A 51,124-nucleotide genomic window follows, 5' to 3' on the forward strand; every position below is an offset into this window, starting at 1 on the left:
CATCAACGATGCGCAACTGGCACTGCTCCATCCGAACGAGCGGGCTCGACTGGAGGGCTTTCGCGCGGACTCGCGGCGGCTCGGGTTCTTCTTGGGGCGCTACGCAGCCAAACGCGCCCTCGGCGGGCTCGGCATCCAGGTACCGATGCACGCGGTCGAAATCGCGCCCGGCGTCTTCGAACATCCGGTGGTCAAGGGCGCGGGAGGGGATTCGCCCGTGGTCTCTCTCAGCCACGCGCGCTCGGTGGCGGCAGCGGTTGCGTGTGGGCCGGAGCACATCGTTGGCGTCGACGTCGAGCAGCTCTCTCCCGAACGGACGGACGTCTTCGAATCCGTGATGCCGCAGCGCGAGCTGGCCATGGTCCGTCATGCTCCCGGTGGCGGCGAGCTGGCGGCGAACGTCATCTGGGCCATGAAGGAAGCGCTCTCCAAGGCGTTGCGCTGCGGGCTCACCGCTCCGTTCGAGGTCCTGGAGGTCGACGCCTTCGAGGGGCATGTCGCGGGAGGCTACGGCTGCCTCTTCCGCAACTTCGCCCAGTATCGCGCCCGTGCCTGGGTGCTCGGCGGATACGTGCTCGCGGTGGTGTCGCCCAAGCACTCGCTGCTCCATGTCGCACCGGCGGACCTGGAGCGCATCCGCCAGGTGTTTGGTCGCGACGTGTCTCGAAGCTAGGCCACCAGCTCCGTCGCCGCGCCTGACATGCGCTGGCGCCGGCGCAGCTCCAGTGCTTCAAGCTCCAATTCGTGGGCGCCGCGGAGCCGCTGGCAGTCGCGCGGGCTGGCCTGACAGACGAAGGGCCGGAGGCAGCCATTTCCAGCCACCTCCGGCCCTGGATGCTTCAGTCCGTATCGCGGGTGCGGTCAGGCGCGCAGGGCGACCACGGTCACCCCGTCGCCGCCTTCGTGGCCTTCACCCGGCCGGTACATGCGGATGTACGGAGACGCGGCAAGGTAGTCACGGATGGCCTGCTTGAGCGCCCCCGTGCCATGGCCATGGATGACGAGCGCGGCGTCTTCTCCGCTGCGCATGCCGCGGTCCAGGAACGACTCCAGCTCCGCCAGCGCGTCGTCCGCGCGCATGCCGCGCACGTCGCAGCGGAAATGGGTGGCTTCCACCTCGGAGGGGGCCGCGGAGGCCGCGCGCTTGAGCGCCGCATCCTGCTTCTGCCGCTCCGGGAACTTCGCCTGCTGCGGCTTGCGCGTGCGCGCGCCCGACAGCTCCGTGATGGGCACGCGCATCTTCAGCGCGCCACCCGCGGACACCACCGCGTGGTTGTCCGCCAGCTCCAGGATTTCCACATCGCGGTTCAGTCCCGAGTGGTGCACCCAGGCGCCCACCTTCAGGTTGGCCGGGCCAGGTGCTTCCACCTGGAACAGCTCCGCCTTGGCGGCCTGGGCGCGCTTCAGCGCCTCGTCCGCGCGCTGCTGGAGTTGCTGCCGGGCCTCGGCGAGGGCTTTCTCGTTCTGCTCGGCTCGAAGCTTCGTCAGCAGCTTCTGAACTTCCGCCGCCGCGTGCTCGCTCGCCGCGTGTACGTCGTCGTTGAACTGCATCATCCGGGCGCGACGCTCGCGCTCGAAGGACTGCTTCTGCTTCTCCAGGTCGGCCCGGAGCGCCTCGGCCTCCTGGGCCGCCACGCGAGCGCGTTCCAGCTCCTCGTAGAGCTTGCGCCGTTCCTCCTCGGCCGCCGCCAGCGCCTTGGTGAGCGGACCGCCGGCACTGACGGACAGCTCCCTTGCGCGCTCGCACACGTTCTGGGGCAGGCCCACGCGCGCCGCCATCTCGATGGCCGACGACTGGCCCGCGGCGCCAATCTGGAGCCGGTAGGTGGGGGCCATGCGTTTCGAGTCGAAGCCCACGCGCGCGTTGAGGAAGCGCGGGTCCATGTGCGCCAGCGCCTTCAGCTCTTCCAGGTGCGTGGTGACGAGCACCACCACGCCCTTGGACATCAGCTCCTCCAGCACGGCGATGGCGATGGCCGCGCCCTCGCGCGGGTCGGTGTCCGCGGCGATTTCGTCGATGAGGACCAGCGAGCCCTCGCCCACGGCGCCGATGATGTCTCGCAGCATCACCACGTGCGCGCTGAACGTGGACAGGCCCTGCTCAAGGTCCTGCGCGTCACCCACGGTGGAGTGGACGGAGCGGTACAGCGGCATCCGGGAGCCTTCGGCCACCGGAATCGGCAGGCCGGCGCGGAGCATCAGCGCGCAGAGGCCCACGCCCGTCAGCGTCACCGTCTTGCCGCCCGCGTTGGGGCCGGAGACGACCAGGGCCTTCGCATCGCCCGTGAGCGTCACGTCGTTGGCCACCACCTCGGCGCCCTTGAGCACCAGGCGCGGGTGGCGCAGTTCCCGTAGCTGCATGTCCGTGACGTTCTCGAAGGCCGGCATGCTGGCGCCCAGGTCCGCGGAGAGGATGGCCACGGATTCGGCCTCGTCCAGCTCCGCCACGGCGTCCAGGCCCTCCAGGATGCGCTCCGACTCCCGGCCGAGCTGGTCGCTCAGGGCCTGGAGCACCTTGCGCTCCTCCTCGGTCACCTCCGACTGGGCGATGGCGAGGTCGTTGCCCAGGCCCACCATGGCCTGGGGCTCCGTGAAGAGCGTCTGGCCCGTCTGGCTGGCGTTGTGGACGATGCCGTCCACTTCCGAGCGGTAGTTGGCCACCACCGGCACCACGTAACGCCCGTTGCGGATCGTGTAGTAGTTCTCCCGCAGCTTGGGGAGGAAGGTCTCATCGTGGAGCATCTCCTCGAGCCGCGACTTGATGCGGCGATGGAGCCCACGTGCGCGGTCCCGGGCTTCGCGCAGCTCCGGGCTGGCGCGGTCGGAGATCTCTCCGTCCGGTTCGAAACACTGGTCGATGCGGCGGGCCAGCGGCTCCAGCGAGGGCATCCGGCGGGCAATCTCCACCAGCCGGGGGACGCGGGCCCGGCGTTCGTCCAGTGCCTCGCGGGTGCGGACGAAGGCGAACAGGAGCTGCGCCGAGTCGATGAGTTGGCGGGGCTCCAGCATGCCGCCCTTGGCCGCATGGCCGATGGGCGTCCGCAGGTCCGTCACGCCACCCAAGGGGAGGGAGAACTGCTCCTGGGATAACGAGCGGGTCTCGGCGACGAGCGCGAGGGCCTCCGCCACGGCCTCGGGGGTGGCCAGGAACGGCCGGGCGAGCACCCGCTCCCTGCCGGGCTCCGTCCGGCAGCGTTGCGCCAACGCGCGGAGCACATCCGCGAAGCCCAGGTCTTCCAGCGTTCTTTGCGATATCTGCACGGTCATGGGTTTCATGCGCGGCCGTTCGGCCGTCAAGAGGATCTATTGAGGCGCCCGGGTCGGCTCTGCTATCAGCCGCACATGAGGTGGGTCATCCTGGTGGCTTTGCTGGCGGGCGCGACTGACGCAGCGGAGCCTTCTGCCCTGACTCCGGCCTCGTCACGGACGGTGGTTTCGCTCCCGGAGGCCCTGGCCCTGGAAGCGGATGGGAATGATGTGGGCGCCCTGGCCGCGCTGGAGGCCCTGGTCCGGGCTCAACCCGCGTGGGAGCTGCCCCGGTTGGAGATGGCCCGGCTGCTGCTGAAGACGGGAGGCGCGCTGGATCAGGCGGAGTCCCACCTGAGCGCCGCCCTCCAGCAGGCTCCCAATAATCCCCGCGCTTGGTACCTGCGGGGATTGCTGTGGGAGGAGCGGGATGACCGCCGGCAGGCCGTCCAGGCGTACGAGCAAGCCGTGCAACTGCGCGCCTCCTACGAGGAGGCCCGCTTCCGGCTCGGGACGCTCTGGCTGGACATGGGGGACCTGCTCAAGTCGGAGTTGCACCTGCGTTACCTGGCGCGGCTGAAGCCGGAGTGGGTGCAGGTGCGCCTCCAACTGGCGGAGGTGCTGGAGAAGCAGGAGCGCCTGCTGGACGCGGAGAAGGAGCTGCTGGCGGCGCGAGGCTTCCAGCCGGCCAGTCCGCTGGTCCTCCGGCGGCTCGCCGACTTCTACACGCGCACGGGGCGGCCCCAGCTCGCGGAGCGGGTCCGCGCGGCGCTGGAAGCCCCTCCGAAGCGGCGAATGCGTGACCTCAAACCATCACGTCGCTGACAGCGAGCGGTCATTTGGTACGCAGTTGCGATTGCACCATCGACGGTGGCGCATACACTGCGCGGGCTTTGAAGACCGCCAACCTCGCCATCGTCTTCACCGACATCAAGGGCTTCACCGAGCGGACCAGCCGGCAGACGCTGGAGGAGAACCAGCGCCTGCTCCAGGTCCACGAGGCCCTGCTGGCGCCGCTGTTCAAGGCGTTTGGCGGGCGCATCGTCAAGTCCATCGGTGACGCGTACCTCGTCACCTTCGAATCGCCCACCCAGGCGGTGCTTAGCGGCATCGCCATCCAGGATCGGCTGTGGCACCACAACCGGACGGTGGAGGTGTCGGAGCAGATTCACGTCCGCGTGGCCATCAACGTGGGCGAGGTGCGGCTGGACGGGAACGACATCTTCGGCGAGCCCGTCAACATCGCCGCCCGGGTGGAGGGCATCGCCGAGGCGGGCGAGGTGTACTTCACCGAGGCCGTCTACCTGGCGATGAACAAGGCCGAGGTGCCTTCCAAGGAAGTGGGCGCCTACGAGCTGAAGGGCATCCCGGGGAAGATTCGCGTCTTCCACGTGCCCCGGGCGCCGTACCGCGTGGAGGCTCCCGCGCCCAGCGCCATCGCCGAGACGCCGGGCTCCGAATCGATGCCGCCCTTCGGGAACCTGGCCCTGTCCCGCGTGTCGGAGGCTTCGTCACCGGGGGCGCAGGTGGACCTGTCCGTGCTGGGGCAGCGGGCCGCGGCGGGCGCCGCGGTCATCAGCCAACGCGCGGCCGCGGGTGCCACGGTGCTGGGCCAGCAGGCCGCGGAGCTCGGGCGGCAGGCGCGCACGGTGGGCGGTTCTCTCTTTTCGCGCGGCATGGCGACGCTTCCGCCGCAGGTCCAGAAGCACCGCGCGCTGGTGGGCGTGGGCGCGGCCGTCGTGCTCGCGGGCGTCGCGATGCTGGCGTTCAGTGGCGACGAGACGGTGCGCGCCATCAATGCGGTGGAGCGGGCGCCGGAGGAGGAGCGGACCGCGCTGGCCAAGGACGTCCGGACCCTCATCATGAAGGAGGAGGACTCCGGGCGGCGCAACTTCCTGCTGGGCCGTCTGACGGAAGCGACGGGCAAGCCCGATGACGCGCTGAAGGTCTACGCCACGGCCGTGAAGGCCGGCAGCCGCGCCGCGGAGGACCGCCTCATCGAGATGCTGTCGCATGCGCGATGCGACGTGCGCTCGGATGCCGCGTCCACGGTAGGCCGGCTCCAGTTGAAGCGGGCGGTGAGCGCGCTGGAGGACCTGAAGTCCGACGGCGGGCCCGATGACGGGGTGCGGACGGGCCTGTTCGGCATTTCCAAGTGCGACTCGAAGGTGGCCGCGGACAACGCGCTCAAGGGCTTCAAGGAGCGTTGATGTGCCGGCCCTCGGGGCTGGCTGAGGAAGGGAACGCCGTGACGAAGGTGAAGACGGGACTGGACGTGTGGGTGGAGCAGGGCTTCTCCGCGTTGAAGGGCAAGCGCGTGGGCGCCATCGTGAATCCCACCAGCGTGGATGCTCGCTTCCGCCACCTGGCGGACCTGCTGTCGGGCGCGGACGGCGTCACGCTGGCTGCGCTCTTCGGTCCGGAGCACGGCATCCGGGGTGAGGCGCAGTACATGGTCGCCGTGGACGAGGCGAAGGACCGCCGCACCGGCGTGCCGGTGTACAGCCTCTACGGCTCCACCTTCGAATCGCTGTCGCCCCGGCAGGAGTCACTCCAAGGGTTGGACGCGCTCGTCTTCGACATCCAGGACGTGGGCAGCCGCTACTACACCTACGTTTACACCATGGCGCTGGCCATGAAGGCCGCGGCGAAGGCCCGCGTGCCCTTCTACGTGCTGGACCGGCCGAACCCGCTCAATGGCGTGGCGATGGAAGGCAACCTGGTGGGGGAGGGCTTCCGCTCCTTCGTGGGCCTGTACGCGCTGCCCAACCGCCACGGCATGACGGCGGGGGAGCTGGCCCGCCTCTTCAACGTCCAGGAGGGCTTCGGCTGCGAGCTGACGGTGGTGCCGTGCGAAGGCTGGCGCCGCGGCCAGTTCTGGTCGGAGACGGGGCTGCCCTTCATCTCGCCGTCGCCCAACATGCCCACCGCCGACACCGCGCTGGTGTACCCGGGCATGTGTCTGGGCGAAGGCACCAACGTCTCAGAGGGCCGTGGCACCTGCCGCCCCTTCGAGCAGTTCGGGGCGCCGTGGGTGGACACGGACCAGTTGCTGGCGCGGCTGGCGAAGGAGGAGCTGCCCGGGGTCGCCTTCCGGGCCGTGGGCTTCACGCCGACGTTCGACAAGTACACGGGGCAGTCCTGCAACGGCGCCTTCATCCACGTGACGGACCGGGAGGCCTTCCAGCCCCTGCGCACCGGCGTCGCCATCTTCCAGGCGCTGCATGACATTGGCCCGGGCTCGTTCGATTGGCGCGCGGATGCCTACGAGTTCGTCGAGGACGTGCCGGCCTTCGACCTGCTCTGCGGGACGGACCAGGTGCGCCGAGGCATCGAGGCGGGGTGGCCGCTGGAGCGGTTGCTGGAGGGGTTCTCCGCTCAGACGGAAACGTTCGCACGTCACAGGACGTCCTACCTGCTATACGCTTGAGGCGTGATCGGCGTCTTCTCCGACAGTCATGGGGACCTCGAAGCCTTCGACGCGGCCTACGAGCTGCTGCGCTCCAAAGGGGCGCGGCGTTTTCTCTTCGCGGGCGCGCGCTACACGGACCTGGATGAATGGGTGCTGTGGCGGCGGCAGAAGAGCCGGGGCGGGCGTGAGTACTCGGACGCGGACTTCCTGGCGGACGTGACGAACTGGCTGGGCAGTCAGGACGCGCTGCCCCGCACGCCGTCGCGCGCGGAGGCCCCGGCGGACGTGGCGTCGGAGGACGACCGCCGGCTCGTCATGGAGCGCTTCATCCGCGTGCCCGAGCGCGAATCGCTCCAGTACAGAGACCCCTCCATCAACAACAAGGTCATGGACCTGATGGGGGACACGCTGTGCTGCGTGGTGCACGACAAGAACGATTTGACGCGGGATGACCTGCTCAACGCGCTGCTTTTCGTCCACGGCAAGGAGCCGGAGCCCAAGGTGGTGCAGATTGGCCCGCGCTACTTCCTGACGCCGGGGCGACTGGTGGGCGCCGCCGAGCAGACGTGCGCGCTCCTGGAGAAGGTGGACCGGAACCTGCGCTTCTCCGCGTTCCGTCTGGATGGGCACGCGATCGTGGAGCCCCAGGTCATCGTCCTGGAAAAGAAGTCCCCGAAGTTGTCCCTCAAGTGACGTGAGGCCCGCCGTGCAGGTCGCGCTCCTCGGAGGCTCGTTCAACCCGCCCCATGTGGGGCACCTCATGGCCGCCACGTACGTCCATGCCACCCAGGACGTGGACGAGGTGTGGCTGATGCCGTCCTGGCAGCACCCATTCGGCAAGCAGATGGAGCCCTTCGAGCATCGCGTCGCCATGTGCGATGCGCTGTGCGCGGAGACATCAGGCTGGCTGAAGACGAGCCGGATCGAGCAGGAGCCGGGGCTCTCCGGCCGCACGGTGGACACGCTGACCCTGCTGGTGGCGCGGCATCCGGACATCCGCTGGTCGATCATCATCGGCAGCGACATCCTGCGCGACCTTCCGCATTGGAAGGACTTCCACCGCATCGAGGAGCTGTCGCGGGTGATGGTGCTCAACCGCGCGGGGTACCCGGCGCCGAACACGTTGGGGCCGCCGCTGGCGGAGGTGTCGTCGACGCTGATTCGCGACCTGCTCGCGCGCGGCGAGGCTCCGTCGGACCTGGTGCCCGCGCGCGCCATTGCCTATGCGCGCGAGCACGGTCTCTATGGCCTGAAGCAGACGCCGTAGCGCCGCCGCCCCCCTCCGGGGGTTCTATTCCGTTGATACCTTGCGTAAAAACCAGGGCAGCTTGAAACTCGCGATGGCCGTTCTTTCCTGGAGAAACATCGCATGAATTCAAAGCTCGTGTTCGCTGCCGTGGCCCTGCTGTCGACGTCTGCCTTCGCCGAGGAGGATCTCAAGCCCGCGCAGGAGGAGGCGAAGGCGTCGTTCGAGGAGAAGATCTCCGAGGCTTTGGCCGCCGCGAACGAGAAGTGTGGCACCAAGCTCACCGTCAAGACCGACTTCCAGAACTTCAAGCCGGAGGCCTGGGCGAACTCGAGCTATGGCTCCTACTGTGAGGCGGCCATCAATGGGGTCACCAGCATGTGCGAGCGCCCGGCCTACAAGAAGGCGATTGCGAAGAAGGTGACCGGCGTGTCGTGCCTGTTCGGTGGCGTCAAGCCGCCTGAGAAGAAGGACGGCACCAACGACGCGACGCTGCGGAACCTCTCGCTCGACAAGGGCACGCTGACGTACCGCATGAGCGTGGACCACACGAACATCGAGGACAACACCAAGGCGACCCTCGAGAAGGCGCTGAACTGAGCATGGCGCGGGGGATGGCGATAATGCTCCTGCTGCTGTGGGCCCAGGGGGCCGTGGCGGCGGAGTCACTGGAGTCGTTGGCCCTCAAGGTCTATCGGGGCACCGACGGGCAGTCCATCGAGGTCGTGACGCTGGCTCCCCGGGAGGCGTCGGAGGTGGTGCTGCGGCTTCAGGGCACCGACTCCGAGCAGGATGGCCTCGCGGTGCGCGGCAAGGCCCGGGACACGGGGCGGGGTGTTGATTACGTCGTCCGTCATCGCGGCGCGGACTGGGTGCTGCTGTCCCAGCGCGCTGGTGATTACGAGGCCTTCGTTCCCGGGAAGCCATCCTTCCGCGTCAAGTTCAGCCAGGAGGCGACGGATAAGGCGTCTGCCTCCGAAGTGCTTTCCGCGCATCTGCTGCAACGGGAGTCCGGGCGGATCGCGGCCTTCGAGAAGAAGGCCTGGCCCCACCTGGAGAAGAAGTACACCGCGCGCGCCGCCGAGGCCATGGCGGCGCTGCGCAAGGCGTGTGGCACGTCACCGACCTTCACGTTCGACTGGAAGACCTTCGACGATGCGGTGATGGCGGAGCTGGACGTCTGGGCGGCGTGTGCGCCGCTCGCGACGCGGGCCCGGGCTCGCTGTGCCGCCTTGAAGGATGTCACGGTCCTCACCTGTCGCTTCGGGCCTGCGCTCGCGTTCGAGCGGGGGGCCGACGCGCTCATCTTCACCACCACTCGAGGGGGCGCGGCCGAGGGGCCCGCGTTCCTGAACGGGAGGCTCAAGTGATGCGTCGATTGCCCATGGTGCTGGCGTACCTCCTGGCGGCGCCGGTGCTGGCTCGCCCGGCCGCGACGCTCGAAGACCTCCGAGCGCTGGCCGTGCAGAAGTCCTGGGCGGAGCTGCTGGAGCGCGCGGAGGAGGTTCCTCCCGCCACGCGCTCCGACGCATGGCGCGCGCTCGTGACGGAAGCGGCGACGGCCGAAGTCGAATCGGCCGTGGCTTCGGACGACAAGGACCCGTTCGCCACCGCCCGGAAGGCGCGCGCGTTGGGGCAGCGGTATGCCTTACTCGCCAAGGCGCCCGGCTTCGCCTCGGCGCGCGATGCGCGAGGATTGAAGGACCTGGAGCGTTGCCTCGAGCTCGAGCGGAGTGGCTGCATCGACACGTACCGGGAGCTGACGGGTGACGCGAGCGCTGAGACGATGCTCCAGGCCGCGCGGCTCGTGAAGCGGGGCCACTTCGCCTACGTCGCGATGCCGCTCTTCGCCTCGGCGGTGCGAGGTGGGAAGGAGGCTGGCGCCTGCAAGGACGAGGCGCTCGCCGAGGCGGTGCTGGCCGCACTGGACCTGCCCGCGACGGATGCCCGCGCGGGTGATGCGAGGAAGGTGGCGTTCGAATGGTGCTGGTCGGCGCTCGGCGCGAAGCTCAAGCGCGCGACGGTGGGCGCCTCGTCCTACTTCCTGGCCAACACCTGTCAGCCCATGCGAGCGCGGAAGGCGCTGACGGAGTTGCAGGACGACCTCTGCAAGGACGAGGGGCTGTAAGCGACATGCGAGCGCTCAACCGAAGTTCGTGATTCGCGAGCAGGTTGAGGGGCAAGCCCGAGTCAGAGGCCGAAGCCGATGAGGTGCAGGTGGTCCAGGCCCTGCTCGAAGCGGTAGGCATATTGGTAGTAGAGGGACACCGGAACCGCCTGCCCGAAGGTGAGGTGCAGTGACGCCGAGGCCCCCACGGCCGCGTGGTTGGCGCGGTTGTCGGTGCGGGCCAGGGAGCCGAAGGCCTCGACGCCGACGTCGCGCACGAAGAGGGATGGGAAGAGCCACAGCGTGGAGGCCCATCCGTAGTCGATGGGGACCCGGTACTGGTACGTCGCGGAGCCGATGAGCGCGTCGCGCGCGCGAATCTCCAGGTCCTCGTAGCCGCGCAGGTACTCGCTGAAGGCGATGCCCGGCTGCAACTGGAGGGGCAGCGGGCCGGTCTGCTGGCTCTCGCGGTTGGTGTACCAGATTTGCCCCGCTCTCAGGCCGCCGACCTGGAGCAGCCCGGACGGCGCGCCGGGGAGGAAGCGCCCCACCGCGGTGAGGCGGAGGTTGTCGCGCCCCGTGAAGGGGAGGCCCCCCGTGAAGGCGTCGAGTCCCAGGCGCACATCGCCCATGGTGGAGTCCCGGAGGAATGCGCCGGGGTACACACCCGCAGCCGCCGTCATGCCCAGGCCGCGCTGGGTGCTGCCGTAGGACGTGGCGTCACCCGCGAAGTACGACATGGAGACCTCCGGGCCGACGATGCGCGTCACCATGCGCGGGAAGCGGTCCGTGGCGTCGTACTCGCGGCGCAGCGCCAGCACGCCGAAGGTCACCGGCGTCGTCCAGAACGAGCGCGAGGCGAAGGCCGTGGCCTGGAGATCCGTGCGCTGATTCTGGCGGATGTACGCGCCCGAAACCTGGATGTACCAGGGCGCGAGTTGTGCGTTGCCGTAGGCCAGCGAGAGGCTGGGGGCGTCTTCTCGCGTGTCGAAGGAGAGCAGCAGCGAGTACGCATGGAAGCCGAGCCGGTCCTGTCCCGCCAGGGCCAACCCGCCCATCGTGTATGTGTCATCCGTGTTGTCGGGGTCGGCTCCCGCGAGCAGGTAGGGCACGCGGAGCTCGGGGATGAAGAGGCGCTCCAGCGGCGAGTAGGGCTCGTCCGAGAGAATCTGGAGCTCCGTGCCCGGGTCAGGCGGGGCTTCGACAGGACCGTCGAGACCCGTGAGCGCCGTGGGCGCGTCTTCAGCCACAGGCGATGGGGACGGCGGTGCGGTGTCCTCGGCGGCAGGCTGCTCCGACTGAGGGGCAGGTGGCGGAGGTACAGCGCCCTCGGCGGTATGGGTGGGCGACTCCTCGGAGGGGGGCGCTCCGTGGTCCGGCGCGGCCCCTGGCGGAGGTGACGCCTCATCGCTGGCGGACGGCTGTCCGGATAGCGGGGCTCCATCGCCCGGCGCGGTCCCAGACGGTGAGGGCGGTTGCGCCGCATCGGGCTGGACCGGAGCGCCGGGCATGGGGAACGCGGCGAACTCGGACTCGGAAGGTGCGGCCGGGGGCGCCTGTTCCGACTCCGATGCCGGAGTCTCCGTGGGCACATCAGGGAGCCGGGGTGCTCCGGGTTCGGTCTCGAGAGACGGAGCTGAAGGGTGGGGTGCCTGCGCCAGCACTGCGTGCCCTGCCACCTCCACTTGCGCAGTGCCAGTGTCGGTCTCCACCGGCGCAATGGGCACCAGTGGGGCGCGGTCGATGGTGAAGTTCAGACCGTCCCGGTTGAGGAACACCACTTCCTCGGTTCCCACGGGATGAACGTCCATCACCAGGTGCGGCGCGTCCGTGATGCGAACCACTTCTCGCGTCGCGACCGTGAGGACGTGGGCCTGCAGTCGCCCCTCATGTTCCCGGAGGAACACGAGGCGTTCATCATCCAGCCACCTGGGCGAGTAGTTGAATCGGCCATCGCGCGTCAGCCACCGAAGGCGTCCATCCGCTTCCCGCAGGACCAGGTCCCAACCCGCGTCCCCTGAGAGTGGGAAGACGACCCGCTCGCCATCCGGTGCGACCGCGGGCGGCCCCACGGAGGTGCTGGCGCCGAAGTCCGTGAGGGCCTTCCGGGTGTCCGTCTCCAGATCCAGCCGCACCACGTTGGCCGAATCCCCATCGACGCGGACGTAGACGTAGGCCGTTCCATCCGGCGTGACGCTGCCGCCCATCCCCATCACGTCGTCCCAGAGCCGAACGACGTCACCCGTGCGCGCATCCACCTTCCACAGCTTCGCCGTGTAGCCCCCTTCCGTGTTCAGGTCGGCCATCACCAGGTACAGCCATGCGCCATCGCGGCTGAACGACATGCCGCTGACCAGCGTCGGGGAGCCCAGCACCCAGCGGCGCCCGGGCAGCAGCTCCACCAGCGGCCGTTCGAAGCGCACGCGGCCATCCGGCTCCAGCACCGTCAGCCGCGTGTAGCGCTCCCGGCCCACGCCCACCGTCGCGGTGACTCCACTGGTCGCGTGCGAGGCCAGCCGGGAGAAGTAGCCCGCGTCGGACACCCACGTTCGCTGTGCCGAGGGCCGCTCGCGCACCTGCAGGCTCTCCCGCAGAGACTGCGTGTACTCCGCGAACAGCGAGCCGATGTCCCGCCCGTACACGCGCTTGAAGCGCAGTGTCACCGCCAGCGGAGGCACGAAGGAGCCGCCCTGTTCATCCACCAGCTTCCACAGCTTCGCCTCCCCGTAGCGCTTCGCGAGGTACTCCACGAAGTGCATGCCGGTGATGTAGTTGCCGCCGAACGGGTCCAGCGCGCGCTGCTCGGGGGACAGGTAGCCGGGGTTCAGCCGTCCGCCTGTGGCCTGCACCACGGAGTCGTACCAGCCGCGCCAGATGGGGCTGTGGGGTCGTCCCGCGTCCTTTTCGAACTGCCCTTCGTAGTAGGTGGCCAGTCCCTCCAGGAACCACGACTCCGTATAGGAGTTGGGCTGGAACAGGCCCCCGGTGACGAGGTTGAGGAAACCCCAGACCCCGTCCGTCTGCTGGAGCTGCACGTAGTGGACGGCCTCGTGGCAAGCCACGTCGCCGACGTCCACCTCACCCAGGTTGAACAGGTGGAACAGCTCCAGCGTCAGGTGGGAAGGCATCACCATCTGCTGCGGCGTGCTGGCGTAGTCCGGGACCACGTAGGCGTTGTTGAAGTTGGAACTCGTCAGGTAGACGAGCACCCGGTCCCGCTTCTTCTTCCGCCACGTCTGCTCCTGGAGGCGGGCTACGCAGCCCTCCAGCCGCGACGCCATGCGCAGGGCCGCACCCCGGAGCTGGGCGGGGTAGTAGAGCTCCAGGGACTCCGTGGTGAGCTTGCGCATCTCGTCCCGAGCGAACGAGGCCTGGATGTTCTGGGGGAAACGGGGTGTGACGAAGGCACACCCGCCGTTTGTCAGCAGGAAACAGGTGGCGAGGACAGCCCAGCGAAGCCACCAGCGGGAAGCGGGCATGCGGGCCATCCTACAGGCCACAAATCGTAGCCACGACCGCGAATTTCACGGTAAGGGATGGCCCCGTCGCCTTCCTATTTCCGAGTCTGGATTCCGCCATGTCCGAACCCGCCACCCAGGCGCATCCCGTTCCGCAGCACGTTCACAATGCCCAGATGCAGGTCGCCGCTGCCCTGGAGCAGGCCACCGGCAAGCCGGTCGACCTGCTCCAGGCGTCCTGGATGGATATTGAACCCGCCATCGCGCAGCTGACGGGCGGCCAGTTCCAGGTGAACAAGCCGGAGCACCAGACCATCGCGCTGGGCCTGGCGGGGGCGTTCGCCCTGCGGCTCATCCAGGAGCACCAGGCCTTCTGGTTCCCCAACCGTGATTCGCCGGAGGGCGCCACGCTGGGCTTCCCGGAGGCCATCATCATGCTGTCGCCGTTCGGCGCGGTGATGGATTCGCTGGGGCAGGGCAAGCTGGCCCGCCTGGAAGACCTGGCCGCGGACATCCGCCGTTCGCTGGGACAGGCCCGCTTTGGCGGCAACCCGGCGCAGGCCCTGGGAGGCCAGGCGCCCAAGCTGACGCCGGTGGACTACCAGCGCCTCTTCGACCCCGGGTTCCTCCAGTTCGTCGTCCTGGACCCGAAGAAGGCCGCCACGGCCCTGGAGACGAAGCCGGACGGGCTCGCTCGGGACGTGCGCAACGCGCTGGGCCGGACCCAGCCGCCGCTGCCGCCCGAGGCGCGCCAGCAGTTCGAGGGGCAGATCGTGCAGTCCCTCCAGCGCCTGGACACCACCAAGTCGCTCATCGACCAGGCCGAGCGCGCGCCGCGTCTGGCGGAGTTGATGGCGCACCTGTTCGGCACCATCGGTGGGACGGGCTCGGCGCCCGAGGACTTCTGGCACGACCTGGTGCTGCCGCTGCTGTTCATCGGCACCCCGGCCAGCTTCCCGCCGCTGGACGAGGAGGAGCTGGAGATGTTCCGCCAGGGCGCGGACCCGCTGCCGCTCTTCGTGGACCTGGTGCCGCACGCGCACAAGGCCCCCGACGAGGGCCTGCTGGGCGCGTTCGAGATGAGTGACATCGGCTTGGTGCACCCGGGCTTCGGCCGGGTGGGCGCGCTTCGCCTCATCCGCATCAACGCCTCGCGCATCCAGCCGCTGCTGGAGCAGTTCGACCCCGCGAAGACGGCGGAGACGCTCCAGCGCTTCACGGAGTACGTGGCGAAGGCGGCCGGCAAGCCCGCCACCGAGTCGCCGCAGGGCAAGGAGATGCTGCAGGCCGCGCTGACGCTGCTCTCCGACCTGAAGCGCTCCGTGACGCAGGTTCAGGGCGGCGAGCTGTCCCTGCGCCGGCTCACCGAGGCCGAGGCCGCGTCCGAGCAGGCCCTGGCCGTGGTGCGCAAGGCCCTGCAGGGTTCCATCATTCTGACGGCTTGAGCAGCCGTTCCAGCGCGGCGCGCGACGTGGGCTCCAGCCGGTCTCCGGCCAGCCCCAGCGCGCGCCGCGACAGCAGTCGATAGAGGGGCGCGACGTCCGCGGGGAGCGCCTCCAGGTGCGCCGCCACCACGCCGGAGTCTCCGCGGACGATGGGCCCGGTGAGGCCCCCCGCGAGACCCCGGGTCTCCAATCCCCGCAGCGCCGAATGCATCAGCGGCAGCAGGGCCGCCAGTGCGTCCGTTGGCGGGATTCCCGCGGCGCCCAGGGCCGCCACCGCCGCATCCGCCAGCGACACCAGGCCTCCAGCGCTCAGCACCGCGCCCGCGTGGTAGGCCGCGCGGTGGGCTTCTGGCACCTCGATGACGCGGAGCCTCGCATCCGCCGCCATCTGCCGCAGCACCTCCCGCAGCGTGCGTGACGGGGTGCTCACCGCCACGGTGCTGCCCGCCAGCGAGTCATGGGGCGAGGAGACAGCGCAGAGCGGATGGAACGAGCCGCGACTCCGGCCCTTGGCCGTGCCCAGTGCATCGAGCGAGAGCGCGCCCGCCGTGTGCACCAGTGCGGCCGTGCGGGGGAGGGGGGTGGACAGCGCCTGTGCGACGGCGGGTACCGCCGCGTCCGGAACACACAGGAGGATGACGCGGGCACGCTTCAGGTCCGCGGGAGCGGCCGTCTTCAAGCCGAGCGCTTCCGCGCGCTCGCGGCCTTCATCCGTGCGGGAGTGGATGCGCACGGGCCAGCGCTTCGCCTGGAGCGCCAGCCCGAGGGCGCCACCCAGGCGGCCCATCCCGACAATTACGACGGGTGGGCGCCGTTTCGAAGGCCCTGCGCGGCGGCGGGAGCCGGGGCTCATCGCTCGCGCTGGAACTGGAGCTGTCCGGAGTTCACCGCGATGCGCACGCGGTCGCCCGTGACGAACTCACCCGACAGGATGCGCTCCGCGAGGGGGCCCTCCACCAGCCGCTGCACCATCTGCCGCATGGGGCGCGCGCCCAGTTGTGGGTCGAAGCCGCCGGACTTCAGCAGGTGGCCGACCACGTCGTCGCCCGCCACGTATTCGATGCCGCGCTCGGTGGTCAGGCGCTTGCTGCTCTCCTCCAGCAGCAGCGTCGCGATGCGTGCCACCTCCACCTCGGCCAGGGGGCGGAAGGGGAGCCGTTCGTCGATGCGGTTCCACAGTTCCGGCGGCAGCGCCTTGCGCGCCACCGAAGATGCCATGTCCATGGCGTCCCCGGGGCCCGCGGAATCCGCGCCGAAGCCCACCGGGCGGCCGGTGCGGGAGAAGGCCTCCGCGCCCAGGTTCGTCGTCATGACAATGACGGTGTTGGAGAAGTCGATGTGGCGCCCCTTGCCGTCCGTCAGGCGGCCTTCCTCCAGGACCTGGAGGAGGAGCATCTGCACCTCGCGGTGCGCCTTCTCGATTTCGTCCAGCACCACCACCGACGAGGGCCGGCGGCGCACGGGCTCCGTGAGCTGTCCGCCCTCACCGAAGCCCACGTAGCCGGCGGGCGAGCCGATGAGGCGCGAGACGCCGTGCTGCTCGGACATCTCGCTCATGTCCAGGCGCACCAGCGAGTCGCGGCTGCCGAACAGCACGTCCGCCAGCGCGCGGGCCATCTCCGTCTTGCCCACGCCCGTGGGGCCCAGGAAGAGGAAGCTGCCCATGGGGCGGCGCGACGCGAAGCCCGCGTAGTTGCGGCGGATGACCCGGGCGATGCGCGTGACTGCCTCCGAGTGCCCGATGACGCGCTCCGCCAGGTCCTGCTCCAGCCGGAGCAGACGCGACGAGTCGTTCATCAGCAGGCGCTCCTCGGGGACGCCCGCGAGCTTGGCCACCACGCGCGCCACGTCGGAGGGCTCCACCACGTCGCGGCCCTCGCGATGGCAGCGGCTGCCCGCCAGGTCCACCACGGAGATGGCCTTGTCCGGCATGAAGCGGTCCGTCACGTAGCGGCTGGCCAGGGACGTCGCGGCCTCCAGCGCTTCGGGCGTGTAGCGCAGCCCGTGGTGCTCCTCGTAGCGGCCGATGATGCCGCGGAGGATCTCCACCGTCTCCGGAACGGAGGGCTCGTTGACCACCACGGCGGTGAAGCGGCGCTCCAGGGCCGGGTCGGTGCTGATGAACTTGCGGTACTCGTCGTGCGTGGTGGCGCCAATGCAGGGGAACTCACCGCGCGCCATGGCCGTCTTCAGCTCGTTGGCCGCGTCCTGCGGACCGTCACCCGTGGAGCCCGCGCCCACCAGCGTGTGGATTTCGTCGATGAAGACCACCACGCGGCCCTCGGCGCGTCGGACCTCTTCCTTCAGCGCGTTGAGCTTCTCGGAGAACGAGCCGCGCAGCTGCGTGCCGGCCACCAGCGTGGCCATGTCCAGCTCCACCAGCACCTTCTCCGACAGCGACCCACGCAGCTCGAGCAGGCGCTGCGCCACGCCCTCCACCACCGCCGTCTTGCCCACGCCAGGCTCGCCCAGCAGGCAGGGGTTGTTGGTGCGCCGCTTGCCCAGGATGTCGATGACCTCCTCGACCTCGCGCGCGCGGCCCACCACCGGGTCCAGGCTGCCCTCGTGGGCGGCCTGGCTCAGGTTGCGGCCCAGCGAGGTGAGCAGGGGGTAGGCCTTGGCGTCGAGCACGGGCGACGCGGCGGCGGACTGCGCCGGCCGGCCCGCGGGTGCAGGGGCGGCCTTGGAGGTCGGGGCAGGGGACGGCGCGGCGCGTGCCACGGGCGCGGGCGGCGGCGCCTCCGGCTCCTCGTCCACGTCGATGAGGTCGCGTGGCGACAGCGCGGGCGTGCTGTAGCGCGGCGGCGGTGGCGGCGCGGTGAAGGGCGGGGGCGACGACGGCGGAGCGCCGGGCCGGGAGCGCGGCAGGCTCAGCGTGATGGCGGAGGCCGGAAGGGGAGACGGCGGCGCGCCCAGGGGGCGGCTCGCGGGCCGGGGGCCCAGGGTCTGTGACCGGCCCAGCTGGAGGCGGCGCGGCATGTGACCACTGGTGAAATAGGACATCGCCACGCGCATGAGGCCGCCCAGGTCCAGCCCGGCCTGCAGCAGCAGCTCCTGGGCCGCGCAGCGCACCCGGGCCACGGCGATGAGCAGGTGGAGGCAGTCCGCCTCCTGGGAGCCCACATTGGAGGCGATTTCCCGGGTCTTCTCGCGCAGCTCCCGGAGGAGGCTGTCCGGCTCCGCGGGAGCGGCCGTCAGCAGCTGGAGGATGGCGTCCTCGTCCACGCCTCGCTCCTTGAGCAGCAGCTGAGCACGGTTCTCCACCGTGAAGAGCGCCAGGAGCACGTGGGCGGAGGTGACCCTCTGCACCACGCTCTGTGCGATGTCATTCGCTTCGTGGAGGACCTGCGCGAGGTCCGTGCTATCGACCATTCGAACTCCGGCAAGCGACCAGGCGAGCGCAATACACCCTCTTGGGGCGTCCGGCAAAATTTCCGCTACAGGCCGCTACATGTGCCGTAAAGCCCTGGAGTAGAAAGCGTCCGCCAGCGGAATTTGGCTGGCTGCCTGCCTGTTCGGCGCCTTTCTTCGGCTGGCCAGGCAATTGCCTGAGGACGAGCGACGTACATCGCTCCGAGACCTCCACCACCATATGACTTCTCTTGCTCAACCGGCCCGCGTCTTCGTCGATCCCCTCGATGGGACCCGTGCTGCCGTCGAGGCGCGCCGCTGGGTGTGGCCTCTCCTCATCCTGGCCCTGTGCGTGTCCGCTTCCGGGACGCTCTTTTCCCTCCGTTGGGACGCCGCGCCTGACGTCATCCGCCAGCTCCAGGGTTCTGGTCAGCTGATGGGGCTGTCGGAGGCGGACCTCACGGACAAGATCCAAACGGAGTCGCGAAAGGCGCTGGTCGGTGGCATCGCCAAGGGCGTCATCCTGATGCCGCTGATGGCGCTGCTCCTGGCCTGCATCCTGTGGGTGGTCAGCTGGCTCTTCGACCGGCCCGCGTCCTTCGAGCAGTTGCTGTCCGCGGCCGTGCTGGCGCTGCTGCCCATCGCGCTCTACCACCTCATCCTGACCCTCTGCGTCGCGGCGCAGCACTCCATTACCATGGCGCGGGTGATGAACCTCGTACCGTCGAACCTGGGAGCCGTGTTGCAAGGCCTGAGTCCGAAGATGCAGCGCGTGGCGTCCACCGTGGACTTCTTCAACTTCTGGAGCACGGGCCTGCTGGGGCTGGGCTTCTCCGCCGCCACCGGGATGAGCCGTGGGCGCGCGTTGCTGCTGGCGGTGGCGCTGTACGCCATGTACGCGGGCATCTTCCTCATCGGCCTTCCCGCCCAGGCAGGTGCGCAATGAACGCCTTCGTGATCGCGGTCGCCCTGGCCGCCGCTCCCTCGGACTCCGGTACACCCATCACCCTGGACCAGGCCCGCGCGGAGGGCCGGCAGAACGTCGCGGCCATCCAGGCCATGCTGGACGTGGCCATCGCGGACGAGGACGTGAACCTGTCCCGCTCGGTGCTGCTGCCGCAGATCTCGCTCGATGCGTCGGCCGGTAAGATCTGGTTCGGCCGCAGGCAGGAGTTCACCACGGTTCCGGACCCGGCCAACCCGGGAGGCTTCATTCGCAACGCGGTGGAGACGCCCTCCACCAGCACCCAGAACTACGACCTGGGCTTGTCGCTCACGCAGATCATCTACGACCGCGCCCGCTGGAAGCAGCTGGAGCAGAGTGGCGTGGTGCGTGACGCGCAGAAGGGGCAGGCGCGGGAAGAGGCGGACACCTCCGAGCTGGAGGCCATCCGTCGCTTCTTCACGCTGTACCGCACCCAGGCCACGCTCCAGGTGCTGAAGGCCACCGTCGAGCGCAGCGAGCAGCAGGTGGAGCGAGCGCAGGCGCTCTTCCACGCGGGCCGCACGGGCAAGAACGAAGAGATCACCGCCACGGTGAACCTGGGGACCGACCGCATCAACTACACCGCGATGCTCGGGCAACTGGTCAACGACCAGTCCCAGCTCGCCGTGTGGCTGGCCCGGCCGGGCACCGAGGCGCTGACGGCCCAGGATCCGGGCGTGCTCACGACCGAGCCGCCGCCCGCGCCGTCGGTCAACGAGGCGCTCGCGTCGGCCCGTGCGTACCGGCCGCTGCTCAGGACGCTGGAGCTGCGCATCCGCGCCGCGGAGCTGAAGCAGTCCATTGCCCGCTCGGAGTACCTGCCGCGCCTGGTGGCCCAGGGCCTCTACAACCGCGGCGGTCCGGACGCCTCGCTGGTGTTCACCGAGCCGCGCCTGCAGAACCGCTTCACCGCGGCCGTCGGGTTGAGCTGGGACCTGTTCACCGGTCTGTCCACGGGGGCGAGCTCCCGTCGCGCCGAGGCGGACATCCGTAAGGCGCAGCTGACGCTGGAGCAGACGGCACGGGAAATCGAAGGCGAGGTTCGCGCCGCGCACCGCACGCTGGAGGCCCAGCTGGAGGCCGCTCGCCTGGCTGCGCAGAACGTCGAGGTCGCTGCCCAGGGCCTGGAGATGCAGGAGGCGCGTTTCCGCGCTGGCGCGGGCTCCACCCTGGAGGTCCGCGACGCGCAGCTGAGCCTGACGCGCGCTGAGCTCGCCTTGTTGGAAAACAGGATCGATGTCGAAATCGCCCGCTATTCATTGCAGCGGGCCATGGGCGCCCTGAGCCCGGGAGAGTCGAAATGAAGTGGTGGAAGGGTGCCATTGCTGGCGCGTTGTTCCTGGGTGCTGCGGCCATCACTGCGGGCGGGTTGAAGGACCGTCCTCCGCCGTCGCTCGAAGTCCAGTTGTCGAAGGCTCGCAAGGGCTCCATCACCCGCACCATCACCGGCGCGGGCAAGGTGCAGGCGGCCACGACGGTGAAGATTTCGTCCAGCCTCTCCGGTGACCTGGTGGAGCTGGCGGTGAAGGACGGCGAGGCGGTGACGAAGGGGCAGGTGCTGGGCCGCATTGATCCGCGCCTCTACCAGGCCGCGCACAAGCAGGCCCTGGCGTCGCTGAACGCCTCGCGCGCCGACGTGCAGGTGGCGGAGGTGGAGGTGGGCCGCGCGCAGTTGGAGCTTGCGCGCGTGGAGGACCTGGCGAAGAAGGGCCTTTCGTCCGCCGCCGAGGTGGACACGGCGCGGGCCACGAAGAACACGGCGGATGCGCGGCTGGCGTCCGCCAAGCAGATGCTGGCCCGCAACATGGCCATCGTGGACCAGGCGCAGACCGACCTCACGCGCACGACGCTGGTGTCGCCCATCGACGGCAACGTCATCGAGCTGTCGCGTGAAGTGGGTGAGCGTGTTCGTGGCTCGGACCTGTCCGAGGACGTGGTGATGACCATCGCCGCCCTTAGCGCCATGGAGGTGAAGTTCGAGGTGGGCGAGCACGAGGTGGTGCATCTCAAGCCGGGCCAGCCCGCGGAGATCACGCTCGACGCGCTGGAGGGCCAGACGTACTCGGGCTCCGTGGTGGAGATTGCCCAGAAGGCGCTCATCAAGAACGAGGGCACCGAGGCCGAGGTGACGAGCTTCCCCATCACCGTCGCGCTGGACACCCGTCCGCCCAACGTGCTGCCCGGCATGAGCTCCGAGGTGCGCATCTCCGCGGAGACGCACAATGACGTGGTGCTGGTGCCCATCCAGGCGGTGACGGTGCGTTCGGAGCGATCGCTGCCGGACTACAAGGCGCCCATCGAAGGGGGCGGGCTGACGGCGAAGCGGACGGAGTCGCTGGCCAAGGTCGTGTTCGTGGTGGACAGCAGCAACAAGGCGCAGGTGCGCCGCGTGCAGACGGGCATCGCCTCCGACACGGAGCTGGAGATCGTCTCCGGACTCAATGATGGCGACCGGGTGATTGAAGGTCCGTACCGGACGCTGTCGAAGGAGCTGAACGACGGCGACATCGTGCGTGAGCCGGAGCAGGGCGCGGGAATGAAGGGCGGTCGGAAGTCGTGAGTCAGGCCAGCGGCGCGGGACCGCTCATCCAGGTGGAGAACATCACCCGCGTCTTCCACGTGGGTGGAGAAGAGGTGCGCGCGCTGCGCGGCGTCTCCTTCGGCATCAACCGGGGCGAATGGGTGGCCATCATCGGCCAGTCCGGCTCTGGCAAGAGCACGATGATGAACGTGCTCGGCTGTCTGGATACGCCCAGCAGCGGCCGGTACATGCTGAACGGCAAGGACGTGTCGCGCATGAGCGACGACGAACTCGCCGTCATCCGCAACGTGGAGATTGGCTTCATCTTCCAGACCTTCCAACTGCTGCCCAAGGAGACGGCCCTGGCCAACGTGGAGCTGCCGCTGGTGTACCGCGGCGTCAGCGCGAAGGAGCGGCGCGCGCGGGCCACGGCGGCGCTGGAGAAGGTGCAGCTCGCTCACCGCATGCACCACCGGCCCAACGAGCTGTCCGGTGGACAGCGCCAGCGCGTGGCCATTGCCCGCGCGCTGGTGTCCGAGCCCTCCATGCTGCTGGCCGACGAGCCCACGGGCAACCTGGACTCGGCGACGGGTGAGGAGATCGTCCGCCTGTTCGAGCAGCTCCACAAGGGGGGCCACACGCTGGTGCTCGTCACGCACGAGCCCAAGTTGGCGGCGCGCTGCCCCCGGGCCATCCGCCTGAGCGACGGAGAGATTGTCGCGGACGGCGACGGCCGCACGGTGGCCATGGGGACGGCGTCGGACGTGCTGAACGCGGGGGGCACATGAGTCAGCGGTCCGCCTTCCGCGTGGATGTGCTGGAGGGCGCACGCATCGCGGTCTTCTCCCTGAAGGCCAACCGCCTGCGCACGGTGCTGACCACCCTGGGCATTGGCATTGGCGTGGCCACGCTGCTGGCCATCGTCGGCATCATCCAGGGGCTCAACACGTCCTTCCACAAGCAGTTGGCCACCTTCGGGGCGAACACGATGTACGTGTCCAAGTGGCCCTGGATGATCAAGGGCGACTGGTGGAAGTACCGCAACCGGAAGAACTTCACCCTGGAGCAGATGCACCGGCTGCGCACGCTGGCGCCCTTCGTGACGGCCATGTCCCCGGCGGTGTCTCGCCTGTCGGACGTGGCACATGGCGGCGAGCAGATGTCCACCGTGCGCATCCAGGGCGTGACGCACGAGTACCTCAACATCTCCGGCTACGAAATCACCGGCGGGCGCTTCCTCACCGAGGCGGACGACGCGACGACGCGGCCGGTGGCGGTGGTGGGCGCGGACGTGGTGGACGGTCTCTTCCCTGGCGTCAGTCCGGTGGGGCAGTCGATTCGCATCGACAACCGCACCTTCCAGGTGGTGGGCACGCTCAGCCGCAAGGGGAAGATGGTCGGGGAGAGCATGGACCTGATCGTCTTCATCCCCTTCAAGACGTTCTATTCGAGCTTCGGCAAGGGCCGCAGCTTCGAGATTGCCATGGCGGTGGAGGATGCCTCGCAGATGCGGTCCGCGGAGGACCAGCTCACCGGCATCATGCGGCGCGTGCGCTCCACGCCTCCGGGGGCGGAGGACGACTTCTCCATCAACCGGCCGGAGGCCATGGCGCAGACGTACGAGCAGCTCACGGGCGCGCTGTACGGCGTGGCCGTAGGCGTGGGGCTCATCACGCTGCTGGTGGGCGGTATCGGCATCATGAACATCATGCTGGTGTCGGTGCGCGAGCGGACGCGGGAGATTGGCGTGCGACGTGCGCTGGGCGCCCGGAAACGGACCATCGTCTTCCAGTTCCTGATGGAAGCCTCGAGCGTGTCCGCGGTGGGAGGCCTGCTGGGGACGACCGTGGGATTGGGCACGGCCAAGGTGGTGTCACTCATCACGCCGCTCGCGGCGGACGTGCAGCCGATGACCGTGGTGGCGGGGGTGGGCTTCGCCGCACTGGTGGGCCTGCTGTTCGGCATCTGGCCGGCGGCGCGCGCGGCGAACCTGGACCCCGTGGAAGCCCTTCGTTACGAGTAGCGCGATGCGAGCGTTCCTGGACAATTTGCGGTTGGCGTTGGGCACCTTCCTGGGCAACCCGCTGCGCTCGCTGTTGACGCTGCTGGGCATCGTCATTGGCGTGGCGACGGTCATCACCATGATGGGGCTCATCGAGGGTCTGCGGGTCAAGGTGAACAACGACCTGGGACGGATGGGGGCCCACACCTTCCAGGTGACGAAGTGGCCCGCGGGCGGCTTCGGGCGCATCAACTGGGCCAAGTTCGCCAAGCGCAAGGACTTCGAGATGCCCGACTCGCGGGCCATCGAGGAGTCCTGCCCGTCGGTGGGGACGGTGGTGCCCACCGACGACGAGGGTGGCCAGAAGCTGGCCACGGCGAGCTCGGAGACGCGGCCGTCGGTCCGCGTGTTCGGCACGCCCGCCAACTACCCGCTGGTGAGCGGGGTGTCGGTGCAGGCCGGGCGCTACTTCAACGAAGTGGAGGCGCTGGACGGCCGCTACGTGGCGCTGCTGGGGACGGACGTGTCGGACGCGCTGTTTCCGGGCATGAATCCGGTGGGCCACGAGGTGCGCATCAAGGGCCGGCCCTTCCGCGTCATCGGCCTGCTCCAGAAGCGGGGGAGCATGCTGGGCATGTTCAGCCTGGACAACCAGGTGATGATTCCGCTGAGCGTCTTCCACCAGCTCTACGGGAAGAAGCGCTCGCTGGACATCAGCGTGCAGGCGAAGTCCCCGGAGCTGTTCAGCAAGGCGCAGGACGAGGTGGCCTCGCTGATGCGCCGGCGCCGCGACGTTCCGGCGAACATGCCCAACGACTTCGAACTGCACACGAACGAGTCGGTGACGGCGTCGTTCAATCAGCTCTCCCAGGTCATCACCATCGCGGGCGTGGGCGTGTGCCTGCTGTCCCTGGTGGTGGGCGGCATCGGCATCCTCAACATCATGCTGGTGTCGGTGATGGAGCGGACGCGGGAGATTGGCGTGCGCAAGGCGCTGGGCGCGCGCAAGCGCCGCATCCTGGGACAGTTCGCGACGGAGGCGGTGCTGCTGTCGCTGATGGGCGGCGCCCTGGGCCTGGGCCTGGGCTTCGGGCTGGTGTTCCTGGGCAACTGGATGATGGGCTTTCCCATGCAGGTGCCCCCGTGGGCGGTGGGCCTGGCCCTGTTCATGAGCTGCGGCGTGGGGCTCCTGTTCGGCATCTACCCGGCGGCCCGCGCGGCGAAGTTGGATCCAGTGGAGGCCATGCGGGCGGACTGAGGGCGGTGGTTCCCGGTGACGGGCGCCACCCTTCGCGTTAAGCACAGCCCATGGCGCCTCGCATTGGAACGCTCTGGGACTCCGTCGGAAACACCCCGCTGCTGCGCATCGGCTCGCTGAGCCGGCAGACGGGGTGTGAAATCCTCGCGAAGGCCGAGTTCATGAACCCCGGCGGCAGCATCAAGGACCGCGCCGCGAAGGGGATGATTCAGCGCGCGGAGTCGCAGGGCCTGCTGAAGCCGGGCGGCGCCATCTTCGAGGGCACCGCGGGCAACACCGGCATCGGCCTGGGGCTCTTGGGCCGCGAGCGCGGGTACCGCGTGGTCGTCACCATGCCGGACAACCAGGCCCGCGAGAAGTACGAGCTGCTGGAGGCCATGGGCGTGGAGGTCCGAAAGGTCCCCGCGGTGCCCTTCGCCAATCCCAACCACTTCTTCCACCAGGCCCGCGTGCTGGCGGAAGTGCAGGGCGGCTTCTGGGCGAACCAGTTCGAGAACCCGGCCAACGGCGACTACCACTACGAGACGACGGGCCCCGAAATCTGGGAGCAGTGCGAGGGCCGCGTGGACGTGCTGGTGGCGTCCGTGGGCAGCGGCGGGACGATGGGCGGCGTCAGCCGTTACCTGAAGGAGAAGAACCCCTCCGTGCGCGTGGTGTTGGTGGATCCACCGGGCTCGGGCCTCTTCACCTACGTGCGCGAAGGGCGCATGGAAGGGCCCGGTTCTTCCATCACCGAGGGCATTGGCATCATGCGCCTCACGGAGAACTTCCGCCGGGCCCGCGTGGACGAGGCCATGCGCCTGGGGGACCAGGACATGGTGGAGATGCTCTACCACCTGGCGCGCGAGGACGCGCTGGTGGTGGGCACATCGGCGGCCCTCAACGTGCGCGCCGCGTGGGAGCTGGCGCGACGTCACCGGGGCGAGGGGCTGCGCATCGTCACCTTCCTGTGCGACCACGGCAGCCGCTACGCGTCGAAGGTGTTCAACCCGGAGTTCCTCGCGTCCAAGCAGTTGGAGGTCCGGCCGCTTCCAGTGGATTGACAGTGCGGGGGACTCGGGTGGTCGTGCTGCAATTCAACACCCTGGGACTGCAATGACTCTCCCTTGAGTCTGTGACGTCTGCTGTTACAGGGCGAGTCACGCTGTGGCGTGATTTGTCATTGCCACCAGCGGCGGCGCACACGCCGCGCTGGAAGGCGTTGAAAGGGGACTCTGGCCTGCGGGGTGCACAAGGCCGCGTTTGCAGTCTACCCGCGAGGAGTCCCCCATGAAGCAGTCCTCCAAGAAGTTTCCAGGCGTGTTGCGCGCCTGGTCTGGCGTCGTCGCCGCATCCCTGCTCGCAGGGTGTGGTGGCTCCGAATCCCTCCCATCGGAGGAGCCGACGTCCGCGGCGCAGGAGCAGGCCCAGACGGGCGTCGCGCCCATCCTCGATTCGATGGATGCCATCGCGCTCGACGGCGAGCTGACGTCGAAGACGCGCAGCCTCATCCGCGCGAAGCTCGCGCAGGGGCAGGTGCATCAGCAGGTTCCCGTGGTGTCGGACTCGGGGCAGGCGCTCGTGCTGAACGACCAGGGCCTCAATGGTGACGAGCAGGCCGGTGACGGCGTGTTCTCCGCCATTGGCGACGTGGACTTCGTCACCCACCGCGCCACGCAGGACCGCATTCGCGAGTTCCAGGCGCGCAATCCCCAGACGCCGCTGACGGTCGCGACCTTCGACAACCGCGTCCGCGTCTCCGAGCGCGCCCTCACGCCGCTGTCGCCCGACGTCTTCCGGCCGGGGGTCCCCATCCCCATCTTCCCCGCGGGTATCTCCCACGCGGTGAAGCCGGAGAACTCGCTCATCATCACCCACCCCAACGTGGTCAATGACCCGACGCGCACGTATGACCCGTGTACGAATGCCGGCAACCCGAATGGTGTGTGGACGTTCAACCACCTGATGCGGGAGATGGCGAGCTCGTACGTGTCGCCAGCAAACCTGACGGAGCACTGGCTGCGTCAGTGGACGGTGAACCAGAACATCAACGGCTGGACGGTGCCGGCGCGCCCGGCGATGACCGCGCGCATCCTCACGCCGTGGCCACGCTCGAGCGGCGCGCTGGAGCTGGCACGGTCGCCGTTCAAGCTGGTGGCCATCGTCAACCGCCTGGACCTGGGCGGCAGCGCGGGGCCGTCCGCCTACGCTTCTGGTAACGCGGGCGAGCTGCGCTTCGTCTTCGCCGCGGTGGAGCGTTCAAGCGGGGCCTGCGGCGTGCGGCCCTTCCTGGTCATCTTCGAGTACGGCGTCCCGCACGCAAGCTGTGACGCGGTCCGCACCTGGGCGCAGGGGTGGCTGAACCTGTCGGCGCCGTCCATGATTCTGGGCAGCTCGGCGTACAATGCGGCGCTAGCGAGCCTCACGCAGCAGGTGGTGGTGCGCAACGCCGCGCCCCGCAAGCCGAACGGCAGCGCCATCAACCAGATCCGCACCAACGAGGAGTGGCTGCGCTACCCGTGGGAGCTGCGTGAGTTTCACCTGATGGGCTCGGGTCCCTCGGTGAACCGCCTGCAGGGCCAGCCGACGGTGCTGACGCCGGGTGATTCGCACAACAACACGACGGTGCTGCGTGACTTCATCAACGCGAACACGCCCGCCATCCTGGCCAACAGCTACGCCGCGCCGCCGGTGTATCCCACGTCGAGCATGCCGTTCCTCGGCGCGTTCCCGTGGATTTCGTCGCCGACGGACTCGTACTGGCGTGCGTCGGGCATCTCCGTCAACGACGCCCGTCACGTCTTCTCGCGCAACACCTGCAACGGCTGCCACGGCCGTGAAACGCGCACCGAGTTCACGCACATCGACGAGTACGGCGCGCTTTCGCCGTTCCTCGCCACGGGCATGGCCAGTCCTTCCACGGCATTCTGGGTGCAGGACCCCGTCGTGACGTCGCTGAGCCGCCCGTTCTACGAAATCCAGATGCGCAACACGAACCTGGACAGCGTGGCGAACCAGGCCTGTCTGGCGCGCGCGTTCGACCGGCCTCTGCTCTCCGCGCACTAACGCGGGGACGCCCGACCGGGGCGCATCGAGTCAACGGTGCGCCCCAGGGAGGGGGCCGAGGCCGCTACATGAGCGGCGTTGGGAGGATGGACAGCGGCGGCGCGTCCAGGGGCGCGTCCTCGGGGCGGCGCGCGTAGGCGAGCATGCTGCCGCCGTCCTCCGACTCAGCGAAGAACTGCTCGATGGGGCCGAAGAGGAAGTCCAGCTCGTCGTCCGTGCACGTGGGCAGGTAGACGCGCAGCACGCGCGGGTCGTAGTAGCGGAACACCAGCGACTTGCCGTTGGCGTCCTTGACCTTGAGGAAGCGCCGCAGGTGCCGCCGCAGCGCGTCCGGGTGGGCCGGGCTCTGCACGAAGATGCCCCAGCTCTTGCCCCAGCCTGCGGCGAGCAGTTGCTCCGTGGCGGGCGCTCCGGGCCGCAGTTGCACCAGGTAGGGCGCCACCTCCACCAGCTCCGGCGGCAGCTTCCCCGCATAGAGGCTGCTCTGCGTCAGGCCGCAGGAGAGCACCAGCCGGTGGATGTTGGGGGCCCGCGCCCCGTCCAGGATGGCGTAGAGCGCCGAGGTGGGCGCTTCCTCCGTGGCCTGACGCACCCACTGCAGCAGGCCCGGAAGCTGGGGGACCGGTGTGCTCACGCCGCGGCCCGTTGCTTCTGCTTTTCACACTCCTCGCAGAACGGCACACCCGCCGCCGCGGCCTGGCGCAGGGCTTCGGCCTGCCGTGCCGGGTCGGGGAAGAGGGTGAAGACCTCCACGGGCGGGCGCGCCAGGGGGAGGACCTCGGGCTCGGGCCTGGGGGGCGGCAGGGCCGGTTCCGGCCACGCCCAGGCGGCGGCGCGGCGCTGCACGCGCAGGGCCACCAGCTCACGGCGCTCCAGCGCCTGCACCAGCCGGTCTCGCACGCGGGCGTCCTGCCGGGCGCGGTCCAGCGAGCTGGCGTTCCACGGAAGGATGCCGCCCAAGGCCTCGTACATCTCCAGCAGGGGCCTGCGGGCGGAGGTCAGCCAATGGTCGAGCTGCCAGGTGATGTGCTCGGCCGGAACGCACTCCCGCTCGTCGAGGGCCGTCACGGCTCGCATGACGAGCAGTTCGTATTCTTCGGCTCCAGAGCGGAGCCGCCAGGGGCCAGGGAAGCCGATTCCAGGGACGGACATGACGACCTTGTCGGGGCTTCAGGGAAGGGGCCGCGTCCAGGACGCGGAATGGACGCAGAGTGTATCCGGGGCTGGGTGAAGCTGCATCCCGGCCTGCACGAAATCTGCACGAACATTCCTTGGCAGCCGCACAAGGGGGCCATCACCGTTGCACGGGGGGCGCAGATCCTGCGCCCATGAACGCACCTCCTCCGCTGCCTCCCCGTCCGCCGCGAGCGCCCGAAGGCGCCCTTCGCCGGGCCTTGCGCTGGCTCGTGGCCCACCACGTCTTCGGCAGTCTGGTCATCGTCGTCTTCGCCACGGCCGTCATCGCCGGGCAGGTGGCGGACCGGACGGACTTCGCCAACTCGGAGCTGGCCGCCGGGGTGGAGGACCGCTGGGGCGCGCCCGTCACCCAACCCGCGCCATCCCTGCGCTACGTGCACAGCGGCACCATCTTCACCGAGCTGAAGCCGCTGCCCTTCGACCGCCAGCACGTCGAGGTGCAGGCGAAGATGAACTACCGCAAGCGCGGGCTGCGCTACTTCTCCGGCTTCGACTTCACCCTCAACGCCGACTACGCGGTGGTCAACCGCGAGAGCACCGACATCGACGTGGCGTTCATCTTCCCCATGGAGATGGACAAGTCGCAGGTGCTGCTGTCGGAGCTCCAGTTCCTGGTCGACGGCACGGAGTCCAGCCTGGACCTGGGCGAGTCCGGCAACCGGCTGGTGTGGACGGGCCGCATCGCCAAGGGCGCCACGTCCCGCTTCACCATCCGCTACCGCGCCCGGGGGCTGAACTCATTCGTGTACCGCCTGGATCCGGCGCTGCCCGCGCGGGACGTGCGCGTCCACGTCGCCGTCGAAGGAGGGGAGAACTACGACTACCCGTCGGGTGTGCTGGCCGCGTCGTCGGTGAACACCACGGCCGACGCGGTGACGCTGGATTGGGCCTTCCAGTCACTGGAGTCGGGAGTGAACCTGGGCGTCATCCTCCCGTCGGAGAAGACGTTCGACGCGCTGGTGGGCACGATGGCGACCCGGGCCTGGGTGCCCTTCCTGGGGCTGCTCGCACTGCTCGCGGCCCTGGGGTTGCGCCACCGCCGTTCGCTCGCGCTCCATGAGACGTACCTGCTGGCGTCCGTGTACGGCTTCTTCTTCGTGCTGCTGGCATACCTGGCGGCCTTCATGAACTTCTACGCCGCCTACGCCCTCTGCGCGGTGGGCCTGGGCGCGGCGGTGGTGGTGTACGTCCGCTGGCTCTTCCCGAAGGAGCGGACGTCCGTGCTGGCGGGCCTGTGGGGCGCCACGCTGGTGGTCCCCACCGGCGCCGTCATCCTCCAGGGCTACACCGGCCTCATCTACACGCTGGAGATCCTCGCCGCGCTGCTGGGGCTGATGGTGCTCTCCACCCGCGCTGGTGTGCGGGCCTTCCTCTCCGACTTGTCCCTGCCAGGTGAGCCTCCGCGCGCCGCCGTGGCTCCCGCTGCCTCCACCCCTGTCACCCCGGAAGCGAGCTGATTCCGCCATGTGGACCGTACCGCTCTTCGTTGGACTCCTGCTGACCACGGCCGATGGCTCGGCCGCCAAGACTCCCTCCGGCACCGCCACCGTGCCGCTTCAGGAGCTGATTCCCCTCTACGCGCAGCGCCAGGCGGCTCCCGCTGAAGCACCTCCGATGGAGGCCCTGGTGAAGAGCCAGCTCAAGGGGCGGCTCACGGCGGATGCCCTCTTCGTGGACGGGCACTTCGACGTGGAGGTGCTCGCGGACGGACGCTGGACGCAGGTGCGCCTGCTCCAACTGGACGCGGACACGTACCCGGCCACGTTGCCCTCGCTGGAGGAAGGGAGCGTGGGCGTCGTCGACGGGTACCTCTGCCTGCTCACGCGGAAGGCCGGGCGCTACGTCTTCGACGTGGGCGTCTCCATCCGCTCGCCCGGTGCGGGGCCGGAGCGCCGGGCCCAACTGCGCTTCGGGCCCCACGCGTCCCCGGTGCCGCTGGCGCTGGAGGCGGACACGTCCGTCTTCACACTCACCGAGCCGCTGGCTTCGATGGGAGGCGAGTCCCACGCCGTCTATCCCGTGCAAGGGATGCTGCGCGTCGGCTGGCGCGCGGCGGTGGCTCGGGTGGCTCAAAGCCAGAAGCAGCAGGTGCGCCCGCCGCTCGAGCCGCGCATCACCGAGGCCACCGCGTCCTGGGTGTCCACGCTGGAAGGCCGAGCCACGCTGCGCGTCAGCTACGCGCTGAGCCTGGACCGCGAGCAGCCGCTGGAGCTGGTGCTTCCGGAAGGACACCGGCTGGAGCGCGTCACCCTGAATGCCATTCCCGTCCCCGTGGAGTCGGAGAACGGCACCCTGGCGTTGAAGGCCGCTCCGGCGCGGCTGGGAGAGACGGGCGGGACGCTGGAGGTGGTGCTGTCGCGAGAGCTGGGCGTGTTCCACCTCTCCGGCCGGTTGAAGCTGGCGTTGCCGCGAGTCTCCTGGCCGGTGGCGGAGCTCCGCGCACGCGCGCACTTCCCCGCGGTGTTCAACTACCGGCGCGAGGGCGGCAGCCTGGAGCAGTACGAGTCGACGGAAGCAGTTGCCGCGGAGGCGTCGGGCCTGCCCGGAAAGGCGCTGCACTTCCGCCAGTTCCTGGTGGCCGCGTCCTCGCCCACGCTGGAGCTGGGCTACTCCGTGGACATCTCCGACAGCTACTTCCGTTGAAGCCGGGGCACGGGCGCCACCACCGCGAAGGTGGTGCCCGTGTCGGAAGGAAGCAGCTCCAACCTCGCGTGGAAGGCGCGCAGCATGGACTGGGCAATCGTCAGGCCCAGGCCCGTGCCGCCGCGCTCGCGGGCGGTGGTGAAGAAGGCGTCGAAGATGCGCGCACGGTTGGACTCGGAGATGCCCTTGCCGCGGTCCTTCACCACCACGCGCACCAGGTCCGCCTCCGGGGCCTGCTCCACCGACAGGTCCACGCGGACGGTGTCGCCACCGTGCTGGCGGGCATTGGTGACGAGCTGCCACAGCACGTCGTCGAGCACCTCTTGCGGGAGGCTCACCTTCAGGCCCGCGGGTGGGGCCGTCACATGGATGTCCGTGGCACCGTCCGCGCGGGCGCGGAGGGCGAGCCCCTCCAACAGCGGGCCCAGCTCCACCTGCGCGGGCGTGGCCGTCATGGAGTCCGCCCGGGCCAGCTCCAGCAGGCGCTGCACCAGTCGGGTGAGCCGGCGGGCATCCGAATCCACGTTGGCGAGGAACCGCGCGCGTTGCTCGGGGGACATCGCGTCGGCGCTGTCGCGCAGCAGCTCCACCGCGCCTTGGATGGAGGCCAGCGGCGTCTTGAACTCGTGCGACACGTTGGCCGCGAAGGAACGGATGTACTGGTTCCTGTCTCGCAACGCGGTGGCCATGCCGGCCAGGGACTCGGAGAGCTCGGCCAGCTCGGCCACCACGGGGCGCGCCATGGGCTCGAAGCCCGAAGGGTCGCTCATGGCGATGGCGCGCGTCTGCTTCACCAGCGCGCGCACCGGCCGGCCCACCAGCGCGGCGGCGGCCAGCGACATCAGCGCCACCGCGCCGAGCAACACGAAGCCGGTGGCCGTGAGGTTCCACCGGTCCGCGTATGTCGCCTTGGCGAAGGTCATGGGCGTGCGCGTCAGCACCACCGCGCCCCAGACGCGATCGCCTTCCAGCACGGGGAGCGCCACCGTGACGCGGATGCCGGTGTCGCGGCTGAGCGACGCCAGCGGGGTGTCCTCGGGGTCGGCGACGCGGCGGCGCAGCACGCTGACGGGCTCGCCGCGCAGGGCCCGCTGGACCTCGGTTCGGTCCGCCAGCGTGGTCCACAGCAGGGCGGGGCTGCTGCTGGCCACCACCACGCCCTCGGTGTCCACCACGCGGATGCCGGCCAGCGTCGCCGCACGCACCTGTTCGAGCAGCGGCGTCAGTTGCAGTCCCGCCGCGTGTGACAGCGGCTCCGCGGGAACGCGCGAAGGCCGAGGCGTGTCGCCCGGCGGAAGGGATGCATCCGAGGCCCTGAGCGACGGGAGGATGGGGCGCAGGCGCGTGTCGTCGGGAATGGGGAAGGGCCAGGGAGCGGTGCGCTCGCGGCCGTATGCGCCCTCTGGCACGGTGGCGCGCAGCCGCTCGCGGAAGACCTCCGCGACCACCGCGCCCTGGGCAATCAGCTCCGACTCCGTCTGGCGGATGAGCTGGTTGTCGTAGACGCGCACGAAGGCAAGCCCCGCCAGCGTGAGGGCGAACCCCGCGATGCCCACGGCGGCGAACACCAGCCACAAGCGCGGGCGCGCGCGGCGCTCAGGGGAGGGCGAGCCGATAGCCAAGGCCATGCACCGTCTCGATGACGTCTCCGCCCGCGCTCGCGAACTTCTGCCGGACCCGGCGCACGTGGCTGTCGATGGTCCGGTCGCTGACCACCACGTCGTCGTAGACGTGGTTCATCAGCTCATCCCGGGTGAAGACCTTGCCGGGGACTCGGAGCAGCGTGGCCAGCAGATGGAACTCTGTCACCGTGAGCACGACTTCCGTGTCCTGCCACCACGCGCGCCAGCGCTCCGCGTCCATGCGCAGCGGCCCTCGGGACTGCATCCGCGCCGCAGGCGCTTCGGCTTCCGGGGCCGGCGCGGGCCGTGCGCGCCGGAGCACCGCCTTCACGCGTGCCACGAGCTCGCGCGGGCTGAAGGGCTTGGTGAGGTAGTCGTCGCCGCCGAGCTCCAGGCCCAGGATGCGGTCGACCTCGTCATCCCGCGAGGAGAGGAAGACGATGGGCAGTTCGTGCTTGCGCCGGACCTCACGGCACACGGCGAGCCCGTCCAGCTCCGGCATCATGATGTCCAGGACGATGAGCGCTGGGAGGGCGCGGTCGACCTGCGTCAGGGCGGCGCGGCCATCGGCGGCCTCATCCACCCGGAAGCCTCCCTGCTCCAGCGCGAAGCGGACGATTTCCCTCAGGTGAGGATCATCGTCGACGACCAGGACTGTGGGACGTTCGGCCACGGCTGCTCGGGAGGGGAGGGTTGCGACGACTGCCGCACTCTACACCCGCCCGGGCCAGGGAGACGGCCGGGGCGCAACCCCGGCCGTGACTACGACTACCGGCGTGAGCGCCGGCGGGGCCGCGGAATCGCAACCGCCGCGGCGACTAGGAGAACCACTGGAATGAACACGAGCATCGTCTGCGCCGTCACCTTCGCCCCCATCAAGGAAGTGCCGCTACTATGGCGGGCCGGTCTGACGTTGCGCTCGCGGCAATCCTGAAAACAGGTTTTGACGGGACGGTGACAGCGCCCGGCGTCAGATCAGCTCGCGGGTGATGACCTCGGAGCGTTCCTGGTCGTTCCAGGTGACCTTCCGGGTCTCCCGGCCGTTGAAGTAGATGGCCTCCCGGTCGTTGATGAGCTTCCGGATGGTGATGCGGGCAACGGACTGCTGCTCGTCCACGCCGTGGGTCAGCTCGTATCGGGCGACGTCATGGGGGAGCTCGCCCAGTCGGAGGCGGACCTCGCCCAGCATGTCCACGTAGTCCGCCAGCGCCTGCATCTGCCCCAGCGCGCGCCGCATCACCGTGCCCGTGCGCTTGCTGAGCACCCGGTCCCAGAAGAGGTAGCCCGCGCCCAGCGTGGCCGTGCTGGTGAAGAACATGAGGAAGGTGAGCGCCGGATCCAGGTACCGGTTCTGGGTGAGGCCCTGGTGCTTCGAGGCTTCCACCAGGATGTCCTTCATGGCCTCCACGGCCGTGCGGTGGGCCAGTTGCGTCCACTCCCGCGCATCCCGCTCCGCGCCCAGCAGCAGCCAGCAGAGGCCCAGGTGCAGGGCGATGAACGACAGCCGCGCCTTGTCGCGCTCGGTGCCCATGGCTTCCGTGAAGCAGCTTCGCGCGGACTTCAGCTGCTCCAGCTGTTCGTCGCGGGTGGCCTGAGGGGCGCGCACGGCCTCCAGGTGGAGCCGCCCGGCCAGGAAGGGACCTTCCTGCAGCGGCCGGACGTCGCGACGCAACCCGCGAAGGAGGGTGAGCTGTGCTTCGTGAAGGCCGAGGAGCGTCTCCAGCAGCGTGACCGCGGCGGGAGCCTGAGACCTGCCGCCCGCGTGCGGTGGAATCGCCAGGACGAGATCATCCCACTTGGCCATGTGCGGACTCCGTGTGGCTGGGCGATGCAAGACGTGCGGCAAGCCCCCTCACGGATCAGTCTGCCACAACCTCCACGCCATCGAAGAATGTGGGCCGCAGTTCATGCGGGAGCGGCATTCTTCAATGCGACGGAGCGGCTGGCTTTCAAGCTCGGTAGAAAAAGCCAGTCACTCTCTCGAAATGGCGTGAGTCTGTTTTTACTCCCCCGTGCCGAGCACCGTGTGTGTGGCTCAGCCCTGGCCCGGTGGAGGCGCCATGTACATGCGGAAGCGCGTCACCGGCCGGTAGCCCATGCGGGTGTAGACGGGCTCGCCTGCGCTCGTGGCGTGGAGGACGGTGCGCTCGGTGCCCCAGTCCTGATGGGCCTTCGCCAGCGCATGTCGCATCACGGCCTCGGCGGCACCTTGCCGGCGGTGTTGGGGCTGGGTCGCCACCAGGGCGACGTAGGCGGCGGCATCCACGCGCAGCACCACCGTGCTGGCCGCGGCCTCTTCGTCGCGGCACGCCACGAAGCCCTGGCAGTCCGGGGTGTAGAGCGTGTCCTTGTCAAAGGCTTCACGGCCGAAGTGGCGGGGGACGTCGTAGACGTTGGCGTTGATGTCGGCCACGGCCTGCCGGCCCCAGGTATCCGTGACGGGACGCACGGTGAACGGAGGCCGTGAGTGAATGGAGGGCGTCAGCCGGTCCGCCACCATGCCGGTGACGTCCATCTCGGACTTGAGCCCGTACCAGGCGAGGATGGATGGCGCGTTGTCGCGCACGGATGGCGCCAGCCAGTCGTCGCAGACGACGAAGCTCCAGCCATGTTTGCCGGCGGAGAAGTAGCGCGCCGCCGAGGCCGCCGCGGCCGCCAGCGCTTGTTCCGTGTCGACGGGCGCGCGCAGGAAGGCGGAGTTCATCATCGACCAGGCGACGTGGCAGGCGGTGATGTAGACCTCGGGGCGCTCCACCACTTCACCCGACTTGCTGCCCAGGGCGAACAGCCTCCAGGCTCCACGGTACTGCGCGTTGGACTCGTCTATCTCGACGCGTGAGGGGGCGGGCATCGCGGCTCCTGGGGTGAGGGGAATCGGCGAGCATACCCGACCTCGGGAGCGTTCATCGCGCCACTGCCCGGCAGTCGTGGGTGGCGGTGGACGCGGGGCGCGTCTACGTTGAGCGGATGACGCATGCGGTTTCCGAGACATGGACACTGCCCTGGCGGGGCCTGGGGTTGAGCAGCAACCTGAGCGTGGCGGACGTGCCGCAGCCCTACCGCTTGCTGGACGAGTCACCGGGCCTCTTCGACTACGTGGAGTACAGCGCGCCGCTCTCCCTGGAAGAGTCGAAGGCGCACGCCTCGCTGTTCCCGGAGATGTGGCGCCGTCGCCAGGACGTCCCGGTGCTCTTCCATCCCGTCCACCTCAACCTCTGGGGGCCCGCGCTGGAGCCCGTCCAGGCCTTGAGGGATTTGGACGCCCACGCGCGCGCCGTGGAGAGCCCCTGGGTGGGCAACGACGTGGGCTGGTGGCACGTGGATGGGCAGCCCTTCCCGGGCTACCTCTACTTCACGCCGCCCTTCAACGAAGCGGGCCTGGAGGCGTGCGTGTCCCACGCGCTCCATGTCCAGCAACACCTGTCCGTGCCGCTCGCGCTAGAGAACCCCGCGGTGCTCGCGCGGCGAGGGCAGTGGCATGTGCTCGACTTCATGGCGAAGCTGCACGCGCGCACCGGGGCGCCGCTGCTGCTCGACCTGGGGCACCTGCTCAGCCATCAGCTCGCCGCTGGCCTGCCGCTGCAGACGGGGCTGGATGGCTTTCCGCTCGACCAGGTCATCGAACTGCACATCGCCGGAGGCGTGGTGACGCACCGGGGGCCGCGCAGCTTCTACGTGGATGACCACACGCAGCCGGTGCGCGAGGAGCTGTTCGACCTGCTGGCCTCGTTGATTCCGCGTTGCCCATCGCTGCGCGCCGTCACCTTCGAGGGGGATGGCCACCCGCCCGAGGTCGCCCGGATGTCCTTGCGCCGCCTGCGCCAGTTGGTGCCCGCGGGAGCGCGTCCGCCGCTGACGTGGCGCGTACCGGCGGCTGTCGCGGCCGTGCCTCCGCTCACGGAGGACAGCCAGCCCTGGGCCTTGTTCGACGCGGGGTACGCCGCCGCGCCCGCGGCCTCCGTGGAGGACGAAGCGGGCACGCTGGCGGACCAGGACTTCCGCTTGGCCGTGGTCGCGGAGGTCCTGGACCGCGATTGGCCGCTCACCCGGTTGCTGCTCGCGGGCACGCGGGAGGGCCTGGCGGCCTTCACCGGCTCGAAGGAGTACCGGAAGCTCTTCGACTCCGTGGCGCGGACGCCCGGTCAGTCCTTCGCGTCCTGGGCCATGCGCCGCCTGCGCGAGTCACCGGATGAGGGGGCGTCGGCGGCGCTGACGCTGGAGATGCTGCTGCCGTCGCTGTTCACGCGGCGAGTGCCCGCGCCCGCGCCGGGGCAGGTGGGGTTGATGGAGGACGTGCGGGTCGGGTCGCTTCCCGTGGACCTGTCCGAGCTGGTCCATTCCGCCCGAGCCGTGCGCCGGCACCTCACGGCCCGTGCGTGGGCATGTGGCACGTTGGAGCTGTCCGGCCTGGATTCGCTGAACCAGGTGGCGCGCCGGCCCGGCCCGGGGCCCTGGTCCTTCGTCGCTCGGCGCAGGGCGGGAGGACCGGAGGTGATGTCCGTGCCCCCGGCCTTGGGTGAATTCCTGGGAATGCTCGCTGTGCGGCCCATGGCCGAGGCGGAGGTGGCCCCTGGGCTGCTGGAGGCGGCGAGGGCGCGAGGGCTGATCCGCCAGGGATAGCGGGAAGAATTGTCCGGGATTGGACCGAACCCTTGCGCAGGTCGCCCTGGTAAGATACGTCGCGCCCACATGGCGTCCCCCCTCGTCGTCGGAATCGCGGGCGGCACCGCGTCCGGCAAGACCACCGTTGCCCGCAAGGTACGCGAGGCATTGGCCGATTGCCGCGTGGCCTTCATCGATCAGGATTCATACTACCGGGACTTGAAGGACCTTCCGCTGGCGGACAGGCGTGAGGTGAACTTCGACCACCCGGATGCCTTCGACAGGGAGCTGCTCGTTCAGCACCTGCAAGCGCTGAAGTCCGGGCAGCCCATCCAGAAGCCCGTCTACGACTTCGTCACTTCGTCGCGCACGCCGCAGACGAAGAAGGTGGACCCCGGCGACATCATCCTCATCGAGGGCATCCTGGTGCTCCACATGAAGGAGGTCCGGGATGAGATGGACGTGAAGATCTACGTCGACGCGGACGACGACCTTCGCATCCTCCGGCGCCTCACCCGCGACATCAAGGACCGCGGACGCGACTTCGACCACGTGGTGAGCCAGTACCTGCGCCACGTGCGGCCCATGCACATGGGCTTCGTGGAGCCGTCCAAGCACTTCGCGGACATCATCATCCCGCACGGCGGCAACAACGAGATTGCCATCGGCATGCTGGTGGGCGCGCTTCGCGGCAAGCTCTCTGGCGCCGTGAATCGGGACGACTAGTCAGCAGCGCCGCAGGAAGTCGCTCAGCGGGCCATGGAGCCGCTCCGCGTCCTGGAGCAGTGCCGCGTGGTCCCCGGGCCCCGGCAGCTCGAGGAAACGGGCGCTCACGCCCGCGGCGCTCAGCAGGTGGTAGGTGTCACGCACCCGGTTCACCGGGGCCATGGCATCCGACGTCCCCGTCACCAGGAGCACTCGCGCACGGATTCGCGAGAAGCCGTCCGACACGTCGCTGCCCGCGTACGCCGAGCACAGCGACGCCCAGGACACCGCGTCGAAGGCGTCCGCGAAGGCATCCGCTTCCGCCTCCAGCGCGGCGCGGGCCGCTTCGGGGGCCGGGTACGCGGAGGCCAGGAACTCACGCCCGCAGAGCAGCTTCAGGAAGTCCAGACGCAGCTTGCGCATCGTCTTTCGCGGCGGCGCGTCCAGCGCGTAGAGGCCGTCCCGGTAGTCCGGGTCCGCGCGCAGCACCTGCCAGGACAGGCCCAGCTTTTCGCGCACGCCTTCGGGCAGCGCGCGCGCCGCGCCGATGGCCACCACGCCCTCGGCCAGGTCGGGGAACAGTGACGCCACTCGCAGCGCCACATGGGCGCCCAGGCCCACGCCCACCAGCGCCCGCACGTGCGTCAGTCCCCGCGCGCGCAGCGTGGCCGACACGGCGCGCGCCATGTCCTGCACCGTGAGCGGCGGCAACTCGAGCCCCCAGCGTTCACCCGACGCGGGATTCACCGTCGCGGGCGACGTGCTGCCGAAAGGGCTGCCGAGCAACCCGGGAGAGAAGACGGGGGTGATGGCGGGGTCCAACGCGAGATTCGTCCCCACCAGGGCGCGTCCCCAGCCGGAGGGCTGGTATGCCGAGTCCTCCGGCGGGCCCAACGCGAGGTGCGAATGCGCGAGGTCGTGCAGCAACACCACCGCTTTGCCGTCTGATGGTTCTCCGTAGGCCGCCCACGCCACCTGGGGATTGCCCAGCAGCTCTCCTTCCTCCAAGGGAAGGGGCGTGGTGAACAGGTGGGTCCCGGTGGCCTGGATCACGTTGGGGATTTTTCATATCACTGCCGGGACAAAGGCACAGGAGACTGCCGCGTGAAGCGCTACTTCGGAGTCATCGTCATCGTCGCGGGTGTGCTGCTGGCCGCCGTCATGAGCTATCGCAGCGCGAGCGGTCGCGCGCTGGAGGCTCAGCGGGATGCGGATCAGCAACGGATTCACGCGGAGTACCTCGAACGCGTGGGCTGGATGCGCGCCAACCCGGACGAGGCCAGCTACCGTGATGAGTTGAAGCCCTTCTTCAAGAACTACTTCGAGCAGGTGGACGCGCATCTGGCGCGTTTCAAGGGGAACACGAAGTTCGACGACTACCTCCTGGAGCTGGAGAAGCGCGAGGAGAGTGGCGCGAAGGACGACCGCGCCAAGGACCGCAAGGCCTTCTACGAGTACACGCGCAAGACGTTCGACAGCCTGCGCGAGGGCCGTTACCGCCCGGTGTGGTCGGCCACGGACAAGGGCATGCGCCTGGACATCATCTCCTCCGACGTGGTGATGGTGCTGGGCAAGCCGCAGATCCGCCTGCAGTTGGCGGTGTGGGGCGCGCAGCGCGTGCTCAAGGATGACGGCAAGGTGCTGAAGATGATGACCAGCGCCACGTTCGACACGGTGTGGAAGCTCACGGACGCGAAGGGGAAGCTGCTGGGCGAGATGCGCGGCGCCGACCCGTCCATGAAGATTGACCACCCGGAGCGCTTCGTCCGCGCGTTCCCCCCGCAGATGGTGCTGGGCCATTACGACCTGGACCTGCTCCCGAACGAGGTGGCGAAGGTGGAGATGACCATCAACCTCTCCTCCAGCGCGGCGTCGGGCGGTACGGCGACGTCCACCTACGTGTGGAAGCTGGACGTGCCGTCGGAGTGGAAGCTCGGCGCTGGCGAGACCTGGGAGGGTGCCACCCAGGAAGAGCGGCCCGAGGAGGAGATCGACCCGTCGAAGGCCGCAGCGAACTAGGCCTTCGCGGGGGTTACTCCACCACCGTGAAGTGAGAGCCGAGCCGGTACGCGGACAGCGTGCCGGCGTCGTCCAGGAAGTAGAGGTTGAGGCGCACGTCGGCCTGGAGCGCGACGAGCCCCACGCCGGCCTGGACCTCCGCGAGCACCTGCCCGCCGCGGGGGTCCACGGCACGGACGCGCTCCCCCGGCACCAGCGTGATGTCGCGCGCGGTATGGGCGGGGAGCGCGTTGATGAGCGGCTCGCCCGCGGCGCCCACGCGCCAGTCCACCGTGCCGGATGCGGCCACCCGGGTGGCGGCGCCCGAGGCGCTCGTCACCACGACCGCGCGAGGGAGGGACGCCAACGCAAAGGGGCCAGGGCCCAGGTTGAGCGGGCGCTCCCAGAGGCGTCGGCCCTTCGTGTCCAGGCAGAGCAGGATGCCTTCGCGCTCGCGCTCTCCGGCGATGAACACCCGCGAGCCCACGGGCAACGGCGCGGACAGGTGGGACAGGTTCGGCTCATACGTCCACACGGATTCGCCGGTGTGCGCATCCGCGAGCAGCACGGCCCAGTGCGAGCCGCGGCCCAGCATGGCCAGGAAGCGCCGGCCCCAGGCCACCGGGGGCCCGTGGAACGGCATGGGCGCGCGCATGCGGTAGCGGACCTGTCCATCTTCCAGGTCGAGCCCATAGAGGTAGCCCGAGTCCGTGCCCACCAGCGCGCGGTGTCCCTGGGTGGCCAGCCAGCTGCGCTGGGTGCGCGGCGGCGCCAGGCGCCAGACCTCGCGGCCCGTGGCCTCCGCAAAGGCGACGACGGTGCGGTCCTCGGACAAGGTGAGCAGCAGGCCGTCCTTGCGCAGCAGCAGCGGGCCCAGCGGGATTCCGTCGTGGTCATGCAGCCAGCGCGCGCCACCGCCCCGGCCCGTGAAGCCGTAGACGCGCGCGATGTCCGCCGCCACCGCGTGGCCATCCGCCGACGCGGCCACGCCCAACGCCGCGGCGCGCTTCCACAGCAGTTCTCCGTCCTTGCGGGAGAATGCGGAGGCCAGGTGCGGCGCGCAGTACACCGGTCCGTGCCGGCCAAGCAGCAGCCGCGATTCCTCCGCGTCCGGCAGGCCGCGCTTCTCCCACAGCTTCGCGAAGCGCAGCCGGCGCAAGCGGCCGGGGACCTTCAACGGCCGTGACGTGCCCTGGCCCGTGGCGCGGGCCTTCTTCTCGCGGGCCGCGCCCTTGGCCTCGGGGGGCTGCACGGGGCCTCGCAGGTGCGAAAGGCCCTCGCGGCAGCGCTCCGCCAGCTCCATCCGGTACGGGTTGGCCACCAGCGCGTGGTCCGCTTCCGCGAAGGCCGCGGCCAGGGACTCGCCCAGGTGGAAGAGGGCGGCGGCGAGCACGGTGCCCGTGAGCGGGAAGGGCGCCCCGGTGCGTCCCGCCTTCGCCTGGCCCGACTTCAGGTCGACCAGGAGCGAAGGCTTCGCGCCCGCGGGGGCCAGTTCGAAGCGGCTTTCGCCCAGTTCCACCGCGCGCGCCAGGTCCACCGCTTGTCGCGACAGCTCCAGCGTCGTCAGGAACGGCGGGCCGGGGACGCGCCAGGCCTCGGGCTTGCCGGGCAGCGACAGCCAGACCTCGCCCGCTGCCAGCAGGGGCGCGAGCAGTCCGGCCGTCCCCCGCGCGGCGCCACGGCCCATGGGCGCCCCGGCGTTCCGGAGCTCGAAGCCGAAGCCCGGGATTTCCGTGGGCTCCACGCGCCGGGTGGCGGGCCGGGCCGGCGCCTCGTCAGGAGGACGGGCGGGCCGGTTCAGGCCCTTCAGCGGCTCCTTGAGGGCCTGCCCCACGGTGGTGGCGAGCGCCTTGGGCCCAGCCCGGGTGACGTCGGCGAGGAATCGCTCGCCGGCCTCGCGGACCGCCTCCACCAGTTCCTCCAGCTCCACCCGGACGGGCGGGCGCATCAGCCGGGCAGGGCGGGAGAGGTTGGCCACGAGCAGCTCCACCTCCGGCCCCATGCGGCGGAGCACCAGCTCCAGGTGGGCCTCGGGCAGGGAGACCTGGGCCAGTTTCTGACGTCCACCCGCGAGCGCCGCAACTGAGCGCACCAGGGAGGGGACGACTTCTGCTAGAGACTCCTCCACGGCCCCGGACAGAAGGTCCACCCCGTCCAATTCCAGTGCGATGGAATCGAGCGGGGAAGCCGCGGGTTCGCGTTTCCAGCGCTGTCCGATGCGTATGCGGGTCATCTTGCGTTCGTTGACAAGCCAGTTTAGCGATGGCTAGCATCCGCCGCCTATACGGACCTACATTTTTGTAACCGTTCGGAATTCCTGGGGAATACTCGATGACATTCTACGAGGCCGCGCTCCGCATCCTGGAGAGCGAAGGTCGTCCCCTCCACTTCCTTGAAATTACCGAGAAGTCCATCCAGCAGAGCCTGCTCTCCCACGTGGGCAAGACGCCTGAGGTGACGATGCTGTCGCGCCTCGCAGCCATGGCGCGCCGCACGCGGGATCGCAAGGTACTTGTGACGGCGAAGGATACCTTCGCGCTGGTTGACTGGTCGATTCCCGAGGACGTCGAGGCACTGGCTCAAACCGGCGTGGTGGAGCCGCATCCTGAAGAAGAACTGCCGCCGCTGCGTCCGCCGGAGCGTCACCCGGAGCCGCGCACGGACAACGTGCGGGTCGCGGGGCGTGGCAGCGACCGCAAGCGCCGCCGCGACGAGGACGAGGAGCGTGGCGGTCGCCGCAAGCGCTTCCCGCCGCTGCCCGAGGTGGTGTTCGAGATTCTCAGTGAGTCGGACATCGGGCTGCGCACCGAGCAGATCATCGAGCGCGCCCGGGTCAAGGAGCTGTGCGCCGAGGACACCACGGTGGAGGCGGTGCTCACCGCGCTGCTGGAGGACAACCAGCGTCGCATCGACGCGGGCCGCCGGCCGCAGTACGCCTTCAGCAAGGACTCTGGAGAGGTGTCGCTGGAGCGCGCTGGCGCCCCGAGCGAGGCCCCGCCGCTGGAGCTCCAGGCCGCGTTCGCGCAGGCGCTGGGCATCCCGCTGGAGGCCGGCCGTCCGGTGCTGGGCAAGCCGGCTGCCGCGGGCGAGGCCCCTGCGGATGCCGCGCTGGTGTCCACGCTGCGCGCCGCGCTCAAGGACGCGCGCCGCTCCGTGGCGCGTGGGCTGCGCAAGCGCCTGGGCGAGCTGGACGTCGGTACGTTCGAGAAGTCCGTCGTGAAGATGATGCACGGCCTGGGCTTCCGCGAGCTGAAGGTGGCCAAGCGGTCCAAGGAAGGGCCCTTGCTCACGGCTCGCAAGCGCGAGGGCAGCGTGGAGCTGCGCTACGCGGTGCGCATGCTGAAGGGCACCCCCGGCATCGACCGCAAGTCGGTGCAGGAGCTGCGGCGTGACCTGGGCCACTATTCGGCGCAGGTGGGCCTGTTGGTGAGCGCGGGTGACGTGCGCGGTGATGCGCGCACCGAGGCGCAGGCCAATGGTTCGCTGGTGATGCTCTGGTGCGGCGACGCGCTGGGCGAGAAGTTCCTGGAAGCGGAGACGGCCGTCTCCGTCACGCAGGTCGCGCTGTACGAGGTCGACGAGAAGTTCTTCGAGGCCGCGAAGCTGGATGCCGAGGAGGCCCAGAAGCGCCGCGAGGAGCGTCAGCGCGAGAAGCAGGCCCGGGAGGGCGAGGAGCCCACCGAGGCCGCGGCGCCGGCGGAGCGCGAGCGCCCGCGTGAGAAGCGCCGCCGTGAGCGTGAGTCGCGCGAGGCCCGCGAGGCTCGTGAAGCCGAGGCCACCGCGGGGGCTTCCACGGAGGAGGCTTCGGCTGCTCCCGCCGGGGATGCGCGTGAAGCCGCTCCGATTCCGGCCGCGCCGGTCCTGCAGGGCCGCGAGGACGATGAGGAGGGCGACGACGAGGACGGGGATGATGACGACCTCGAGGCCGCCAGCGCTTTCGTGGGTGGTGTGCGTCCCGATGGAACTCCCGCGGAGGCCGGTGCCGAAGGGGCACAGGGTGACCGCAAGCGCCGCCGCCGTCGTCGCCGGGGCCGTCGCGGCCGTGGCAGCCGCGCGGGTGAGGCCGGTGCCACCGGAGCTCCTGGTGAGGCGGGGGCTGCAGGAGAGGCCGCCGCCGCGGGTGAGGCGGGGACTGCAGGAGAGGCCGCCGCCGCGGGTGAGGCCGGCGCTTCGGTCGCGGGTGAGGCGGGCGCTTCCGTTGCTGGGGTTGTTGGTGTCGCCGCTGACGAGGCCGGAGCCTCGGCTGCGGGCACTGACGGAGAGGCGGCTGCCGGGGGCGTCGCTGGAGAGACGACTCCTGTCGATGCCGCCGGTGTGTCGGCTGCCGGATCCGGTGTGACGGGAGGCGAGTCTCCTGCTGCCAACGGTGCTGGCGAGGCACCTCCCGTCTCCGAGTCGGTCGATTCACGCGCTGACGGTGGCGAGGGCTCGGCTGCTGCCCCAGGTGCCGCATCGGGCGAAGCGATTGCCTCGGCGGGTGGCGTTGCCGGTTCCGAGGCAGCCTCCGGCGAAGCGGCATCCGCGTCCGTGGGCGTCGCCACGCAGGCAGATGTGCCCGGGACTGTTCCTTCCGAGGGAACGTCATCGGCTGCTCCGACTTCGGGGCAGACGCAGGCGGGCGTGCTGGACGGCTCGGCGGGCGAAGTGGCCTCTGGTGCCGCGACGACGACGTCTTCTGGCGTCGTGGAGGGCGCGCAGGCCAGCGAGCCTGCTTCCTCTCCCACCGACGGTGAGCCGTCCGCTGACTCGTCCGAGCCCCCCAAGGGGCCGTCCGGGGAGCGCGATAGCTGACGCAGCACTCCAGGAGGTGAGGGATTGGTCGGCGCCGTCGCTCTCCAGGTGTTACCCTGGGGAGCGATGAAGCCGGTCCTGTTGCTCGCCTCCTGCGTCGTCCTGCTGCTCGGTGCCTGCCGGTGGCAGTCGCCGCGCTACCCGGTGGCGCCGGTGGAACTCTCCGGAGCCACCCTGCGGGACAACGCCCTGCTGGGACTGGCTCCCGAGGGCGTGGCCACGCTCTTCACCGCCGCCCTGAAGGACTCCGGCCGTTTCGAGCAGAAAGGCGCGGAGGCGCCGCGTGAGGAGCGGCCCTGGCGCATGACGCTGGACGTGCCCTTCACCCGCGAAGTGCTGAAGGACGGTGACCCGCGCAGCTTCGCCGAAGTGGGCGCCAACCTGGTCCTGGAGCGCTTCGGTGGGAGTCTGCCTCAGCGCTACGAACTGGTCGGGCTCGGAGAGGCGCCCGTCGAGGAGGACTCGCCCGCGGGACGGCAGATGGCCATGCGCACGGCGCTGACCAACGTGCTGCGCCAGGTGACCGAGTCCGCCGTCATGCAGTTGACGGCGCTGGACCGCTCCGATGAAGCGCTGGTGCTGGACCTCAAGGCCACGGACTCGCGGGTGCGGGAGTTCAGCCTGCGCACGCTGGCGGAACGGCAGCACCCGGCGGCCGCGCCGCTGCTCATCGACCGGCTCAAGGAAGTGACCGACGCGGAGACGGTGCGCAGGACGATGGGCTCGCTCGTGGAAATGAAGGCGCGAGTCGCCGTGCCCGTGCTCATCGACCTGGCGCGTGGCCGTGACCTGGGCTTCGTGCAGGAGATTGTCTTCGCGGTGGGCGAAATCGGTGGCCCGGAGGCGGAGGCCTATCTCTACACGATGGCGCAGGGGCACGATGCGCCCGCCGTCCAGGCCGCCGCGCAGCAGGCGCTGGACACGCTCTACGCATCACGTAAGCACTCACCTGCGGAGGCGCGTGGCCCCGGCCGCGCGGACTGACATCGACATGAAGCGTTCATTCGGCATGGGCGGGGCCGCGGTGCTGGCGGCCCTGGTGCTGGGCACGGGCTGTTCCAAGAACGTCGACGCGGCGGCGGGGGCGAGCGCTGGCACCGATGACGTGTCCGCGTACTACCCGCTCGCGGTGGGCAACAGCTGGACCTACCGGATCAACGGTCGCGACGACAAACAAGTCACCGTGGAGATTCTCAAGGAAGAGGCCGGCGTCTTCCATGACAGCCAGGGCGGTCAGCTCTCGCTGGACGGCTACGGCTTGAGAGATCCCAAGCGCTACCTGCTGCGCGGCCCGGTGAGGACCGGGCACGCGTGGACGAACGTGGTGTCCGTGTCCTCCACGGAGCGCTACCGTATCGTCCAGGCGGGGGACTCCTGTGAGACGCCCGCGGGCACCTTCCCGAGCTGTGTCCAGGTGGAGGGCCGCAACCGGGTGGACGCCAAGGCCACGCTGGTGAACACGATGACGTTCGCGCCTGGCGTCGGCATGGTGCGCATCGAAATGGCCGTGGAGACCAACGGCCAGCTGATGCCGCAGACCTCCTTGGAGCTGACGGCCTGGCAGCTCCGGGACGGCGCGGCGCCGCCTTCGGGCTGATACGGTGGAGACTCTCCACGAGGTGCCGCTGTGGCCGCCAATGCGAACGAGCAGACCCAGGAAGAGCTCATCCTGAGCTTCCTGTCGGAAAGCGGGGGCGATTACACCTCCGGTGAGGCGCTCTCCAGCAAGCTGGGCCTGTCGCGCACGGCGGTGTGGAAGCACGTGGAGGCCCTGCGCGCGAAGGGGTACCGCATCGAGGCGGTGTCCGCGCGAGGCTATCGGCTGGTGGAGGTGCCGGACCGGCTCACCTCGCTCGAGGTGGGCCCGCTGCTGGACACCCACGACCTGGGCCGCACCATCCACCACCACGAATCGCTGCCTTCCACCAACGAGAAGGCCTTCCGCCTGGCCCAGGACGGCGCCAGGCACGGTGAGGTCGTGGTGGCCGAGCAGCAGACCGCGGGCAAGGGGCGCCGGGGCCGCACCTGGGTGTCCCCGCCGGGCCTCAATCTCTACTTCTCCGCCATCCTCCGTCCGGGCCTGCCGCCCCAGCGCGCGCCGGAGCTGACGTTGGTGGCGGCCGTGGCGCTGGCGGAGTCGCTGCGCGACGCGGGCGTGGAGGCCGCCATCAAGTGGCCCAACGACGTCCACATCGACGGCCTCAAGGTCGCGGGAATCCTCACCGAGCTGTCCGCCGAACCCGAGCGCGTGCACTTCGTCATCGTGGGCGTGGGGGTCAATCTCAACTCCCAGGCCGAACACTTCCCGGAGGAGCTGCGGGCCACCGCCACGTCGTTGTCCCTGGCCCTGGGGCAGCGGGTACACCGGGCTCGCTTCGCCGCGTCGCTCTGGACGCGGCTGGAGGAGTGGTTGGACCTCTACCTGGACACGGGCTTCGACGCGGTGCGTGCCCGCTGGAAGGCGCTGTCCTCCACGCTGGGGCAGGACGTGCTGGTGCGCACTGACCGGCAGGAGCTGCGGGGACGGGCCGAGGACATCGACCCATCCGGGGCGCTGCTGGTTCGGACGGCGGAGGGCTCGCTCGAACGCGTGTTGGCGGGCGACGTGGAGCAGCTGCGCCCACGGCGGTAGAGTGCGCGGTGTGATGCTCCTGGCCATCGACGTCGGCAACACCAACACCGTGCTCGGAGTGTTCGAGGGCCGGCGCCTGCTCGACCACTGGCGCGTGGAGACCAGCACGCGCCGCACCTCGGATGAGTACGGCATCCTGGTCCGGCAGCTCTTCACCCATCGCGGCATCGACCCGATGAAGGTGACAGCGGTCGTCGTCTCCAGCGTGGTGCCGCCGCTCCAGTCCAACCTGGAGAAGATGAGCGAGCGGTACTTCCGCGTCCGCCCCATGTTCATCGGGCCCGGCGTGAAGACGGGCATGCCCATCCTCTACGACAACCCCCGGGAGGTGGGCGCGGACCGCATCGTCAACGCGGTGTCCGCCTACGAGCGGCACCACGCCGGCGTGGTGGTCGTGGACTTCGGCACCGCGACGACGTTCGACGCGGTGTCGCCGAAGGGGGAGTACCTGGGGGGCTGCATCTGCCCCGGCATCAACATCTCCATGGAGGCGCTGTTCCAGAATGCCTCCAAGTTGCCGCGCGTGGAGTTCGCGCGGCCACCGCATGTCATCGGGCGCAACACCGTGCACTCCATGCAGGCCGGACTCGTCTACGGCTACGTGGGCATGGTGGACGGCATCTGCGCCCGCATGCAGGCCGAACTGGGCTTTCCGGTGAAGGTCGTCGCCACCGGGGGGCTCGCGTCGCTGGTGGCCAGCGAGTCCAAGGCCATCCACCAGGTGGATGAGTTCCTCACGCTCGAGGGCCTGCGCATCATTTACGGAAGGAATCACGCGTCATGACCACTGCCGCTCCCAACGCCGTCCCGGCGCCGCCGCCGGGCTGTCCCTTCGATGCGGAGTTCCTGCCGCCCAACCTGCGCAAGCACGTGGACCCCGCGGCGCCGGTGCCGCTGCGGATGATGGCGGCGAAGTCGCTCGTTCCGCTCAGCCCGTCCGACATGGTGGGCGCGCTCTACATGCTCACGTTCGACCCGGACGCGAACGTGCGCGAGACGGCCGCGAAGACGGCCACGGGGCTGCCGGACCGGATCCTGGGCTCCGCGCTGCGTGACGAAGAGGTGCAGCCGCCGGTGCTCGGCTACCTCCTGGGGCTCGTGAAGGGCAACGAGGCGTACGCGGAGATGCTGGTCCTCAACGCCAGCACGCCGGATGACGCGGTGGCGGACGTGGCGAAGGACTGCAGCCCGAAGCTGGCGGAGATCATCGGGCAGAACCAGCTCCGCCTGCTGCGCCACGAGGACATCCTCCGGAACCTCTGCGCCAACGCGAGCGCGCCGGTGTCGCTCATCGACAACGTCTGCGACTTCGCGGTGCGCAGCGGGCTGACACTGATGGACGTGCCGCAGATGAAGGCCGCGCGCGTGCGCGTCTTCGGCCCCGAGGCCGCGGAGGCGCCCCCGCCGCAGGGCCCCACCGCGGAGGAGGTGCTCCAGGAGTTCCAGGAGGCCGCGGACGAATCGGCCGCGCCCATGGAGGAGGGCAAGCGCCTGACGCTGGCCCAGCGGGTCATGCGCATGTCCATCGCGGAGAAGATCAAGCTGGCCACGCTGGGCAACAAGGAAGCCCGCACCGCGCTCATCCGCGAGACGAACAAGCTGGTGGCGGTGGCCGTCATCCGCAGCCCGCGCATCACCGACGGTGAGGTGCTTTCGTGCGCCGCCAACCGCGCGATGATGGATGACGTGCTGCGCGTCATCTACAACAACCGCGAGTGGACGAAGAACCACAAGGTGAAGATGGCGCTGGTGAAGAACCCCAAGGTTCCGCTCACCGTCACCATGAAGTTCCTCAACTCGTTCCGCGACGCCGAGCTGAAGGACCTCAGCCGCGACAAGAACGTGCCCGCGGCCGTGCAGGGCTTCGCGAAGAAGCTGCACGAGAAGAAGACGACCCCGAAGAAGCAGGGGTAGGGGCAGGCTGTGCCCCGGGCTCGGGAGGCCCGGGGAGCGCGGCCCGTGCGACTAGGCCGCGGCTTCGCTGGCGTCGTCCGCCACCGAGGACGCGGGCTCGTCCAGGAGCTGCTGCGCGATGACGAGCGCCTTCTTCGTCTTCTCGCGCAGCTTCTCCTCGTTCTTGATGCGCGCGTAGAGGCGCGTCACGCGCTCCTCGTTGCGGGCCGTGGCGGCCTCCAGCTCGGCGATGCGGCCGCGCAGTTCGTCGGCCTCCGCGCTGGCGCGGCTGCTCTGCTCGGACAGCTCTACCTGGGCCTGGCCCAGCTGGACGCGCAGGTCCTCGGCCTCATGCTGCGCGGCCTGGACCTCCGCCTCCAACTGCCCCGCGCGAGCGCGCAGATCCTCCAGCTCCGCGGCGTAGGCATGCGCCTGGGCCTGGTGCTGGTCCAGCTCCGTCTGCAGCGCGGTGAGCTGCGCGGACGCGCCCCGGGCCTCTTCCTTGGCGGCGGCCAGCTGCTGGTCCACGCGCTTGCGGTCCGTGGCGAGCGACTCCGCCCGGGCGGTCAGCGTCTTGAGCTGGGCGTCGCGCTGGGCGAGTTCGGACTCGGCGGTGCTGGCCTTCTGCTCCAGCTCCAGGCTCTGGTCCTTGAGCTCGATGATCTCCTGGTCCTTCTGATTCAGCTCCGTCTTGAGGCGGAGGATCTCCTTGTCCTTCTTGTTGGCCGCGTCGCGGAGGGCGAAGGTGTCCTTGTCGTTCTTCCCCGAGGACGCCCGGGCCGCCTCCAGCTCCGTGGCCTGGCTCTCCAGCTGCGCCTCCAGGTCACGCACGCGCTCCTCGGCGTGGGACGCCGCACCACGCGAGTCATCGAGCTCGGCCTGCAGTTCGGCCACCTTCGTGCGCAGGCTGCGCAGCTCCGCGGCGTCGGCCGCGGGCGCCACCGCGACGGGCGGCGGGGCAGGGC

General features: G+C 69.7%; 42 protein-coding genes and 1 pseudogene (1 of these 43 only partly in view). 29 read left to right on the plus strand and 14 right to left on the minus strand.

Annotation, left to right across the window (positions count from 1 at the left end; genetic code table 11):
* A protein-coding gene (locus FMP39_RS11930) for a 4'-phosphopantetheinyl transferase superfamily protein (protein ID WP_141590033.1) crosses the window boundary here: on the plus strand, nt 1-673 show its 3' portion. The gene continues 128 nt to the left of window position 1, outside the view; 673 of the gene's 801 nt are visible here — the last part of the coding sequence; the start codon falls outside the window, past its left edge; the stop codon is at nt 671-673.
* On the opposite strand, the gene FMP39_RS37405 is transcribed toward FMP39_RS11930, so the two are convergent.
* Nucleotides 670-822, minus strand: coding sequence for a hypothetical protein (locus FMP39_RS37405; protein WP_194858362.1), 153 nt, complete (start codon nt 820-822; stop codon nt 670-672). The genes FMP39_RS11930 and FMP39_RS37405 overlap by 4 nt on opposite strands.
* Before the next feature lie 39 nt (nt 823-861).
* Nucleotides 862-3,267: an endonuclease MutS2 gene (locus tag FMP39_RS11935; RefSeq protein WP_141590067.1), complete on the minus strand. Its 2,406-nt coding sequence runs from the start codon at nt 3,265-3,267 to the stop codon at nt 862-864.
* Nucleotides 3,268-3,342: 75 nt separating this feature from the next.
* Between FMP39_RS11935 and FMP39_RS11940 the strand changes: the two genes are divergently transcribed.
* From FMP39_RS11940 to FMP39_RS11975, 8 genes are all read left to right on the plus strand, one after another.
* The gene (locus tag FMP39_RS11940; RefSeq protein WP_141590034.1) at nt 3,343-4,071 is read left to right on the plus strand and encodes a tetratricopeptide repeat protein; all 729 of its coding nucleotides are present in this window, start codon (nt 3,343-3,345) and stop codon (nt 4,069-4,071) included.
* 68 nt (nt 4,072-4,139) lie between these two features.
* Nucleotides 4,140-5,456, plus strand: coding sequence for an adenylate/guanylate cyclase domain-containing protein (locus FMP39_RS11945; protein WP_228557912.1), 1,317 nt, complete (start codon nt 4,140-4,142; stop codon nt 5,454-5,456).
* The gene (locus FMP39_RS11950; protein ID WP_141590036.1) at nt 5,456-6,676 is read left to right on the plus strand and encodes an exo-beta-N-acetylmuramidase NamZ domain-containing protein; all 1,221 of its coding nucleotides are present in this window, start codon (nt 5,456-5,458) and stop codon (nt 6,674-6,676) included. Before FMP39_RS11945 ends, FMP39_RS11950 begins: the two co-directional genes overlap by 1 nt.
* Nucleotides 6,677-6,679: 3 nt before the next feature.
* Nucleotides 6,680-7,351: a hypothetical protein gene (locus FMP39_RS11955; RefSeq protein ID WP_141590037.1), complete on the plus strand. Its 672-nt coding sequence runs from the start codon at nt 6,680-6,682 to the stop codon at nt 7,349-7,351.
* Between the two features lies 1 nt (nt 7,352).
* The gene (nadD, locus tag FMP39_RS11960) at nt 7,353-7,925 is read left to right on the plus strand and encodes a nicotinate (nicotinamide) nucleotide adenylyltransferase (RefSeq protein ID WP_141590038.1); all 573 of its coding nucleotides are present in this window, start codon (nt 7,353-7,355) and stop codon (nt 7,923-7,925) included.
* A gap of 102 nt (nt 7,926-8,027) precedes the next feature.
* The gene (locus FMP39_RS11965; protein ID WP_141590039.1) at nt 8,028-8,504 is read left to right on the plus strand and encodes a hypothetical protein; all 477 of its coding nucleotides are present in this window, start codon (nt 8,028-8,030) and stop codon (nt 8,502-8,504) included.
* A gap of 14 nt (nt 8,505-8,518) precedes the next feature.
* The gene (locus tag FMP39_RS11970) at nt 8,519-9,274 is read left to right on the plus strand and encodes a hypothetical protein (RefSeq protein ID WP_228557913.1); all 756 of its coding nucleotides are present in this window, start codon (nt 8,519-8,521) and stop codon (nt 9,272-9,274) included.
* Nucleotides 9,274-10,032, plus strand: coding sequence for a hypothetical protein (locus FMP39_RS11975; RefSeq protein ID WP_228557914.1), 759 nt, complete (start codon nt 9,274-9,276; stop codon nt 10,030-10,032). Before FMP39_RS11970 ends, FMP39_RS11975 begins: the two co-directional genes overlap by 1 nt.
* Nucleotides 10,033-10,094: 62 nt before the next feature.
* On the opposite strand, the gene FMP39_RS11980 is transcribed toward FMP39_RS11975, so the two are convergent.
* Nucleotides 10,095-13,499, minus strand: coding sequence for a hypothetical protein (locus FMP39_RS11980; RefSeq protein WP_228557915.1), 3,405 nt, complete (start codon nt 13,497-13,499; stop codon nt 10,095-10,097).
* An 89-nt stretch (nt 13,500-13,588) separates the two neighbouring features.
* Between FMP39_RS11980 and FMP39_RS11985 the strand changes: the two genes are divergently transcribed.
* Nucleotides 13,589-14,914 carry a hypothetical protein gene (locus tag FMP39_RS11985; protein WP_141590041.1) on the plus strand — a complete coding sequence of 442 codons (1,326 nt, stop codon included), beginning with the start codon at nt 13,589-13,591 and terminating at the stop codon, nt 14,912-14,914.
* Here FMP39_RS11985 and FMP39_RS11990 read toward each other — a convergent pair.
* Both FMP39_RS11990 and FMP39_RS11995 read right to left on the minus strand, forming a co-directional pair.
* Nucleotides 14,898-15,767 (minus strand): Rossmann-like and DUF2520 domain-containing protein, encoded by an 870-nt coding sequence (locus FMP39_RS11990; RefSeq protein ID WP_141590042.1) that lies wholly within the window; start codon nt 15,765-15,767, stop codon nt 14,898-14,900. The two genes, FMP39_RS11985 and FMP39_RS11990, sit on opposite strands and share 17 nt — an antisense overlap.
* Nucleotides 15,764-18,286: an AAA family ATPase gene (locus FMP39_RS11995; protein ID WP_141590043.1), complete on the minus strand. Its 2,523-nt coding sequence runs from the start codon at nt 18,284-18,286 to the stop codon at nt 15,764-15,766. Before FMP39_RS11995 ends, FMP39_RS11990 begins: the two co-directional genes overlap by 4 nt.
* Nucleotides 18,287-18,506: 220 nt before the next feature.
* Here FMP39_RS11995 and FMP39_RS12000 point away from each other — a divergent pair, with 220 nt between their 5' ends.
* The 8 genes from FMP39_RS12000 to FMP39_RS12035 all read left to right on the plus strand — a co-directional run bounded on the left by FMP39_RS12000 (nt 18,507) and on the right by FMP39_RS12035 (nt 28,076).
* A complete protein-coding gene (locus tag FMP39_RS12000) occupies nt 18,507-19,211 on the plus strand; it encodes a YIP1 family protein (protein WP_194858363.1) in 705 nt (234 codons plus the stop codon).
* Nucleotides 19,208-20,554, plus strand: coding sequence for a TolC family protein (locus FMP39_RS12005; RefSeq protein ID WP_141590045.1), 1,347 nt, complete (start codon nt 19,208-19,210; stop codon nt 20,552-20,554). The genes FMP39_RS12000 and FMP39_RS12005 overlap by 4 nt, the downstream gene beginning before the upstream one ends.
* A complete protein-coding gene (locus tag FMP39_RS12010) occupies nt 20,551-21,810 on the plus strand; it encodes an efflux RND transporter periplasmic adaptor subunit (protein ID WP_141590046.1) in 1,260 nt (419 codons plus the stop codon). Before FMP39_RS12005 ends, FMP39_RS12010 begins: the two co-directional genes overlap by 4 nt.
* Entirely contained in the window at nt 21,807-22,559 is a 753-nt protein-coding gene (locus tag FMP39_RS12015; protein WP_141590047.1) for an ABC transporter ATP-binding protein, read from the plus strand. The genes FMP39_RS12010 and FMP39_RS12015 overlap by 4 nt, the downstream gene beginning before the upstream one ends.
* Nucleotides 22,556-23,794, plus strand: a complete 1,239-nt coding sequence (locus tag FMP39_RS12020) for an ABC transporter permease (RefSeq protein ID WP_090490608.1) — start codon at nt 22,556-22,558, stop codon at nt 23,792-23,794. Before FMP39_RS12015 ends, FMP39_RS12020 begins: the two co-directional genes overlap by 4 nt.
* 4 nt (nt 23,795-23,798) lie before the next feature.
* Nucleotides 23,799-25,031, plus strand: a complete 1,233-nt coding sequence (locus tag FMP39_RS12025; RefSeq protein ID WP_011554175.1) for an ABC transporter permease — start codon at nt 23,799-23,801, stop codon at nt 25,029-25,031.
* A gap of 50 nt (nt 25,032-25,081) precedes the next feature.
* Nucleotides 25,082-26,074 (plus strand): cysteine synthase A, encoded by a 993-nt coding sequence (locus FMP39_RS12030; protein ID WP_141590048.1) that lies wholly within the window; start codon nt 25,082-25,084, stop codon nt 26,072-26,074.
* Between the two features lie 226 nt (nt 26,075-26,300).
* Nucleotides 26,301-28,076: a choice-of-anchor X domain-containing protein gene (locus FMP39_RS12035; protein WP_228557916.1), complete on the plus strand. Its 1,776-nt coding sequence runs from the start codon at nt 26,301-26,303 to the stop codon at nt 28,074-28,076.
* Between the two features lie 64 nt (nt 28,077-28,140).
* On the opposite strand, the gene FMP39_RS12040 is transcribed toward FMP39_RS12035, so the two are convergent.
* Nucleotides 28,141-28,710, minus strand: coding sequence for a DUF4123 domain-containing protein (locus FMP39_RS12040; RefSeq protein ID WP_141590050.1), 570 nt, complete (start codon nt 28,708-28,710; stop codon nt 28,141-28,143).
* Complete coding sequence (locus tag FMP39_RS12045) at nt 28,707-29,228, minus strand: hypothetical protein (protein WP_141590051.1); 522 nt, start codon at nt 29,226-29,228, stop codon at nt 28,707-28,709. The genes FMP39_RS12040 and FMP39_RS12045 overlap by 4 nt, the downstream gene beginning before the upstream one ends.
* 176 nt (nt 29,229-29,404) lie before the next feature.
* Between FMP39_RS12045 and FMP39_RS12050 the strand changes: the two genes are divergently transcribed.
* On the plus strand, nt 29,405-30,730 hold the full coding sequence (locus tag FMP39_RS12050) for a hypothetical protein (protein ID WP_090490603.1): 1,326 nt from the start codon (nt 29,405-29,407) through the stop codon (nt 30,728-30,730).
* A gap of 7 nt (nt 30,731-30,737) precedes the next feature.
* Nucleotides 30,738-31,916: a hypothetical protein gene (locus tag FMP39_RS12055; RefSeq protein ID WP_141590052.1), complete on the plus strand. Its 1,179-nt coding sequence runs from the start codon at nt 30,738-30,740 to the stop codon at nt 31,914-31,916.
* On the opposite strand, the gene FMP39_RS12060 is transcribed toward FMP39_RS12055, so the two are convergent.
* From FMP39_RS12060 to FMP39_RS12075, 4 genes are all read right to left on the minus strand, one after another.
* Entirely contained in the window at nt 31,904-33,544 is a 1,641-nt protein-coding gene (locus tag FMP39_RS12060; RefSeq protein ID WP_141590053.1) for a HAMP domain-containing sensor histidine kinase, read from the minus strand. The two genes, FMP39_RS12055 and FMP39_RS12060, sit on opposite strands and share 13 nt — an antisense overlap.
* The gene (locus FMP39_RS12065; RefSeq protein ID WP_141590054.1) at nt 33,513-34,211 is read right to left on the minus strand and encodes a response regulator transcription factor; all 699 of its coding nucleotides are present in this window, start codon (nt 34,209-34,211) and stop codon (nt 33,513-33,515) included. The genes FMP39_RS12060 and FMP39_RS12065 overlap by 32 nt, the downstream gene beginning before the upstream one ends.
* A gap of 297 nt (nt 34,212-34,508) precedes the next feature.
* Nucleotides 34,509-35,342: a hypothetical protein gene (locus FMP39_RS12070; protein ID WP_228557917.1), complete on the minus strand. Its 834-nt coding sequence runs from the start codon at nt 35,340-35,342 to the stop codon at nt 34,509-34,511.
* A 231-nt stretch (nt 35,343-35,573) separates the two neighbouring features.
* Nucleotides 35,574-36,389, minus strand: a complete 816-nt coding sequence (locus FMP39_RS12075; protein WP_141590056.1) for a GNAT family N-acetyltransferase — start codon at nt 36,387-36,389, stop codon at nt 35,574-35,576.
* A 116-nt stretch (nt 36,390-36,505) separates the two neighbouring features.
* Between FMP39_RS12075 and FMP39_RS12080 the strand changes: the two genes are divergently transcribed.
* A complete protein-coding gene (locus tag FMP39_RS12080; RefSeq protein WP_228557918.1) occupies nt 36,506-38,158 on the plus strand; it encodes a DUF692 family multinuclear iron-containing protein in 1,653 nt (550 codons plus the stop codon).
* A 69-nt stretch (nt 38,159-38,227) separates the two neighbouring features.
* Nucleotides 38,228-38,866 carry a uridine kinase gene (gene udk, locus FMP39_RS12085; RefSeq protein WP_141590058.1) on the plus strand — a complete coding sequence of 213 codons (639 nt, stop codon included), beginning with the start codon at nt 38,228-38,230 and terminating at the stop codon, nt 38,864-38,866.
* Here the strand turns inward: udk and FMP39_RS12090 are convergent, their stop codons facing one another.
* Complete coding sequence (locus tag FMP39_RS12090; protein ID WP_141590059.1) at nt 38,867-39,898, minus strand: alpha/beta fold hydrolase; 1,032 nt, start codon at nt 39,896-39,898, stop codon at nt 38,867-38,869.
* Between the two features lie 51 nt (nt 39,899-39,949).
* Between FMP39_RS12090 and FMP39_RS12095 the strand changes: the two genes are divergently transcribed.
* Nucleotides 39,950-40,864 (plus strand): hypothetical protein, encoded by a 915-nt coding sequence (locus FMP39_RS12095; RefSeq protein ID WP_194858364.1) that lies wholly within the window; start codon nt 39,950-39,952, stop codon nt 40,862-40,864.
* A 13-nt stretch (nt 40,865-40,877) separates the two neighbouring features.
* Here the strand turns inward: FMP39_RS12095 and FMP39_RS12100 are convergent, their stop codons facing one another.
* Nucleotides 40,878-43,076 (minus strand): PQQ-binding-like beta-propeller repeat protein, encoded by a 2,199-nt coding sequence (locus FMP39_RS12100; protein ID WP_194858365.1) that lies wholly within the window; start codon nt 43,074-43,076, stop codon nt 40,878-40,880.
* A 98-nt stretch (nt 43,077-43,174) separates the two neighbouring features.
* On the opposite strand from FMP39_RS12100, the gene FMP39_RS12105 reads away from it, so the two are divergent.
* The 6 genes from FMP39_RS12105 (at nt 43,175) to FMP39_RS12130 (ending at nt 50,180) form a co-directional block, all read left to right on the plus strand.
* The gene (locus FMP39_RS12105; protein WP_141590061.1) at nt 43,175-45,634 is read left to right on the plus strand and encodes an HTH domain-containing protein; all 2,460 of its coding nucleotides are present in this window, start codon (nt 43,175-43,177) and stop codon (nt 45,632-45,634) included.
* Between the two features lie 66 nt (nt 45,635-45,700).
* Nucleotides 45,701-46,618, plus strand: coding sequence for a HEAT repeat domain-containing protein (locus FMP39_RS12110; protein ID WP_141590062.1), 918 nt, complete (start codon nt 45,701-45,703; stop codon nt 46,616-46,618).
* A complete protein-coding gene (locus tag FMP39_RS12115) occupies nt 46,596-47,231 on the plus strand; it encodes a hypothetical protein (RefSeq protein WP_141590063.1) in 636 nt (211 codons plus the stop codon). Before FMP39_RS12110 ends, FMP39_RS12115 begins: the two co-directional genes overlap by 23 nt.
* Nucleotides 47,232-47,261: 30 nt before the next feature.
* Nucleotides 47,262-48,266: a biotin--[acetyl-CoA-carboxylase] ligase gene (locus tag FMP39_RS12120; RefSeq protein ID WP_141590064.1), complete on the plus strand. Its 1,005-nt coding sequence runs from the start codon at nt 47,262-47,264 to the stop codon at nt 48,264-48,266.
* 13 nt (nt 48,267-48,279) lie between these two features.
* Nucleotides 48,280-49,050, plus strand: a complete 771-nt coding sequence (locus FMP39_RS12125) for a type III pantothenate kinase (RefSeq protein ID WP_140863524.1) — start codon at nt 48,280-48,282, stop codon at nt 49,048-49,050.
* Nucleotides 49,047-50,180 carry a hypothetical protein gene (locus tag FMP39_RS12130; protein WP_141590065.1) on the plus strand — a complete coding sequence of 378 codons (1,134 nt, stop codon included), beginning with the start codon at nt 49,047-49,049 and terminating at the stop codon, nt 50,178-50,180. Before FMP39_RS12125 ends, FMP39_RS12130 begins: the two co-directional genes overlap by 4 nt.
* A 51-nt stretch (nt 50,181-50,231) precedes the next feature.
* Here the strand turns inward: FMP39_RS12130 and FMP39_RS12135 are convergent.
* Nucleotides 50,232-51,124, minus strand: a pseudogene (locus FMP39_RS12135) (hypothetical protein); the annotation flags it as partial.

Origin of the sequence: Myxococcus sp. AB056 (assembly GCF_006547365.1) — a bacterium.
GTDB classification, from domain to species: domain Bacteria; phylum Myxococcota; class Myxococcia; order Myxococcales; family Myxococcaceae; genus Myxococcus; species Myxococcus virescens.

Bases quoted from the DNA above. Each gene is read 5' to 3' on its own strand.
- FMP39_RS12070 (WP_228557917.1), bottom strand. From the start codon at position 35,342: ATGGCCAAGTGGGATGATCTCGTCCTGGCGATTCCACCGCACGCGGGC.
- FMP39_RS12075 (WP_141590056.1), bottom strand. From the start codon at position 36,389: ATGCCCGCCCCCTCACGCGTCGAGATAGACGAGTCCAACGCGCAGTAC.
- FMP39_RS11950 (WP_141590036.1), top strand. From the start codon at position 5,456: ATGTGCCGGCCCTCGGGGCTGGCTGAGGAAGGGAACGCCGTGACGAAG.
- FMP39_RS12035 (WP_228557916.1), top strand. From the start codon at position 26,301: ATGAAGCAGTCCTCCAAGAAGTTTCCAGGCGTGTTGCGCGCCTGGTCT.
- FMP39_RS12110 (WP_141590062.1), top strand. From the start codon at position 45,701: ATGAAGCCGGTCCTGTTGCTCGCCTCCTGCGTCGTCCTGCTGCTCGGT.
- FMP39_RS11965 (WP_141590039.1), top strand. From the start codon at position 8,028: ATGAATTCAAAGCTCGTGTTCGCTGCCGTGGCCCTGCTGTCGACGTCT.
- FMP39_RS12020 (WP_090490608.1), top strand. From the start codon at position 22,556: ATGAGTCAGCGGTCCGCCTTCCGCGTGGATGTGCTGGAGGGCGCACGC.
- FMP39_RS12125 (WP_140863524.1), top strand. From the start codon at position 48,280: ATGCTCCTGGCCATCGACGTCGGCAACACCAACACCGTGCTCGGAGTG.
- FMP39_RS12100 (WP_194858365.1), bottom strand. From the start codon at position 43,076: ATGACCCGCATACGCATCGGACAGCGCTGGAAACGCGAACCCGCGGCT.
- FMP39_RS11980 (WP_228557915.1), bottom strand. From the start codon at position 13,499: ATGGCCCGCATGCCCGCTTCCCGCTGGTGGCTTCGCTGGGCTGTCCTC.
- FMP39_RS12130 (WP_141590065.1), top strand. From the start codon at position 49,047: ATGACCACTGCCGCTCCCAACGCCGTCCCGGCGCCGCCGCCGGGCTGT.
- FMP39_RS12055 (WP_141590052.1), top strand. From the start codon at position 30,738: ATGTGGACCGTACCGCTCTTCGTTGGACTCCTGCTGACCACGGCCGAT.
- FMP39_RS11940 (WP_141590034.1), top strand. From the start codon at position 3,343: ATGAGGTGGGTCATCCTGGTGGCTTTGCTGGCGGGCGCGACTGACGCA.
- FMP39_RS12000 (WP_194858363.1), top strand. From the start codon at position 18,507: ATGACTTCTCTTGCTCAACCGGCCCGCGTCTTCGTCGATCCCCTCGAT.
- FMP39_RS12030 (WP_141590048.1), top strand. From the start codon at position 25,082: ATGGCGCCTCGCATTGGAACGCTCTGGGACTCCGTCGGAAACACCCCG.
- FMP39_RS11935 (WP_141590067.1), bottom strand. From the start codon at position 3,267: ATGACCGTGCAGATATCGCAAAGAACGCTGGAAGACCTGGGCTTCGCG.
- FMP39_RS11990 (WP_141590042.1), bottom strand. From the start codon at position 15,767: ATGAGCCCCGGCTCCCGCCGCCGCGCAGGGCCTTCGAAACGGCGCCCA.
- FMP39_RS12045 (WP_141590051.1), bottom strand. From the start codon at position 29,228: ATGTCCGTCCCTGGAATCGGCTTCCCTGGCCCCTGGCGGCTCCGCTCT.
- FMP39_RS11985 (WP_141590041.1), top strand. From the start codon at position 13,589: ATGTCCGAACCCGCCACCCAGGCGCATCCCGTTCCGCAGCACGTTCAC.
- FMP39_RS11970 (WP_228557913.1), top strand. From the start codon at position 8,519: ATGGCGATAATGCTCCTGCTGCTGTGGGCCCAGGGGGCCGTGGCGGCG.
- FMP39_RS12060 (WP_141590053.1), bottom strand. From the start codon at position 33,544: ATGGCCTTGGCTATCGGCTCGCCCTCCCCTGAGCGCCGCGCGCGCCCG.
- FMP39_RS11995 (WP_141590043.1), bottom strand. From the start codon at position 18,286: ATGGTCGATAGCACGGACCTCGCGCAGGTCCTCCACGAAGCGAATGAC.
- FMP39_RS12080 (WP_228557918.1), top strand. From the start codon at position 36,506: ATGACGCATGCGGTTTCCGAGACATGGACACTGCCCTGGCGGGGCCTG.
- FMP39_RS12105 (WP_141590061.1), top strand. From the start codon at position 43,175: ATGACATTCTACGAGGCCGCGCTCCGCATCCTGGAGAGCGAAGGTCGT.
- FMP39_RS12010 (WP_141590046.1), top strand. From the start codon at position 20,551: ATGAAGTGGTGGAAGGGTGCCATTGCTGGCGCGTTGTTCCTGGGTGCT.
- FMP39_RS12025 (WP_011554175.1), top strand. From the start codon at position 23,799: ATGCGAGCGTTCCTGGACAATTTGCGGTTGGCGTTGGGCACCTTCCTG.
- FMP39_RS11975 (WP_228557914.1), top strand. From the start codon at position 9,274: ATGCGTCGATTGCCCATGGTGCTGGCGTACCTCCTGGCGGCGCCGGTG.
- FMP39_RS12005 (WP_141590045.1), top strand. From the start codon at position 19,208: ATGAACGCCTTCGTGATCGCGGTCGCCCTGGCCGCCGCTCCCTCGGAC.
- udk (WP_141590058.1), top strand. From the start codon at position 38,228: ATGGCGTCCCCCCTCGTCGTCGGAATCGCGGGCGGCACCGCGTCCGGC.
- FMP39_RS12050 (WP_090490603.1), top strand. From the start codon at position 29,405: ATGAACGCACCTCCTCCGCTGCCTCCCCGTCCGCCGCGAGCGCCCGAA.